The sequence below is a fragment of the Paenibacillus sp. NRS-1782 genome, assembly GCF_050467685.1.
Lineage (GTDB): Bacteria > Bacillota > Bacilli > Paenibacillales > Paenibacillaceae > Paenibacillus > Paenibacillus terrae_A.
Window position 1 is genome coordinate 1 of the sequence record NZ_JBITPH010000044.1, and the last position, 57327, is coordinate 57327.

Annotated in this window: 58 protein-coding genes, 9 tRNA genes and 1 other RNA gene (1 of these 68 only partly in view); 60 read left to right on the forward strand and 8 right to left on the reverse strand. The window is 47.9% G+C overall.

Translation table 11 applies throughout. The features are described 5' to 3' along the window. Positions 1-148 precede the first annotated feature (148 nt). From ACIFQM_RS17220 to ACIFQM_RS17375, 32 genes are all read left to right on the forward strand, one after another. Positions 149-240, forward strand: a tRNA-Ser gene (locus ACIFQM_RS17220). A 31-nt stretch (positions 241-271) separates the two neighbouring features. Further along, a tRNA-Met gene (locus tag ACIFQM_RS17225) sits at positions 272-348 on the forward strand. Positions 349-358: 10 nt separating this feature from the next. Continuing rightward, positions 359-434, forward strand: a tRNA-Val gene (locus tag ACIFQM_RS17230). Positions 435-438: 4 nt separating this feature from the next. Beyond that, positions 439-514, forward strand: a tRNA-Thr gene (locus ACIFQM_RS17235). A gap of 16 nt (positions 515-530) precedes the next feature. Further along, positions 531-607 (forward strand) — tRNA-Asp (locus tag ACIFQM_RS17240). Between the two features lie 77 nt (positions 608-684). Continuing rightward, positions 685-757, forward strand: a tRNA-Phe gene (locus ACIFQM_RS17245). A 9-nt stretch (positions 758-766) separates the two neighbouring features. Then, a tRNA-Tyr gene (locus ACIFQM_RS17250) sits at positions 767-852 on the forward strand. Positions 853-859: 7 nt separating this feature from the next. Further along, positions 860-932, forward strand: a tRNA-Lys gene (locus tag ACIFQM_RS17255). 164 nt (positions 933-1096) lie between these two features. Next, entirely contained in the window at positions 1097-2245 is a 1149-nt protein-coding gene (locus ACIFQM_RS17260; RefSeq protein ID WP_430047856.1) for a PucR family transcriptional regulator, read from the forward strand. 103 nt (positions 2246-2348) lie between these two features. After that, positions 2349-3473, forward strand: a complete 1125-nt coding sequence (locus ACIFQM_RS17265) for an ABC transporter ATP-binding protein (protein WP_430039953.1) — start codon at positions 2349-2351, stop codon at positions 3471-3473. A 294-nt stretch (positions 3474-3767) separates the two neighbouring features. After that, positions 3768-4706, forward strand: a complete 939-nt coding sequence (hprK, locus tag ACIFQM_RS17270) for an HPr(Ser) kinase/phosphatase (protein WP_044645057.1) — start codon at positions 3768-3770, stop codon at positions 4704-4706. 43 nt (positions 4707-4749) lie between these two features. Beyond that, complete coding sequence (gene lgt / locus ACIFQM_RS17275; protein ID WP_430039951.1) at positions 4750-5808, forward strand: prolipoprotein diacylglyceryl transferase; 1059 nt, start codon at positions 4750-4752, stop codon at positions 5806-5808. Then, complete coding sequence (gene ppaX / locus ACIFQM_RS17280; protein WP_430039949.1) at positions 5805-6458, forward strand: pyrophosphatase PpaX; 654 nt, start codon at positions 5805-5807, stop codon at positions 6456-6458. The genes lgt and ppaX overlap by 4 nt, the downstream gene beginning before the upstream one ends. Continuing rightward, the gene (locus ACIFQM_RS17285) at positions 6455-6949 is read left to right on the forward strand and encodes an acyltransferase (RefSeq protein WP_430039947.1); all 495 of its coding nucleotides are present in this window, start codon (positions 6455-6457) and stop codon (positions 6947-6949) included. Before ppaX ends, ACIFQM_RS17285 begins: the two co-directional genes overlap by 4 nt. Before the next feature lie 371 nt (positions 6950-7320). Further along, a complete protein-coding gene (locus ACIFQM_RS17290) occupies positions 7321-8526 on the forward strand; it encodes an ATP phosphoribosyltransferase regulatory subunit (protein ID WP_430039945.1) in 1206 nt (401 codons plus the stop codon). Further along, positions 8523-9167 (forward strand): ATP phosphoribosyltransferase, encoded by a 645-nt coding sequence (gene hisG / locus ACIFQM_RS17295; RefSeq protein ID WP_430039943.1) that lies wholly within the window; start codon positions 8523-8525, stop codon positions 9165-9167. The genes ACIFQM_RS17290 and hisG overlap by 4 nt, the downstream gene beginning before the upstream one ends. 61 nt (positions 9168-9228) lie before the next feature. Then, complete coding sequence (hisD, locus tag ACIFQM_RS17300; protein ID WP_430039941.1) at positions 9229-10536, forward strand: histidinol dehydrogenase; 1308 nt, start codon at positions 9229-9231, stop codon at positions 10534-10536. Continuing rightward, the gene (gene hisB, locus ACIFQM_RS17305) at positions 10526-11134 is read left to right on the forward strand and encodes an imidazoleglycerol-phosphate dehydratase HisB (RefSeq protein WP_430039939.1); all 609 of its coding nucleotides are present in this window, start codon (positions 10526-10528) and stop codon (positions 11132-11134) included. Before hisD ends, hisB begins: the two co-directional genes overlap by 11 nt. Positions 11135-11137: 3 nt before the next feature. Further along, positions 11138-11767, forward strand: a complete 630-nt coding sequence (hisH, locus tag ACIFQM_RS17310) for an imidazole glycerol phosphate synthase subunit HisH (protein WP_430039937.1) — start codon at positions 11138-11140, stop codon at positions 11765-11767. Between the two features lie 43 nt (positions 11768-11810). Then, positions 11811-12542 (forward strand): 1-(5-phosphoribosyl)-5-[(5-phosphoribosylamino)methylideneamino]imidazole-4-carboxamide isomerase, encoded by a 732-nt coding sequence (gene hisA / locus ACIFQM_RS17315; protein ID WP_430039935.1) that lies wholly within the window; start codon positions 11811-11813, stop codon positions 12540-12542. Positions 12543-12553: 11 nt separating this feature from the next. After that, positions 12554-13312 carry an imidazole glycerol phosphate synthase subunit HisF gene (gene hisF / locus ACIFQM_RS17320; protein WP_430039933.1) on the forward strand — a complete coding sequence of 253 codons (759 nt, stop codon included), beginning with the start codon at positions 12554-12556 and terminating at the stop codon, positions 13310-13312. Further along, a complete protein-coding gene (gene hisIE, locus ACIFQM_RS17325) occupies positions 13309-14049 on the forward strand; it encodes a bifunctional phosphoribosyl-AMP cyclohydrolase/phosphoribosyl-ATP diphosphatase HisIE (RefSeq protein WP_430039931.1) in 741 nt (246 codons plus the stop codon). Before hisF ends, hisIE begins: the two co-directional genes overlap by 4 nt. A gap of 36 nt (positions 14050-14085) precedes the next feature. Next, positions 14086-14910, forward strand: a complete 825-nt coding sequence (gene hisJ / locus ACIFQM_RS17330; protein ID WP_430039929.1) for a histidinol-phosphatase HisJ — start codon at positions 14086-14088, stop codon at positions 14908-14910. 229 nt (positions 14911-15139) lie between these two features. Then, a complete protein-coding gene (locus ACIFQM_RS17335) occupies positions 15140-16918 on the forward strand; it encodes a tetratricopeptide repeat protein (protein WP_430039927.1) in 1779 nt (592 codons plus the stop codon). 40 nt (positions 16919-16958) lie between these two features. Next, entirely contained in the window at positions 16959-17912 is a 954-nt protein-coding gene (gene trxB / locus ACIFQM_RS17340) for a thioredoxin-disulfide reductase (protein ID WP_430039925.1), read from the forward strand. A 288-nt stretch (positions 17913-18200) separates the two neighbouring features. Continuing rightward, positions 18201-19151, forward strand: a complete 951-nt coding sequence (locus tag ACIFQM_RS17345) for an ROK family glucokinase (protein ID WP_430039923.1) — start codon at positions 18201-18203, stop codon at positions 19149-19151. Positions 19152-19205: 54 nt separating this feature from the next. After that, on the forward strand, positions 19206-20105 hold the full coding sequence (gene rapZ / locus ACIFQM_RS17350) for an RNase adapter RapZ (protein ID WP_430039921.1): 900 nt from the start codon (positions 19206-19208) through the stop codon (positions 20103-20105). A gap of 12 nt (positions 20106-20117) precedes the next feature. Further along, on the forward strand, positions 20118-21104 hold the full coding sequence (locus tag ACIFQM_RS17355) for a gluconeogenesis factor YvcK family protein (RefSeq protein WP_430039919.1): 987 nt from the start codon (positions 20118-20120) through the stop codon (positions 21102-21104). Between the two features lie 5 nt (positions 21105-21109). Further along, on the forward strand, positions 21110-22054 hold the full coding sequence (gene whiA, locus ACIFQM_RS17360) for a DNA-binding protein WhiA (protein WP_014279171.1): 945 nt from the start codon (positions 21110-21112) through the stop codon (positions 22052-22054). A gap of 135 nt (positions 22055-22189) precedes the next feature. Then, positions 22190-22459, forward strand: coding sequence for an HPr family phosphocarrier protein (locus ACIFQM_RS17365; RefSeq protein ID WP_013368811.1), 270 nt, complete (start codon positions 22190-22192; stop codon positions 22457-22459). Positions 22460-22730: 271 nt separating this feature from the next. Next, the gene (locus ACIFQM_RS17370) at positions 22731-23489 is read left to right on the forward strand and encodes an SIMPL domain-containing protein (RefSeq protein ID WP_430039957.1); all 759 of its coding nucleotides are present in this window, start codon (positions 22731-22733) and stop codon (positions 23487-23489) included. Between the two features lie 242 nt (positions 23490-23731). Continuing rightward, entirely contained in the window at positions 23732-24844 is a 1113-nt protein-coding gene (locus tag ACIFQM_RS17375) for a PdaC/SigV domain-containing protein (RefSeq protein ID WP_430039915.1), read from the forward strand. 128 nt (positions 24845-24972) lie between these two features. Here ACIFQM_RS17375 and clpP read toward each other — a convergent pair whose 3' ends face one another. Further along, positions 24973-25569 carry an ATP-dependent Clp endopeptidase proteolytic subunit ClpP gene (gene clpP / locus ACIFQM_RS17380; protein ID WP_430039913.1) on the reverse strand — a complete coding sequence of 199 codons (597 nt, stop codon included), beginning with the start codon at positions 25567-25569 and terminating at the stop codon, positions 24973-24975. A 209-nt stretch (positions 25570-25778) separates the two neighbouring features. Next, positions 25779-25853: transfer RNA gene (locus ACIFQM_RS17385), tRNA-Arg, on the reverse strand. A gap of 237 nt (positions 25854-26090) precedes the next feature. Here ACIFQM_RS17385 and ACIFQM_RS17390 point away from each other — a divergent pair. From ACIFQM_RS17390 to ssrA, 10 genes are all read left to right on the forward strand, one after another. Then, positions 26091-27128, forward strand: coding sequence for a sugar-binding transcriptional regulator (locus ACIFQM_RS17390; RefSeq protein ID WP_430039911.1), 1038 nt, complete (start codon positions 26091-26093; stop codon positions 27126-27128). An 86-nt stretch (positions 27129-27214) separates the two neighbouring features. After that, positions 27215-28225 carry a type I glyceraldehyde-3-phosphate dehydrogenase gene (gene gap / locus ACIFQM_RS17395; protein ID WP_014279176.1) on the forward strand — a complete coding sequence of 337 codons (1011 nt, stop codon included), beginning with the start codon at positions 27215-27217 and terminating at the stop codon, positions 28223-28225. Between the two features lie 121 nt (positions 28226-28346). Continuing rightward, positions 28347-29528 (forward strand): phosphoglycerate kinase, encoded by a 1182-nt coding sequence (locus tag ACIFQM_RS17400; RefSeq protein WP_430039909.1) that lies wholly within the window; start codon positions 28347-28349, stop codon positions 29526-29528. A gap of 59 nt (positions 29529-29587) precedes the next feature. Continuing rightward, positions 29588-30340, forward strand: a complete 753-nt coding sequence (gene tpiA, locus ACIFQM_RS17405; protein WP_430039907.1) for a triose-phosphate isomerase — start codon at positions 29588-29590, stop codon at positions 30338-30340. Position 30341: 1 nt separating this feature from the next. Continuing rightward, positions 30342-31886: a 2,3-bisphosphoglycerate-independent phosphoglycerate mutase gene (gene gpmI / locus ACIFQM_RS17410; protein ID WP_430039905.1), complete on the forward strand. Its 1545-nt coding sequence runs from the start codon at positions 30342-30344 to the stop codon at positions 31884-31886. 63 nt (positions 31887-31949) lie between these two features. Continuing rightward, positions 31950-33236, forward strand: a complete 1287-nt coding sequence (eno, locus tag ACIFQM_RS17415; protein WP_134911632.1) for a phosphopyruvate hydratase — start codon at positions 31950-31952, stop codon at positions 33234-33236. Positions 33237-33576: 340 nt separating this feature from the next. Further along, positions 33577-33810 carry a preprotein translocase subunit SecG gene (secG, locus tag ACIFQM_RS17420; RefSeq protein WP_043922593.1) on the forward strand — a complete coding sequence of 78 codons (234 nt, stop codon included), beginning with the start codon at positions 33577-33579 and terminating at the stop codon, positions 33808-33810. Between the two features lie 187 nt (positions 33811-33997). Beyond that, positions 33998-36625, forward strand: coding sequence for a ribonuclease R (gene rnr, locus ACIFQM_RS17425; RefSeq protein WP_430039903.1), 2628 nt, complete (start codon positions 33998-34000; stop codon positions 36623-36625). 257 nt (positions 36626-36882) lie between these two features. Further along, positions 36883-37362, forward strand: coding sequence for an SsrA-binding protein SmpB (gene smpB / locus ACIFQM_RS17430; protein WP_134911630.1), 480 nt, complete (start codon positions 36883-36885; stop codon positions 37360-37362). A gap of 344 nt (positions 37363-37706) precedes the next feature. Continuing rightward, positions 37707-38071, forward strand: a transfer-messenger RNA (tmRNA) gene (gene ssrA / locus ACIFQM_RS17435). Here the strand turns inward: ssrA and ACIFQM_RS17440 are convergent. The 3 genes from ACIFQM_RS17440 to ACIFQM_RS17450 are packed head-to-tail and all read right to left on the reverse strand — an operon-like array spanning position 38032 to position 40522. After that, entirely contained in the window at positions 38032-39576 is a 1545-nt protein-coding gene (locus ACIFQM_RS17440; RefSeq protein ID WP_430065828.1) for a recombinase family protein, read from the reverse strand. The two genes, ssrA and ACIFQM_RS17440, sit on opposite strands and share 40 nt — an antisense overlap. Before the next feature lie 12 nt (positions 39577-39588). Continuing rightward, positions 39589-40062 carry an ImmA/IrrE family metallo-endopeptidase gene (locus ACIFQM_RS17445; protein ID WP_430065830.1) on the reverse strand — a complete coding sequence of 158 codons (474 nt, stop codon included), beginning with the start codon at positions 40060-40062 and terminating at the stop codon, positions 39589-39591. A 7-nt stretch (positions 40063-40069) separates the two neighbouring features. Beyond that, positions 40070-40522, reverse strand: coding sequence for a helix-turn-helix domain-containing protein (locus tag ACIFQM_RS17450; RefSeq protein ID WP_430065832.1), 453 nt, complete (start codon positions 40520-40522; stop codon positions 40070-40072). 240 nt (positions 40523-40762) lie between these two features. Between ACIFQM_RS17450 and ACIFQM_RS17455 the strand changes: the two genes are divergently transcribed. The 10 genes from ACIFQM_RS17455 (at position 40763) to ACIFQM_RS17500 (ending at position 48176) form a co-directional block, all read left to right on the forward strand. Continuing rightward, positions 40763-40987, forward strand: a complete 225-nt coding sequence (locus tag ACIFQM_RS17455; protein WP_430065834.1) for a helix-turn-helix domain-containing protein — start codon at positions 40763-40765, stop codon at positions 40985-40987. 296 nt (positions 40988-41283) lie between these two features. Continuing rightward, positions 41284-41484: a hypothetical protein gene (locus ACIFQM_RS17460; protein WP_430065836.1), complete on the forward strand. Its 201-nt coding sequence runs from the start codon at positions 41284-41286 to the stop codon at positions 41482-41484. Positions 41485-41497: 13 nt separating this feature from the next. Then, positions 41498-41680 (forward strand): hypothetical protein, encoded by a 183-nt coding sequence (locus tag ACIFQM_RS17465; protein ID WP_430065838.1) that lies wholly within the window; start codon positions 41498-41500, stop codon positions 41678-41680. Between the two features lie 90 nt (positions 41681-41770). Further along, positions 41771-42196 (forward strand): hypothetical protein, encoded by a 426-nt coding sequence (locus ACIFQM_RS17470; protein ID WP_430065840.1) that lies wholly within the window; start codon positions 41771-41773, stop codon positions 42194-42196. Continuing rightward, positions 42189-43391, forward strand: coding sequence for a DUF2800 domain-containing protein (locus tag ACIFQM_RS17475; RefSeq protein ID WP_430065842.1), 1203 nt, complete (start codon positions 42189-42191; stop codon positions 43389-43391). Before ACIFQM_RS17470 ends, ACIFQM_RS17475 begins: the two co-directional genes overlap by 8 nt. 166 nt (positions 43392-43557) lie before the next feature. Then, complete coding sequence (locus ACIFQM_RS17480) at positions 43558-44157, forward strand: DUF2815 family protein (RefSeq protein ID WP_430065900.1); 600 nt, start codon at positions 43558-43560, stop codon at positions 44155-44157. A gap of 69 nt (positions 44158-44226) precedes the next feature. Next, positions 44227-44553 carry a hypothetical protein gene (locus tag ACIFQM_RS17485; RefSeq protein WP_430065844.1) on the forward strand — a complete coding sequence of 109 codons (327 nt, stop codon included), beginning with the start codon at positions 44227-44229 and terminating at the stop codon, positions 44551-44553. Continuing rightward, complete coding sequence (locus ACIFQM_RS17490; protein ID WP_430065846.1) at positions 44550-46499, forward strand: DNA polymerase; 1950 nt, start codon at positions 44550-44552, stop codon at positions 46497-46499. The genes ACIFQM_RS17485 and ACIFQM_RS17490 overlap by 4 nt, the downstream gene beginning before the upstream one ends. A gap of 68 nt (positions 46500-46567) precedes the next feature. Next, the gene (locus tag ACIFQM_RS17495; protein ID WP_430065848.1) at positions 46568-47524 is read left to right on the forward strand and encodes an AAA family ATPase; all 957 of its coding nucleotides are present in this window, start codon (positions 46568-46570) and stop codon (positions 47522-47524) included. Between the two features lie 118 nt (positions 47525-47642). Continuing rightward, positions 47643-48176, forward strand: a complete 534-nt coding sequence (locus ACIFQM_RS17500; protein ID WP_430065850.1) for a hypothetical protein — start codon at positions 47643-47645, stop codon at positions 48174-48176. A 154-nt stretch (positions 48177-48330) separates the two neighbouring features. Here ACIFQM_RS17500 and ACIFQM_RS17505 read toward each other — a convergent pair whose 3' ends face one another. Further along, complete coding sequence (locus ACIFQM_RS17505) at positions 48331-48753, reverse strand: hypothetical protein (RefSeq protein ID WP_430065852.1); 423 nt, start codon at positions 48751-48753, stop codon at positions 48331-48333. A 150-nt stretch (positions 48754-48903) separates the two neighbouring features. On the opposite strand from ACIFQM_RS17505, the gene ACIFQM_RS17510 reads away from it, so the two are divergent. The 6 genes from ACIFQM_RS17510 to ACIFQM_RS17535 all read left to right on the forward strand — a co-directional run bounded on the left by ACIFQM_RS17510 (position 48904) and on the right by ACIFQM_RS17535 (position 54504). Continuing rightward, complete coding sequence (locus ACIFQM_RS17510) at positions 48904-51297, forward strand: VapE domain-containing protein (RefSeq protein WP_430065854.1); 2394 nt, start codon at positions 48904-48906, stop codon at positions 51295-51297. A gap of 186 nt (positions 51298-51483) precedes the next feature. Then, the gene (locus tag ACIFQM_RS17515; protein WP_430065902.1) at positions 51484-51828 is read left to right on the forward strand and encodes a VRR-NUC domain-containing protein; all 345 of its coding nucleotides are present in this window, start codon (positions 51484-51486) and stop codon (positions 51826-51828) included. Beyond that, positions 51818-53191, forward strand: a complete 1374-nt coding sequence (locus ACIFQM_RS17520) for a DEAD/DEAH box helicase (RefSeq protein ID WP_430065856.1) — start codon at positions 51818-51820, stop codon at positions 53189-53191. Before ACIFQM_RS17515 ends, ACIFQM_RS17520 begins: the two co-directional genes overlap by 11 nt. 5 nt (positions 53192-53196) lie before the next feature. Next, entirely contained in the window at positions 53197-53427 is a 231-nt protein-coding gene (locus ACIFQM_RS17525; protein WP_430065858.1) for a DUF3310 domain-containing protein, read from the forward strand. Beyond that, entirely contained in the window at positions 53420-54052 is a 633-nt protein-coding gene (locus ACIFQM_RS17530; RefSeq protein WP_430065860.1) for an RNA polymerase subunit sigma-24, read from the forward strand. Before ACIFQM_RS17525 ends, ACIFQM_RS17530 begins: the two co-directional genes overlap by 8 nt. Before the next feature lie 203 nt (positions 54053-54255). Next, on the forward strand, positions 54256-54504 hold the full coding sequence (locus ACIFQM_RS17535) for a hypothetical protein (RefSeq protein ID WP_430065862.1): 249 nt from the start codon (positions 54256-54258) through the stop codon (positions 54502-54504). A gap of 126 nt (positions 54505-54630) precedes the next feature. On the opposite strand, the gene ACIFQM_RS17540 is transcribed toward ACIFQM_RS17535, so the two are convergent. Further along, positions 54631-55041, reverse strand: a complete 411-nt coding sequence (locus tag ACIFQM_RS17540) for a type II toxin-antitoxin system HicB family antitoxin (RefSeq protein ID WP_430065864.1) — start codon at positions 55039-55041, stop codon at positions 54631-54633. A 144-nt stretch (positions 55042-55185) separates the two neighbouring features. Then, entirely contained in the window at positions 55186-55401 is a 216-nt protein-coding gene (locus tag ACIFQM_RS17545; RefSeq protein ID WP_430065866.1) for a type II toxin-antitoxin system HicA family toxin, read from the reverse strand. Positions 55402-55538: 137 nt separating this feature from the next. Here ACIFQM_RS17545 and ACIFQM_RS17550 point away from each other — a divergent pair, with 137 nt between their 5' ends. Beyond that, positions 55539-56255 (forward strand): terminase small subunit, encoded by a 717-nt coding sequence (locus ACIFQM_RS17550; RefSeq protein ID WP_430065868.1) that lies wholly within the window; start codon positions 55539-55541, stop codon positions 56253-56255. Beyond that, a protein-coding gene (locus ACIFQM_RS17555) for a terminase large subunit domain-containing protein (protein WP_430065870.1) crosses the window boundary here: on the forward strand, positions 56248-57327 show its 5' portion. It continues 366 nt past the right edge of the window; only the first 1080 of its 1446 coding nucleotides appear in the window; the start codon lies at positions 56248-56250; the stop codon falls past the right edge of the window. Before ACIFQM_RS17550 ends, ACIFQM_RS17555 begins: the two co-directional genes overlap by 8 nt.

Genomic DNA, 57327 nt, shown 5'->3' on the forward strand with positions numbered 1-57327 from the left:
GTCGAGGGCTTATCCTAAAGATAGAACGCAATGGAGTTTCGGATCCAGTTTTCAGGGTGTAACCTTGAAATTACGCTTGGTATTCTAGTTCACTATGGTGATAAATAGAATAACGCGCGGAATTTTTGCTAAGTGAGTCCATTTACATGGAGAGATACCCAAGTGGCTATAAGGGGACCCTCTGCTAAGGGGTTAGACTGCGAAAGTGGTGCGAGGGTTCGAATCCCTCTCTCTCCGCCATTTAGGACAAGTTAGCGAAATATTATGTTATGGCGGTGTAGCTCAGCTGGCTAGAGCGTACGGTTCATACCCGTGAGGTCGGGGGTTCGATCCCCTCCGCCGCTACCATACATACCCAGGAGGCTTAGCTCAGCTGGGAGAGCATCTGCCTTACAAGCAGAGGGTCGGGGGTTCGATCCCCTCAGCCTCCACCATTGTGCCGGTGTAGCTCAACTGGTAGAGCAACTGACTTGTAATCAGTAGGTTGGGGGTTCAAGTCCTCTCGCCGGCACCATTTTTGAAAAATTTAGGGAACTGTGGTGTAGAGGCCTAACATGCCTGCCTGTCACGCAGGAGATCGCGGGTTCGAATCCCGTCAGTTCCGCCATTTTTCAATATGATAGTTTTACGCACTAAAGTGGGAAGGGGTATCCCTCCGCACTTTATTTTTTTGTTAATCGATATGGCTCGGTAGCTCAGTCGGTAGAGCAGAGGACTGAAAATCCTCGTGTCGGCGGTTCGATTCCGTCCCGAGCCACCTTTATATGGAGGATTAGCGAAGTGGCCAAACGCATCAGACTGTAAATCTGCTCCCTTACGGGTTCGGTGGTTCGAATCCATCATCCTCCACCAGTTTTATGAGCCATTAGCTCAGTTGGTAGAGCACCTGACTTTTAATCAGGGTGTCGAAGGTTCGAGTCCTTCATGGCTCATCGAAAGTCATCAACTTATAGTTGATGACTTTTTTTGTATGCATTTTTGCATGGATTTAGGTTATGTTTCTTACTAACTTTTTTATTTTAAGGTATCGACAGGTTATAATAGGTTCATTATGTTCGCTTAGAGGTTATTCTAAAAAAAGTGAAGTGGTGATCGCGTGACTTTGGATACGGAATGGATACAGCAACAGCTTCAGAATATTATTCAAGCACCTTTTACTATACTGCCTTGGTGTCCAGAAATGATTGCAGAAGGTCTGTCAGCAAAATCGGCTGTACCGGATAAGTCATTTGTACGTGATAGCATAATATATTTTCCGTTCCGTGTGGTAGCAGGAGAATTGGCTGCCTTTGCGGTAGAGGCAAAGCATTTGACGGATCGGGAACGGAAGCTGATTGAGGCGTTACTCTGGAACATGGAGCAATTCTGGCAGGATGGGACGGGGACGCAACAGCCCGATAATCCGGTTTATGCTGAGGAAGAGCGAATGAAGCGTTTTGGACAATGGCTCATACAGCAGGCTGGCAACCTACAGAATGAAGAAGAGGTTCCTGATGAGTTGGGGCTTCGGGATTCGTTGTTGGCGTATATGGTTCCCATTGTACTGACTGGTGAAGGAACACAGGAGGGCGCTATTGCTTACACTCAACTACATCGATTGTTAGCCAGTTATTTTGGAGGGAATGTGCTGCTTACTCCATTGGATGAACAGTCTTGGCTGATTATGGCTAAAAAGGAACTACTGTTGGGAGCAGAAGACGACCGGGATAAAGATGTTGAAACCAGGGATGCAGATTACACGGAATCGCTGGAGGAGGTTCTTACGGCTTTCAGCCTGGGTTTATACGAGCTTATCGCAAATGAGTGGGTAGGTGTATTTCATTTGGCGGTATCCAAGCCGTCTATACTATTGCAAAGTCTCCCCAAAGAGCTGAATTTGTTATGGGAGACGATCCATCTTGGAAAAATTTTTCATGTAACAGAGCATATCCACTTTTCATGGGAGTTGCATTTGGAGAGGTTATTAAACCGTATTCCGAAGGAGCAACGCGTGCAATTTTTGGAGCAGGTTGTGCGGTCGTCCGTTATATTGGAGGATGCTGAAACGATGGCTACATTGGATATCTTTTTTCAACTGGATTGTAATGTGAGTGAGACGGCTAAGCGCCTTTATGTGCACCGGAATACGTTGATTTACCGTTTGGACAAAATTAAACAGGAGACGGGATTGGATGTGCGGACGTTTAATGATGCGGTTTTGGTCAAGCTTTTTCTACTATTGTACAAAGTGACAAAAAGGAAATAGCATTTTTGTGCAGTTTGCGAATAGCCACGAAGTGGGTACTAGGGTAAGATACAAGTAAGAAATGTATTCGATTTCAAAACTTGATCTTGGGGAGGCAAAAGCTATGGCTGGTGTACGCTTAGAGCATATTTTCAAAAAATACCCGGGTGCAGATAAAGCTACGGTTATTGATGTCAATTTGGACATTCAAGATAAAGAATTCCTCGTATTGGTTGGTCCTTCCGGTTGTGGTAAATCCACTACACTTCGTATGATCGCTGGTCTGGAAGAAATCTCGGACGGCAAATTGTATATTGGAGATCGTGTTGTGAACGACGTAGCTCCAAAGGATCGCGATATTGCGATGGTTTTCCAATCCTATGCCTTGTATCCGCATATGAACGTATACCAAAACATGGCTTTTGGTCTGAAACTTCGCAAGGTGAAGAAAGAAGAAATTGATAAGCGTGTACGTGAGGCGGCTAAAATCCTTGATATTGAGCATCTCCTGGATCGCAAGCCGAAAGCGCTATCAGGTGGTCAACGTCAGCGTGTTGCCTTGGGACGTGCGATTGTACGTGACCCGCAAGTGTTCTTGATGGATGAGCCATTGTCCAATCTGGATGCCAAACTGCGTGGTCAGATGCGTGCGGAAATCACGAAGCTGGCTAAACGTCTGGAGACGACCGTTATCTACGTAACGCATGACCAGGTCGAAGCAATGACGATGGGTGACCGGATTGTTGTTATGAAGGATGGCATTATTCAACAAGCCGCATCCCCGGATGAGTTGTACAACCGTCCAGTAAATCTGTTCGTAGCTGGTTTTATTGGTTCTCCTACGATGAACTTCATCACAGGTAAGCTGACTGAGAAGGACGGCGCACTGTATTTCAATGCCCCGGGTCTGGATCTGTTCGTTCCTGAAGGTAAGGGTCAGATTTTGAAAGCCAAGGGTTATATCGGTAAAGAGGTTATTCTGGGCATCCGTCCTGAGGATATTCATGAAGAGCCCGTATTTTTGGAGGCTTCTCCGAATACGATCTTTATGTCCACTGTGGATGTTACCGAAAATCTCGGTCATGAAATGCTGTTGTACCTGAGTGGCGCCGGAAATGAAACGATTATTGCCCGTGTAGACGGGCGTTCCAATACTCGTGATGGTGTTAAAGCGAAGTTGGCTGTTGATATGAACAAGGTTCATATTTTTGATAAGGAATCGGAATTGAGCATTCTGGTTGGCGAATAAGTTCAATCAATAGAAGAGAGTCGCAGTTTCCCAGCCGGGGAAAGGCGGCTCTTTTTGTATATCCCATACAGCTTCCAGCTTCGGCATTGCATTCATTGGAAAATTCCGATACGATGGGTACATTGGTATGGGTCTGGGTTCAGCATGAACACAGGTAGCCCGAAATCATGTTGAAAAGGTGAGCTTGGGCTGGCACAGGATGAGCTGGCAGTGGGCTATATGGTTGATAGGTTGACGCTACATAAATAAGATTACGTATAGAATCCGGTCATGCAGGATGAAGGGGAGAATACGATGGCTAAAAAGGTAAAGGTATCTGAGCTTGTACAGCAATTTCAAATGGAGGTTATTTCTGGTGAGAAAGGTCTGCGCAGGCTGATCACGGTGGATGAATTGAATCGTCCGGGGTTGGAGATGGCTGGGTATTTTGAATACCACACACAGGAGCGTGTGCAGCTTTTGGGAAGGTCTGAGCTGGCTTTTCTAGGTATGCTTCCTCCTGAGGAAAGAAAGGATCGGATGCAGCGTCTATGTACGGAGCTGACTCCGTGTATCATCATCACACGCGGTCTGGAAGTACCAGCAGAACTGGTGGAGGCAAGCGCTGAGCGGGATGTCCCAGTATTGCGAACTAATATGGCCACGACGATTTTATCAAGCCGCATTACGGGTTTTCTTGAAAGAAAGCTAGCTCCTACGGCCACCATCCATGGTGTATTGTGTGATGTGTACGGTGTAGGTATGCTCATTACGGGCAGTAGCGGCATTGGTAAAAGTGAAACAGCACTGGAACTGGTTAAACGCGGTCATCGTCTGGTAGCAGATGATGCAGTGGAAATTCGGCAAACGTCCGATTTTCAGTTGCATGGTACGGCGCCGGAACTGATTCGTCACCTGCTGGAAATTCGCGGCGTGGGCATCATTAATGTGATGACGTTGTTTGGTGCAGGTGCAGTTCGTAACAACAAGCGGATTACGCTGGTTGTCCGTCTGGAGGCATGGCAGCAGGACAAGCAGTATGACCGTCTTGGTTTGGATGAAGAAACGACACGTATTATTGACACGGATGTTCCGCTCGTTACGATTCCAGTTCGTCCGGGCCGAAATTTGGCCGTTATTATTGAAGTGGCGGCAATGAACTATCGTTTGAAGCAAATGGGCGTGAACGCAGCTCTGCAATTTACGAATAAGCTGACTGCTACAATTTCTGAAGATATGGAAGATATGGATTAAGGTTCAGTCGTTTGCAAGGAAGAACAAGGAGTGAGAGAAACATATGTCAACGGCAACATTACTGCTGAATCCGATTGCTTTTTCAATCGGGGCAATTAAGGTCCATTGGTACGGGCTTATTTTGGGGCTGGCGGCGCTTGTGGGTTTATATCTCGCCATTCGTGAAGGCAAAAGATTTGGCATTCCGCAGGAATTTTTTATGGATATGCTGCTGCTGGGTGTTCCTTCGGCTATTATTGGAGCGCGTATTTACTATGTAGCCTTCAAATGGGAAGACTATCGAGATAATCTATGGGATGTTTTCAAAATCTGGAATGGCGGTATTGCGATATACGGCGCATTGATCGGTGCGATTATATGCGCAGTCATCTATTTCCGCTATAAGGGTTATAATTTCTGGCGGATTGCCGATATTTGTGCGCCAGGTCTGCTGATCGGTCAAGCGATTGGCCGCTGGGGTAACTTTGTCAATCAGGAAGCCTACGGTGGACCGACGGAAGTAAGCTTTTTGCGGAATCAACTGCATCTGCCAGATTTCATTGTAAATCAAATGAACGTTAACGGAGTGTTTCACCATCCTACATTTCTGTATGAATCCCTGTGGAGTATTGTAGGTGTGATTCTGCTACTCGTCATTCGACGTATGAAATTTGTACGTGCAGGCGAAATGTTTGCATTTTACTTCATTTGGTACTCAATTGGCCGTTTTTTCATCGAACGTGTACGGACGGATAGTTTGGCTTTTCAGGGACCAGACTGGCTGGCTTCCTTTGTGAATGCTTTGTGGTCTCCTATGGTATGGCTGGGGTTTGAACCAGGGCATCTGGACCCGAGTTACGGTAATGTACGGATCTCGCAACTGCTCCCTATTTTCATTGTTGTAGCTGCTGTGATTTTCATCGTGGTTCGTCGTCGTAAGGGTGCAACTGTTCCGAAATATAGCGATCCGATTGTCTCCAGCAAGGTAGGAGTCGATCAGGTACCTGACGTGACGCCGGAACAGGCTTTCCGCCCGGGTCAAGATACGATTCCTCCGACAACGGCTGCGCCGGATAAGCTACACAAGGAAGACACGGACGAGGACAAGAAGGAGCATCTATGATAAATACGATTTTATTCGACTTGGACGGAACGATTATGGATACGAATGAGCTGATTATCAGCACATTTCTGCACATTTTGAATCACCCGGACGCTGACCCGCTGACACGGGAGCATATTATCCCTCATATGGGCGGAACGCTGGATGACCAGCTTCGTACCTTTTCGGGATTAAAGGATGTGTCTGAGCTGGTTAAAGGCTATCGTGCTTATAACTTGCTCCATCACGACCAAATGGTGAAGCCTTTTCCGTATGTCATCGAGGTTATTCAGGAGTTGCGTGCGCGAGGAATTAAGCTGGGGGTTGTGACGACTAAAATACGATCCTCTACGATTCGTGTGCTTGATCTGTTCGATCTGACCTCCTCTATGGACTATATTGTGACGGTAGACGACGTAGAGCATCCGAAACCACACGCAGAACCTGTGCTTAAGGCGCTGGCTGGGTTGAACGCCAAAGCAGAGCATACGTTGATGGTTGGAGACAGTTCCTTTGATATTCTATCAGCTCAAGCCGCAGGCGTGAAATCGGCGGGTGTAGCCTGGTCGCTCAAGGGTGAGGAAACTCTACGGGGCTATGGACCGGATTACATTTTGCATGATATGCGGGATTTACTGAAGCTGGAGTTTCAAGGTGTCGATGTGTCGTGAGGAAGGTTGACCGCCATCCCGTGGAAGGTCCCAATGCGCTGTGGCAGATTTACCGGACGGTAAGCCGCTGGAAAGGGATTAAAAACTTTGTTTTTATACAGATCGCCCGGTATTGTCCCGTGCTTTCCTGGAAAAATGTCATTTACCGCAGAGTGCTTGGGATGAAGGTAGGGCAGCATGCGGCCTTCGGCCTGATGGTGATGGTGGATGTTTTTTTTCCGGAGCATATTACGATAGGGGACAATTCGGTGATTGGATATAACACGACCATTCTGGCGCATGAATATCTCATACAGGAGTATCGTATTGGTAAAGTAATGATCGGAAATAATGTGTTAATCGGCGCCAATACGACCATTCTGCCCGGTGTTACTATAGGTGATGGAGCTATAGTAGCCGCCGGGGCGGTTGTGCATAAAGACGTGCCGGCCGGAGCATTCGTGGGCGGTAATCCGTTGCGTGAATTAAGACGATCGGGTACGGATGAATAGTAAATAACATAACAATAAGGGTCCCTTAAGGATTGGGGGGCCTTTTTGTGTTGTTTTTTGTATAAATTATAAATGTGTCTGTTGGCTGAAAGGCTGGCGGAGCTGAGCAATTCTATAATCGCAAGAAAAACTTCCGCTAAGCGCGGTCTTGCTTCTGTGAAAGTACATTGATAGATGTTTTTGTTATAGGGTTCATGAATTCTGCAATGGATAAAATAAAGAGAGGGAAACAGTTCTGCAACGTTGCTCTAAAAATGGGCTGCTCCATTCGGTTGACGTTCGCAGTCAGAGCATGATAATATATCGAATATACTTTAGTTTATTAGCACTTTACCATGATAAAGATACTGCGAAATCATGAGGTGATAGAGATGACCAAGCCAAAAGGATTTGAAATCCCCGTAGGGGTTCGGGATTACCTTCCGCGTGCAGTGTCGAAGCTGCGGGCGATTGAATTGAATGTACTCGAATGTATGGAACGTTGGGGATACCGTCAGATTATGACGCCTACGATGGAATACTACGATACGGTGGGTGTGGCTAGTTCTACTTCGGATCGGAAGTTGTTCAAGCTGCTTAATAACCGGGGGACCACGCTGGTTCTGAGATCTGATATGACCGCGCCGATTGCGCGTGTGGTATCGTCGCTGTTGAAGGAGGAGGAAGTACCACTCCGGCTTTCTTATCACGCAAATGTATTTCGGGCCATTGAGGAAGAGGCGGGAAGAGAAGCGGAGTTTTTCCAGACGGGCGTGGAGCTGGTAGGCGATGACTCGCCCGAGGCTGATGCGGAGGTCGTGGCACTGGCGATTGCATCGTTACAGGCGGCAGGAGTGTCCTCTTTTAAAATTGCTATGGGGCATGTGGGATTCCTGAACGGTCTGTTCGAGGAAATCATTCCGGGTCGCCAGGCTGAACAGCAAGCGTTAAAGGAACTGTTATTGAACCGTGATGTGGTGGGCTACCGGACAGCGATTGAAGCTTTGGGTTTGCCTACCGAACATCGGGATAAGCTGGAGGCTATTCTCCGGCTTCGCGGGGGCAAAGAAATTTGTGAGCAGGCTACCCGTCTTAGCGTCGAGCAGCAGACGATTCAATCCATTGCGCATCTGTGCGAGGTTTGGGAAGTGCTGGAGAGTTACGGCGTGTCTGAACATGTGCTAATTGACCTTACTATGATCGGAGACTTTTCATATTATACAGGAATGACTTTTGAGGGGTATGCGGCGGAAATAGGATTCCCCGTATGTAATGGAGGGCGTTATGACAATCTGCTACAGCAGTTTGGTCGTTCCGTTCCTGCGACGGGATTCGCGTTGAAGACGAACCGGATTGTCGATGGTGTGGACGGTATTCAGATCGAGGCGAAGCGCCCGGTGCTTATTCGTTATGATGAGCAGGGACGCAGAGAGGCGTTATCCGCCGCGGCACAGCTTCGTGGAGCAGGACGGAATGTGGTGACAGGGCTGACTGGTGGGCCTGAGGATCGCCGCCGCGAGCAACAGGACTTGTATGCAGAGGTTTACAGCTACACAGTCGAAGAAAGACAACCGGTACAAGGGAGGGAATTACCATGACGGAGACGTTGAAGGTAGCCATGCCGAAGGGACGGATCTATAAGCAGGCTTCTGAGCTTTTTCGTCGAGCGGGGGTTCCTATTCCAGTAGATGTGGATGATACGCGCAAGCTGGTTATTCCGCTGCCTGAACTGGGAATGGAGTTTATTATGGCGAAGCCGGTCGACGTTCCCACGTATGTGGAGTACGGAGCTGCGGATATCGGCATTGTAGGCAAGGATGTTTTGCTGGAAGAGAACAAGGATGTGTATGAGCTGCTTGATCTGGGGATTGCCCGTTGCCGAATGTCGGTCATTGCTTTGCCGGATTGGCAGCCGGGTATTCGTCAGCGGGTGGCTACGAAGTATCCGAATGTGGCTTCCCAGTATTTTCGGGAGCAAGGCCAGCAGGTGGAGGTTATCAAGCTGAATGGTTCTATCGAGCTGGCACCGCTAATCGGATTGGCAGACCGGATTGTCGATATGGTGGAAACAGGGCAGACCTTGAGAGAGAACGGATTGGTCGAGCAGATCAGTATTTTGGATATTACGAGTCGGCTGATTGCCAATCGGGTCAGTTACCGGATGAAAAATGGTCCGATTCAGGCGTTGTGTGACCGTTTGCATCAAGTAATTCCGACTAGGGTGGCACCCAGGGACTAAGGTAAAGTCCAATGATGGTTAGGAGAACATTCCGCAAGCTGCAAGTAAGGGGGAAGGGACAATGAAGATCGTATCAGCCCGTGATTTCAATCTCCAGCGTGAGGTGGATTACGGTACACCTGAGCAAAATGAAGCCGTTCGTGCGATTATCCGTTCGGTACGGCAGGAGGGAGATGCTGCTGTCCTGCGGTATACGGAATCGTTCGACGGTGTATCGCTGACGGCGGAGCAGCTCCGTGTGACGGAGGAAGAATTGAAGGCGGCATATGACAAGGTGGAGCCTTCATTTTTGCAGGCGATTCGGGAGGCAGCGGACAATATCCGTGCTTTTCATATGAAGCAAAAACGTAATTCGTGGATGGATTTGCAGCCGGACGGCAGCTTGCTGGGTCAGATCATCCGACCGTTGAGGCGGGTAGGCGTATATGTTCCAGGTGGTAAAGCGGCTTATCCGTCCTCGGTGCTGATGAATGTGATTCCGGCTCAGGTGGCTGGTGTACCGGAGATCGTCATGGTGACACCCCCGGCAACAGGCGGCAAGGCGGGAATTGATCCATATACACTGGTAGCTGCGGCAGAGGCGGGTGTGACCGAGATCTACCGGGTTGGCGGAGCACAGGCGATTGCGTCTCTCGCTTACGGGACTCATAGCATCGAACCCGTCGATAAAATTTGCGGCCCAGGCAACATTTATGTAGCGCTGGCGAAGCGAGAGGTATACGGTGCAGTGGATATCGACAGTATTGCGGGACCAAGTGAAATTGTCGTACTGGCTGACGATACAGCGAATGCCTCTTATGTAGCGGCTGACCTGCTCTCGCAGGCAGAACATGACGAAATGGCCTCGGCCATTCTGGTTACGCCCTCGCAGCGCTTGGCAGAAGAAGTATCGGCCGAGGTGCAGCGCCAATTGGCAGAGCTGCCGCGCAGAGATATTGCTGCTGCATCGGTTGATGCCTATGGAGCGATTATTGTCGTTGATACGTTGCATGAGGGCATCGAAATTGTGAACAAACTAGCCCCGGAGCATTTGGAAATCATGACAGAGAATCCAATGGAGCATGTCGGTCTGATCGAAAATGCGGGAGCGATTTTCCTGGGCGCGTACAGCTCGGAGCCGGTAGGCGATTATTTTGCTGGGCCTAACCACATTATTCCGACCAATGGAACTGCGCGGTTCTCTTCTCCGGTCGATATTGATGATTTTATCAAGAAGTCGAGTATGATCTATTACAGTAAGGGAGCTCTGCTGCGCAATGGGGAGACGATTATGCAGCTTGCCCGGCATGAAGGGCTGGAAGGGCACGCAAGGGCGATACAGGTTCGATTGGACAATGAGAAGAAGGCGGTGGATGACGATGGGGAATGAAAATAACGGTGCAGGACGTACAGGCAGCGTCAGCCGGAAGACGAACGAAACGGATATTCAGCTATCTTTTGCGGTAGACGGCACAGGGCAAACCGAAATCGAGACAGATGTCCCTTTTCTGAATCATATGCTGGATTTGTTCACCAAGCACGGACAGTTTGACCTGAATGTACAGGCCAGAGGGGATGTTGACATCGACGATCACCATACCGTGGAGGACATTGGTATCTGTCTGGGGCAAACCTTACTGGAATCGTTAGGTGATAAAAAAGGAATCAAGCGCTATGCCAGCGTCTTTGTACCGATGGATGAGGCGCTCGCGCAGGTCGTCATTGATCTTAGTAACCGACCCCATTTTGAGTATCGAGCGCAGTATCCGTCCCAGCAGGTAGGGAGCTTTTCGACGGAGCTGGTGCATGAATTTCTGTGGAAATTCGCGCTGGAGGCTCGTATGACGCTGCATGTCATTGTTCACTATGGGCAAAATACCCACCATATGATCGAAGCGGTGTTCAAGGCACTGGGACGTGCGCTGGATGAAGCCACATCCATTGATCCGCGGGTAACGGGAGTGCCTTCGACGAAGGGAGTGCTGTAGTCCATGTCCATTGCTATTGTGGATTACGGCAGAGGCAATCTGCATAGTGTGAGCAAGGCGGTTGAGCGTCTTGGCTATGAGGCTGTAGTCACAGGAGATGCGAAAGTGATTCGTTCCGCCAGCGGTGTGATTTTGCCGGGTGTAGGGGCGTTCGGAGACGCTATGGAGCATTTGCGTTCCAGTGGCTTGGATCGGGTCATTCAGGAGGTGGCGAGCGCTGGACAGCCGCTGCTTGGCGTTTGCCTGGGGATGCAGTTGTTGTTTGCTCGTGGCGAAGAATATGGCAGCCATGAGGGGCTGGATATTTTGCCGGGAGAGGTCGTGCGCTTTGCTCCTGATCTGGGTGTGAAGGTGCCTCATATGGGCTGGAACCGTCTGCGCATGACGCAGCCGGAACATCCGTTGGTGCAAGGCTTGGAGGAAGGGCATGTGTATTTTGTGCATTCTTATCATGCCAAGCCGGAGGTAGAAAGCGACTTGCTGGCGGTGACCGATTACGGCGGGCCGGTAACAGCTATCGTGGGCAGAGGCCATGTATACGGTATGCAGTTCCATCCAGAGAAGAGTGGGGAAATGGGAATGCGACTGCTTCGTCAGTTTTTGGAACTGGCGGAGGCGGAGAAGCGAGCGTAATTACACATAGGTATTTTTGAATAGCTCACAAGGGGGTCATACTTTGTTCACGATATATCCGGCGATTGATATTCGCGATGGCAAATGTGTACGGCTGGTGCAGGGTGATTATAACCAGGAGACGATATACAATGAAAATCCGGTAGAGGTGGCCCGCGAATGGGAACGCTTGGGCGGCTCCTACATTCATTTGGTCGATCTGGACGGCGCGAAAGCGGGTCAACCTGTGAACGATGAACTGATCGGACGCATCGCGTCTGCGGTACAAGTACCCGTACAGGTGGGCGGTGGTCTGCGTACGCGCGAGCATGTGGAGCGGCTGTTGTCACTAGGCGTGAGCCGCGTGATTTTGGGCACGGCGGCGATTGAGGACCGTGCTTTTACGGAAGTGGTGTTAGGCACCTACGGTGACCGGATCGCAATCGGTCTGGATGCGCGAAATGGCTATGTAGCGACACGAGGGTGGCTCGAAACCTCGGAGGTGCGAGCGGATGAACTGGCGGCTGAGTTGGCCTCCAAGGGTGCGGAAACGTTTATTTTCACAGACATTTCCCGCGACGGAATGATGCAGGGTCCGAATGTAGAGGCAATCGTGGCACTTGCGAAAAGCAGTGGACGCACCGTAATTGCTTCCGGTGGTGTCAGCAAGATGGATGATCTGATTACGTTAAGTGCCTATGCGCAAAAAGGTGTAGGCGGCGCTATTGTGGGTAAGGCATTGTATACAGGCAGCATTGATTTACAGGTCGCCGTACAAGCTGTAGCAAAGGCATAGGGGGAGTAGGCATGCTGGCTAAACGGATTATTCCCTGCCTGGACGTAAAGGATGGCAGGGTGGTTAAGGGTGTCAATTTTGTGAACTTACGCGATGCAGGCGATCCGGTAGAGCTGGCGGCGCTTTATGACCGGGAAGGCGCGGACGAAATCGTATTTCTGGATATTTCTGCTTCGGTTGAAGGTCGCGCCACTATGGAAGAGGTGGTTCGTCAGACAGCGGGGGAAATTGCCATTCCCTTCACCGTGGGCGGCGGGATATCGCATGTCGATGATATGAAGCGCATCCTGCGTGCAGGGGCGGATAAAATCGGCATTAATACGGCGGCTGTTCGTAACCCTCAGCTGATTGCGGAGGGTGCGCGCAGCTTTGGCTCACAATGCATCGTGGTTGCGATTGATGCCAAGTACAATGAGGCTTGGGGCGAGTGGGAAGTATATACGCACGGAGGGCGCACGCCATCGGGCATTCGGGCCTTGACCTGGGCCAAGGAGGCTGAACGGCTGGGGGCAGGCGAAATTCTGTTGACCAGCATGAATGCGGACGGAACCAAGGATGGTTTTGACCTGCCGCTGACCTCTGCGGTGTCGGATGCCGTGGGTATTCCGGTCATTGCTTCCGGTGGAGCGGGCAAGCAGGAGCATTTTTATGACGTGTTTACGGCGGGTAAAGCGGACGCTGGCTTAGCGGCAACCATTTTTCACTATAAAGAAATAGGAATTCCCGAGCTAAAACGGGATTTGAAGCGCAGAGGAGTGGAGATACGATGAGCAACGAATTGAACCAGCAGCTATCTCTGGAACAGGTATTGGATAATATTCGCTGGAGTGAAGCGGGACTTGTCTCAGCGATTGTGCAGGATGATGCCACGCTTCAAGTATTGACGCTGGCCTATATGAATCGAGAATCGCTGAAGCTTTCTCTGGAATCGGGAGAGACGTGGTTTTGGTCCCGTTCCAGACAGGAGCTGTGGCACAAGGGGGCAACCTCGGGGAATACGCAAAAAATCACCTCCATTCAGTTGGATTGTGACGGTGACGCTCTGCTTGTTCGTGTAATTCCCAATGGCCCTGCCTGCCATACCGGAGCGACGAGCTGCTTTTTTCGTGATATTTCCGCGCCAGGAACGGCTGTAGCTCCTGCTTCGGAAAATGCGGGGGGCCAAGCGTCGGTGGCGACTCAAACGGGCACGACTCATGCTGCAACAAACCGCTTTGAGGTGCTTGCCCAACTGGAAGCAATCATTAAGGAGCGGGAAGTGACACGTCCTGAAGGGGCCTATACGACCTACCTTTTTGACAAAGGCGTGGATAAGATTCTGAAAAAGGTTGGCGAAGAAGCATCCGAGACGATCATTGCCGCCAAGAATAAGGATAATGAGGAGCTTCGTCTGGAGGTCAGCGATCTGATCTATCACTTGCTGGTACTGTTACAGGAGCGCAAACTACCGCTGGATGATGTGCTGACTGAGTTGAACCGCCGTCATGAGCGTCCCCGTCGTGATTAAAATGGGTGCTGTAGCGCTGAAAGAGGGGAGTGCCACATGAAAATTGACTATCATACGCATCATGCCCGCTGTGGTCATGCGATAGGAAATCTGGAAGAGTATGTGCAGCAGGGTATTCGGTTGGGGTTGGATCAGCTCGGCTTGTCCGATCACATGCCGCTATTGCATGTTAACCCGGCCGACTATTACCCGGAGATGGCGATGCCTATGGAAGAGCTGCCCCGATATGTGGAAGAATGTCTGGAATTAAAGGAACGCTATAAGGGACAGATTGACATTCGTGTCGGCTTGGAAGGCGACTACATCGAGGGCTGGGAACAGGAAATCGAAGACATCATCACTGCATATCCGTGGGATTATGTGATTGGCTCCGTACATTTTCTCGGGGAGTGGGATGTAACAGATTTCCGTCAGGTGCACCATTGGGAAGGCAAAAATGTGCTGGAGGTGTACCGGACTTATTACGATGCGGTTTCCAAAGCGGCAGCGACCGGGTTGTATGACATCATGGGCCATCTGGATGTCATTAAGCGTTTCGGCCACTATCCGAAGCCGGAGGAAGCGGAGGAGCTGCGTGAGTTGGAGCGCTCTACACTCTCGGCCGTTGCCCGCAGCGGGCGGGCGATGGAGCTGAATGCATCGGGGCTATCCAAGCCCTGTGCAGAGATGTTCCCGAGCCGCCGCATGCTGGAGGAGGCATTGGCGCTAGGCATCCCGCTGACGATAGGGTCGGATGCTCATGATCCGGCGAAGCTGTCCGAGCATTTGGAGAAGGCGCGCGCGCTTCTGCATGAGGTCGGATATCGGGAGCTTGCCGTATTCCGGCAGCGTGAGCGCTCCACGGTGCCGTTGACGCTTTGATGTCTAGTTCTGCCTAATATATAGCCTTGTGACCAGCCGAACGTTGCCTTTTACACATGAAGGCGCGTGCGGCTATTTGGCTTTTTCACTCATTTTCCAGCGGCTGGGCCAGAGTTTGGTTCCGTTTTTTGGGATGAGGTATACCCTACTGTCAAGTCGTTTTGAAGTTGTGGTATACTGAAGGGTATGAACATGACAGTTACAGTTAAAGGAGGTGCCTTGGTTATTTATGAAAGGGAAACATCTGCGAGCTTCGGGACCTAGCCCTAAGATTATTGTTTTGCGTTTCGACGCATCTTTCTTTTTTGAGAAAGCTGTGCGCTCGCTTGATCGCAATCATTATGACAAGGCATTGAAATATTTTCGCAAAGCCGTTGAATATGAACCGGATAATCCGGTGAATCATTGCAATATGGCGGGTATATTATCAGAGATGGGGGATTATGCAGGCTCGAATGAGATCCTGTCCTCTGTTCTGAGCGACGTAGACCCGTCGATGACAGAGTGTTACTTCTATATGGCTAATAATTACGCCAATATGGAGCAGTTTGAAGAAGCGGAGAAAGCCTTGGTCACGTATTTGGAGGAGGACGAGGAAGGACAGTTTCTCGATGAAGCCGAGGAAATGATGGAGCTGCTCTATTATGAGCTGGACCGTCCAACCAAGCTGAACCGTATTAAGGCCCGGCAGGGAGTGGTCGAGCATGATCAGGCCCGTGTATTGCTGGAGGAAGGAAAGTTTGCGCAGGCAGCCCAATTGCTTAAGCAAATTTCTGAGGACCAGCCGGACATGTTCGCTGCGCGGAACAATCTGGCGCTGGCGTATTACTATATGGGACTGTTTCAAAATGCGAAGACTACCATTCTTCGGGTGCTGGAGGATGAACCGGGTAACTTGCATGCGCTGTGCAATCTGGCGATCTTTTATCAGCATGAGGGAGGCGGTCCGGAATTGGATCGCCTGATCCAAACGTTAACGGTAACCATACCATTTCAGGAGGAGCAGGTATTTAAGCTAGCTACTACAATGGGGATTCTCGGACGTCATGAGGAGGCCTACAGACATTTTCGCAGGTTGCTTCAAGGTGACGGAGAGAATAATGATGATGCCTCCCTGTACCATTATACGGCGGTGGCTGCCAGCAATACGGGGAGATATGCGGAAGCCCGGCGGTTGTGGGGTCATTTGCAAAAGCAGGATGCTTCCTCGGAAGTTCCGCGGTTTTTCCTGTCCCGGCTGGGGGAGCTCCAGCAGGAGGGTACACCGCTGCAAGTTCTCAGCTACCATTACCATCTCCCCTTTGAAGAACAATTCCGCATGTGGGAGAAGTTTGGAGCTGATCAGGTGCCTGACAGTATGAAGCGGGATCCGCTAATCCGGTCTTCCTTCTTCTGGGCGTTACGCCACGGCGATCGAGCGACCCAGCTTCAAGTCATTCAGGCGCTAAGCCTGATCGGTGACGATGAGGTGAGGCAGGCATTGGAATTCTTCGTAGAAGACCCGGATCAGGAAGGCGAGTTGAAACGTCGTGCCTTGCAAGTATTGCAAGAGCTGACGGAGCCGTCAGTTAAGGACATACAGGAGACAAATCAGGAAACGGAGCGACTTCTGCGACCAGAGTCAGAGAAGGTTCACCACGTATCCGAAGATGAGGTGTCTGCCCATTCAACTGTCCATCCGGAATGGCAGGCAGTGCTGGATAAGGTACTTGCCGTGATGAGCAAGTCTGATCCGGTCATGCAGCGCGATTTGAGGTCACTTTGGCTGGAATATCTGGATCGGCTTGCCCCGGAAGTCCCAATTGTTCAGCATACTGAGGGATGGGCAGCGGCGCTGGAATACTTGACAGCCAAAATGAATCATCATTCGGTGACCTATCAGGAAGTAGCTGACCGTTATGGTATTTCCGTATCGACCGTAAGCCGCTATGCACGCCAGATTGACAGCGTGTGTGGTATCAAGCAGAAGATGAAACAGCCGCTCTCCACGTTTAAAAAGCAGGTCTGAGACCTGCTACAAACACCACTTAAAAGGAGGCAACAAACGTATGTATAAATCCATAATTATTGGTACAGGTCCTGCAGGCTACACAGCAGCTATTTATTTGGCGCGCGCAAACATGAATCCACTGATCATTGAGGGAATGCAGCCCGGCGGGCAGCTTACCACAACGACTGAAATTGAAAATTTCCCGGGTTTTGAGCAAGGTATCCTCGGACCTGAGTTGATGGATAACATGCGCAAGCAGGCCGAACGCTTTGGCGCTGAATTTACTTCTGGCTGGGTAGAGGAAGTGGATTTCAGCAAGCGCCCTTTTAAAGTGAAGGTAGAGGGGAGAGGCATCATTGAGGCGGAGTCGGTGATTATTGCTACAGGAGCGTCCGCCAGATATCTTGGTATTCCGGGTGAGCAGGACAACGTGGGACGCGGAGTCAGCACTTGCGCGACCTGCGACGGCTTCTTTTTCCGTGGGAAAAAAATCATCGTAGTGGGTGGCGGCGATTCAGCCATGGAGGAAGCAAGCTTCCTGACCCGGTTTGCTTCCAGCGTAACCTTGGTTCACCGTCGCGATGAGCTGCGGGCGTCTAAAATTATGCAGGATCGCGCACGGGAAAATGAAAAAGTACAATGGGCGTTAAACCGGACTCCTGTGGAGGTCGTAACGGGAGAGACGGGATTAAAGGGCTTGAAGGTACACAATAATGTGACGAATCAGGATGAGCTGCTGGAGGCAGATGGTGTGTTCGTGGCAATCGGACATACGCCTAATACGGGCTTCCTGAATGGTCAAATCAGTACAGACGATCATGGCTATATTCAAGTGAAGCCAGGAACGACAGAAACGAACATTCCCGGGGTGTTTGCCTGTGGGGACGTGCAGGATAACCGTTACCGTCAAGCCATTACGGCTGCGGGAACAGGCTGCATGGCGGCTATGGATTGCGAGAAATATCTCGAAGGCAACGCTGTTCATGACTGGAGCGAAACACTGGATCAATAAAGAAAGCTACAGGATACAATTTGGCTAAGGTGAGGGCGATGGTTAGGCCCTGTTAAGCCGTGCCTTAGATTCAGGAAGAGAAAGCCTGCTGCATCTGCACAGGCTTTCTCCTTTTTATGGATAATGGGACCTGAAGTTCTGCTAATCCTATGCTTTCCAACAGGGAAGTGTCCTTGACCGTAACGGGGGCTTCAATTATAGTTGGAACGTAGGTAACTATTATAAGTCAGGATTTTAATCATATATTTCATACACAGTTTTTAAGTAAACATAAAGGTGGCTTGGAACATGTCTGAAAGTATCTATGTGGGTGTCGATTTGGGCGGTACAGCAATCAAGGTGGGCATTTGTAATGAAGACGGACAGCTTTTGCACACATACGAAGGACCAACGGAAACAGCTAAGGGCGTAGACGTTGTGATCAGCAATATCGAAAAATATGTGCGGCACATTGTTGAGCAATCTCCCTATGAATGGGATCAACTGAAGGGTGTCGGAGCGGGCGTTGCCGGTTTTACGAATGTTCGCGAAGGCATTATAGTCCTCGCTCCCAATATTGGCTTTCGTGACGTACCGATTCGTGCACTGTTGGAGGAACGGATCGGCAAGCCTGTAAAAATAGATAACGATGCTAACGTCGCTGCACTTGGTGAAGCTTGGGCTGGGGCGGGCAAAGGCATAGAAAACTGCGTATGCTATACCCTCGGTACGGGTGTAGGTGGTGGTATTATTATTAATGGTAAAATATATCAGGGCTTCTCAGGTATGGCCGGAGAAATTGGCCACATTAGCGTCGTACCGGATTTGGAGGCCATTCAGTGCGGCTGCGGCAAAATGGGCTGTCTGGAAACCGTATCTTCCGCAACGGGAATTATCCGAATGGCACATGACGCTGTAGAACGTGGAGATCGAACTTCCCTGGCGTTGGTAGATCAAATCGCAGCCAAGGAAGTATTTGATGCAGCCAAGGCCGGGGATGAGGTTGCATTGCGTATTGTGAAGCGGGCTGCCTTTTATTTGGGTAAATCTATGGCAGCGGTTGCCGCCGTGCTAAACCCGGAGCTGTTTATTGTAGGCGGTGGTGTTTCCAAAGCAGGTGATTTCTTGTTCGAGGAGATGCGTCTGGTATATGCCAAATTGACACCTGAGCCACTCCAGCAAGCGGTATCTATTGTTCCGGCAGCGCTTGGCAATGACGCAGGTATCGTAGGAGCAGCGGGTTTGCTGCTACGATACTGATCCATAGGTTACTGACATAGAGTGTGTTGAAGCAAAAAGGAGAGGGAAGTCCATATGACAGACAACCTAAAAAACGCTGCGCCGTGGGCAACACTCATTATTATTACGGGAATGTCAGGCGCAGGGAAGACCATTGCAGTGCAAAGCTTGGAAGATTTGGGTTTCTTCTGCGTTGATAATTTACCGCCTGTGCTGATTCCCAAGTTTGCTGAACTAATTGAGCAGTCCAACGGTAAGATAGGCAAAGTGGCGTTGGTGATTGACTTGCGTGGACGAGAATTTTTTACGGCTTTATCGGAATCATTGAACTATATTAAGGATCATTTTACGATTCATTGTGAGATTTTGTTCCTGAATGCCAATGACGGTGTTCTCGTACAGCGATACAAGGAAAGCCGTCGCCGCCACCCGCTTGCTCCGGATGGTATGCCTTTGGACGGAATACGGCTGGAGCGCAAAATGTTGGAAGAGCTGAAAAGCTCAGCAACACAAGTCATTGATACAAGTGTGATGAAGCCTGCAACCTTAAAGGCGCGGATTATTTCCCGATTTTCTCATCTGGAGAGCAGCATGCTTTCCGTAAACATTACCTCGTTCGGTTTCAAATATGGTATTCCCATTGATGCTGATCTTATATTCGACGTGCGTTTCCTGCCCAATCCTCACTATGTGGACCAATTGCGGCCACACACCGGACAGGATAGCGATGTATATGATTATGTTATGAAATGGCCTGAGACTCAGGCATTTTTGACCAAGCTGCTGGATATGTTACATTTTTTGATTCCGCAATACCGCAAAGAAGGCAAGAGCCAGGTCATTATTGGTATCGGCTGTACCGGTGGTAAGCATCGTTCTGTCGCGATATCTGAATATTTAGGAAAAATGCTGGGTGCCAGTGAAACAGAATCCGTTTCTGTTTCACATCGGGATGCTGAACGTGACCGGCATTAATGAGGTGAAAATATGAGCGAGACCGGATCACAACGGGAGCGCCCTCGTATTGTTGTTATGGGTGGCGGAACCGGCTTGTCCGTCATGCTGCGGGGGTTGAAACAAAAGCCACTGGATATTACGGCTATTGTTACAGTCGCTGACGATGGCGGAAGCTCCGGGATATTGCGCAGTGAGCTGCAAATGCCCCCTCCGGGGGATATTAGAAATGTACTGACTGCACTGGCTGATGTAGAGCCGGTGATGTCCGATATGCTGAAATACCGCTTCGGCGCAGGATCAGGCTTGGCAGGCCATAGTCTGGGCAACCTGATTTTAGCGGCGATGACCGATATATCGGGAGATTTTGTGACGGCGGTGCGTGAGCTTAGCCGTGTATTTGCTGTACGGGGGCGTGTGCTGCCGGCGGCTGAAGAAGGCGTTGTGCTGAGTGCCGAAATGGAGGATGGCACGGTGGTTACCGGTGAATCCAAAATTCCGGAAGCGGGCGGCAGAATCAAACGTGTTTTTCTTGAACCGACTCACGTGGAGCCGTTGCCTGAGGCTGTAGAGGCCATTAATGAAGCCGATGCGATCCTGATTGGTCCTGGCAGTCTGTACACCAGCATTTTGCCCAACCTGCTCGTACCGAAGCTTGCAGAGGCTGTAGTGAAATCTGACGCCATCAAAATATTCGTCTGCAACGTTATGACTCAGCCGGGCGAAACGGATGGATATACCGTGGGAGACCACTTGCAGGCTATTTATGAACATGTAGGGCATCAATTGTTTGATTATGTAATCGTCAATAATGGAGAAATTCCGCCTCAAGTACAGGAAATGTATGCCGAGCAGGGAGCCAAGCCAGTTCAAGTAGATATGGGAGAGCTGACTGACCGGGGCTATAAAGTGGTTGCAGATACGCTTGTTCTGTTCCGCACCTATTTACGGCACGATGCCGACAAACTGAGCCAGCACATTTACCAATTGGTACAAAACTGGATATTAAGAAGGAGGTGAGTCCCTTGTCCTTTGCGGCACAAACAAAAAAAGAGCTTACGATGATCGAGAGCCAGCCCTGCTGTGAAAAAGCAGAATTATCTGCACTCATACGTATGCTCGGGTCCGTCCAGCTGTCCAATAAAAGGGTGATATTGGATGTATCCACAGAAAATGCCGCGATTGCAAGGCGGATTTACTCCTTGATCAAAAAGCATTTTCAAGTTCATATCGAGCTGCTTGTACGGAAAAAAATGCGTCTGAAAAAAAATAACGTGTACATTGTCCGCATTCCAAGCGGTGTACAAGAGCTGTTGAAGGATCTTTACATTGTATCAGAAGGGTTCTTGTTCACGGACGGGATTAATCGGGATATCATTCGGAAAAACTGTTGTAAGCGGGCTTATTTGCGTGGCGCTTTTATGGCAGGTGGGTCTGTGAACAATCCAGAGGGATCGTCTTATCATCTGGAGATTTCCTCGATGTATGAGGAGCATTGCCAGGCACTGGTCGATCTGGCGAATGAGTTTCATCTGAATGCCCGCTGCATTGAGCGAAAAAAAGGCTTTATTCTCTACATCAAGGAAGGCGAAAAGATCATTGAGCTACTCAGCATCATTGGGGCGCATCAGGCTTTGTTCAAATTTGAGGATGTCCGCATTATGCGTGATATGCGCAATTCCGTAAACCGGATTGTTAATTGCGAAACGGCTAATCTGAACAAGACGATTGGAGCTGCTGTCCGGCAAATTGAGAATATAAAGTTGCTGGAGAGGGAAGTCGGTCTGGATACGCTGCCAGATAAGCTGCGTGAAGTGGCGGAAATACGTCTGGCTCATCCTGACTTAAATTTGAAAGAAGTCGGGGAAATGCTCAAAGGGGTCGTGAGTAAATCGGGTGTCAACCATCGGCTTCGTAAAATTGACGAGATGGCTGACAAAATCAGGGGAGAAAACGGCCTGATTCCTTAAAAGGAGTGTCTGTGGGGCTTCAGCCCCGGATTTTTTAGTTTTTTTTCTAGTGTCTGTCCCGGGTTAATGTTATAATGTGATAAATAAAATGGAGTAAGTAGTGTCCAGATTTATTTGATGAGGGGGAAAGCTGACATGTCAAAACATCCAGTAGTTGTACGCTTGAAAACAGGACTGCACGCCAGACCTGCTGCGTTGTTCGTACAGGAAGCAAATAAATATTCATCTGAGATTTTTGTGGAAAAAGAAGACAAAAAGGTTAATGCCAAGAGTATTATGGGTATTATGAGCCTTGCCATCAGTACAGGAACTGAAATTAACATTAGTGCTGAAGGTGCGGACGCCGAGCAGGCTGTAAACGCTTTAGTAAGTCTGGTTAGTAAAGTAGAGCTGGAAAATCAATAAACAAACATTTGCTTTGTGATATGGTAAATGCTCTTAGTGAAAAGCCCCTTTGGGGGCTTTTTTTGTACCCGAAAAAACAGAGTGGGCAATCCCCTGTTGGGCTGCTACAATGTGGTCTCTTTGAATATCGGCGCTGTGTTTAGCCCAAGATAAAAGAAGTTTACATTCTGTGATGGTACTCTGTTTCGAAAATGTGGTGCCTAACTGCAACCTTTTCCCTTAGTTTCCGTCTGGAAGGTACACACATCATCAAGAAAAGAGGGCGAATATGATGAAGCATTGGACAAAAGCTGCAAATACAGCAGTTCTGGCAGGAGCATTATTGGCAGGAGTAGTAGCGGGAGGATTATGGACAGGAACAGATCGTGCCTATGCCGCGTCAACATCTACGACGGTAAGCAGTGTAATTAATGTGAGTGGCAGCGGGGAAGTATTGGTTAAACCCGATATTGCCTATTTATCCATCGGCGTACAATCTGAAGGAAATACAGCAGCCGCTGCCCAAAAAGCCAACGCCGTTAAAATAAGTAAGGTCACACAATTACTGAAAGAAAAGTGGAACATCAGTGCAGACGACATTCAGACGAGCCAGTTCTACGTGCAGCCTAACTATACCTATGACGAAAAACAGGGACAGAAGCTCAAAGGCTACATTGCCAACCATACGCTTTCCGTCAAGTACCGTAATTTGGATAAAATCGGTCAGTTACTGGATGAGGCTACACTGTCTGGAGCGAACAACGTGGATAATGTACGTTTTTCGGTAGAAAATTCCTCAGCTTATGAAGAAGAAGCGATTGCCAAGGCGTTGGGGAATGCTCAATCCAAAGCCAGTGCTGTAGCCAAGGCAACCAAACGTGGGCTTGGAAATCTCTTGAATGTAACGGTAGAGGGGGGAGATGCCCAAATCTTCACACAACGTGAGGCTGCTATGAGTAAGGCACTCATGGATACAAGTGGTGGAACAGAGATACAGTCTGGTCAAGTGACTGTGAAAGTCCAAGTGTCGGCACAATACGAATTGAACTAACGTACAGATGATAACGAAGCCACAAGCGCCCTGCTTTTTATTTGCAGGATGGCTTGCTGGCTTTTTTTATATGCCGAAACTATTTTGTCATGAGTCTGTAACGGCTGGCGCCTACTAGATGTACAGATTGAAATCGGGGAGTGTACAGATTGTAAACTACGAACATAGGGGTATAGATATAATAAGTAAAGTAATCAACACACTTAGGTTACACACATCTATAACAGGAGGAATATTTTAATATGAATAAGTATACGAAAAAATGGGGCTCTGCACTGCTAGCAGCGGGAATTTTAGCAGGAGTCGCAGTTGTTCCCGTTTCCTATATCGAGGCTGCTTCATCCAAACAACAGGCTACAGCACAGCCACCAGGTGTTTCTATCCAATGGAATGGTAAAACGTTGGCCACCAATGGAATTCAGGTGAACGGAAGCACATTGATTCCCGTAGCAGCGCTGCGCGACAGCCTAGGAATTCCGGTAAGCTATGATACCAAAACAGCGACATATACTGTAGGCAGCGGTTACAATATTCTTTACATCATGTCCCCTTCCTCCGATGGTTCCTATGTCAATGTCAATGGAATAAGCACACGCAACATGAGCGCCAAACAGATCGCCGGGAAGCTGTACATTCCTATGAGTCTGCTGAAAGACTATCTGGGTATTGATGCTCAGTGGAATGCAGCTCAGAAAACAGTGGTGTTAAGCAAAAGCCAGCTGAATCCGATCACGATTATGTCCCAATCTCTTCCGGCTTCGAGTGACTCTAAGGTGAACTACAAGGTCAACTATCCGCAAATCAGTAATAGCCAGTTGAATGCCGAAGCTCAGCAGGCGATTAACGGTGTGCTTAAAAAACATGCGGAAGAAATGCTGGCGGCAGGCAAAAAGCAAGTGGCTGAGGGAGGCGCTACAGCGCAAAGGCCGTATGAGTTTGGCAATGATTTTGCAATTGCCTATAACAAGGGTGGTATTTTAAGTGTAATTATGCAGGATTATTCGTATACAGGTGGTGCGCATGGCATGGCCGCCCGTAAAGGGTATACGTTCTCGCTGTCCGATGGCAAACAGCTTCAATTGCCTGACGTGCTGAAAGCTAGCCCAAATTATAAAAAGTTCCTCAATAGTGACCTGAAGAAAAAAATGGATGCACTTCAGGCTGACGCAGGAGGTTTCGGCGGATTTAAGGAGCTTGCAGCTAATCCGAATTTTTATGTAACCAATAGTGGGTTGACGCTTGTTTTTGATCTATACGAATATACACCATATGCGTATGGTATTCCTGAGTTCACCTACACGTTTAGCCAACTGTTACCTCAAGGTGGTAAGCCTTTCGTGAAACAGAATCCATAGTACAAATGGATAATAGTTGGAATATCTGTACACAAAAGAATAGTAAACGAAAAAAGCTGCCTATCGGATGCGAACATCCAGGGCAGCTTTTTTCGTTACTAGCTATTCAGAGGCCATAAGTCGTTCTCTTACACACCTTCTGGAGAGGAGCTAGTAAGCACTTTATCAATAATACCGTATTCCTTGGCATCATCAGCGGACATGAAATAATCACGGTCTGTGTCTTTTTCAATGCGCTCCAGTGGTTGGCCTGTGCGATCTGCGAGAATGCGGTTCAATTTGTCACGCATTTTCAGAATGCGGCGGGCGCGGATTTCGATATCCGTTGCCTGACCTTGTGCACCACCCAATGGTTGGTGAATCATGATTTCACTGTTTGGCAAAGCAAAACGTTTGCCCTTGGCACCGGCGTTCAACAAGAAAGCACCCATGGAAGCCGCCATACCTACACAAATCGTAGACACGTCAGGTTTAATGTATTGCATTGTATCGAATATGGCCATACCGGCTGTAATGGAACCGCCAGGGCTGTTAACATACAAGTGAATGTCTTTTTCAGGATCTTCGGCAGCCAAAAACAGCATTTGCGCAATAATAGAGTTGGCTACAGCGTCATTGACGTCCGAGCCCAACAAAATAATGCGATCCTTCAACAGTCTGGAATAAATGTCATAGGCGCGTTCGCCGCGGTTACTTTGTTCTACTACCATAGGAACATAGCTCACGTCAAAAAACCTCCCTTTAATATCGTTAATGGATTTGGTGGACATGCCGATTACACGTCCCTATTTATAAACTGTTACCGTATTAACCACATGATAAACAATTTCAAACAAAAAGTCAAAGAAAGTCAAACTATTAGTCAAAAAAAAGAGCCCTCTGCGCTCTTATTGGTTAAAACAGTATATAGAAGCATTTAAACATTCATATAAAATGGCGCGCCCGCGAGGAATCGAACCTCGATCTCAGGCTCCGGAGGCCTACGTCATATCCGTTGGACCACGGGCGCACAGCTAATTGGAAACAAAGATGATTATATGATATACGGCATTGAATTGCAAGCTTTTATTACGTGCGCATATTCACATAAAAAGTTGAGAAATATAGGTTCAGATAGACTTGCATGTGGAGCAAATATTGGGTAAGATATACGTGGGACTTAAAAAGTTAACCCGGGACGTTTTAAGACCAGTTAGTGATATAGCATTTAAGGGAAAGAACTTAGAAGTGTGCGGGAGTGGAAAGCATGCGAAAGATATTAGAAATACAGAAGCAGCTTCTGCCCGACCTCATGGATATTTTGAAAAAAAGGTACACAATCCTGCATCAGATTATGCTGTCCGATGTTATTGGACGCAGAACGCTGGCGGCTTCACTGAACATGACCGAGCGCGTGTTGCGCGCCGAAACCGATCTTCTTAAAGCCCAAGGGCTGATTGAGATTGAGAGTGTGGGCATGAAGGTGAGCAAAGCAGGACTGGATCTGCTGGAACAGCTGGAGCCGATTGCGAACAACTTGTTCGGTCTGTCCCAATTGGAGGATCAGATTCGTCTAGCCTATGGCTTGAGGAAGGTGGTTGTCGTTCCAGGGGATTCGGATGCTTCTCCTTTAACGAAGCAGGAGCTGGGCCGTGCTGGGGCAAAAGCGCTGCTGAGTGTTATGGACGACGAGGATGTGGTCGCCGTAACAGGTGGCACGACGATTGCCGACGTGGCGGACCAACTGACACTACCTGCTAATGGCCCACTTAAGGGCGGATGGTTCGTACCAGCACGTGGGGGTTTGGGAGAAAGCATGGAAATGCAGGCGAACACAATTGCTTCCACCATGGCTCGTAAGGTTGGCTCACAATACCGTCTGCTCCATGTACCGGATTTGCTCAGCAATCATGCTTACAACTCCCTGCTTGAAGATACGAATATTCAGGATATTTTAAGCCTGATTCGCGAGAGTCGGATCATCATTCACGGGATAGGCAACGCTATAGCAATGGCACGTAGACGCAAGCTCGACCCTGAAACCTTTGCCCAGATTAGCAGTGAGGGCGCGGTTGCCGAATCGTTTGGCTATTATTTTAACGAAGACGGCGTCGTTGTTCACAGAATGCTGACGCTTGGACTCCGTTTGGAGGATATCAGGCGTACCGAGACGGTTCTAGGCGTAGCTGGAGGTAAGAGCAAGGCGGCTGCTATTCATGCAGTGCTGCGTTTCGGGCAGGAAGATATTCTTGTCACCGACGAAGGCGCTGCTGCTGAAATTGTAAGCTATTATTTGAATGGTTGAACGGATTTATGAATTGTGTTGTCTTGACGGGCTTTCGGGTCTGTCTTGAATATATAAACTAAACGAACTTTGGGAGGAACTCACTCATGACAGTTAAAGTTGGTATTAACGGTTTCGGACGTATTGGACGCCTTGCTTTCCGCCGGATTCAAAACGTGGAAGGTATTGAAGTAGTAGCAATCAATGATTTGACAGATTCCAAAATGCTGGCACATCTGTTGAAATATGATACAACACAAGGTACTTTCCAAGGAGAAGTAGAAGTACACGATGGCTTCTTCAAAGTTAACGGTAAAGAAGTTAAGGTTTTGGCTAACCGCAACCCTGAAGAACTGCCTTGGGGAGACCTGGGTGTAGATATCGTTCTGGAATGTACAGGTTTCTTCACAACTAAAGAAGCTGCTGAGAAACATTTGAAAGGCGGCGCTAAAAAAGTTGTCATCTCCGCTCCAGCTACTGGCGACATGAAAACTGTCGTTTACAACGTAAACCATGAAATTCTGGACGGTACTGAAACTGTAATCTCCGGTGCTTCTTGCACAACAAACTGCTTGGCTCCTATGGCTAAAACTTTGCAAGACAAATTTGGTATCGTTGAAGGCCTGATGACTACAATTCATGCTTACACTGGCGACCAAAACACGTTGGATGCTCCACATGCTAAAGGCGACTTCCGTCGTGCTCGCGCTGCAGCTGAAAACATCATTCCTAACACAACTGGTGCTGCTAAAGCCATCGGTCTGGTAATTCCTGAACTGAAAGGTAAACTGGATGGCGCGGCTCAACGTGTACCAGTAGCAACTGGCTCCCTGACTGAGCTGGTAACTGTTCTGGAGAAAAACGTAACTGTTGAAGAAATCAACGCTGCGATGAAAGAAGCTTCCGATCCTGAAACTTACGGCTACACTGAAGACGAGATCGTTTCTTCCGACATCAAAGGTATCACTTTCGGTTCTTTGTTTGATGCAACTCAAACTAAAGTCCTGACTGTTGGCGACAAACAACTGGTGAAAACTGTAGCTTGGTATGACAATGAAATGTCCTACACTGCACAATTGATCCGTACGTTGGAATACTTCGCTAAATTGGCTAAATAAGAACAGTCTTATCGCGCAACATCATAGAGCGGAAACAGGTTATTGTTTCCGCTCTTTATATATCAAAATGTGCCTTAAATTCCTGTTTCGTAAAATTAAAAGGGTGCGGAGGAATATGGAGATGAACAAAAAGAGCGTACGTGATATAGAACTGAATGGAAAACGGGTGTTTGTTCGTGTAGATTTTAACGTTCCGGTTGAGGACGGTAAAATTACGGATGACAAGCGTATTCGTGAAACCTTGCCAACGATTAACTACCTGATTGAAAAAGGTGCAAAAGTTATTTTGGCGAGTCACTTTGGACGTCCAAAAGGTCAGGTTGTTGAATCTATGCGTCTGACTCCTGCTGGCGTGCGTTTGTCTGAACTGCTCAAAAAGCCTGTTGTTAAAGTGGATGATGCAGTTGGTGAGGCTGTTAAAGCGAAAGTGGCTGAACTGCAAAACGGCGATGTGCTGTTGCTTGAAAATGTACGTTTCTATCCAGGAGAAGAGAAAAATGATCCTGAACTGGCAAAGCAATTTGCTGAGCTGGCTGACATTTTCGTGAATGATGCATTTGGTGCAGCGCACCGTGCTCATGCTTCTACAGAAGGTATCGCGCATCTTCTTCCGGCTGTTTCCGGCTTGCTGATGGAGAAAGAATTGTCTGTAATCGGTAAAGCTCTTTCAAACCCGGATCGTCCTTTTACAGCCATTATCGGCGGCTCCAAAGTAAAAGACAAAATCGACGTGATTGACAACCTGCTGAACATTGCAGATAACGTAATCATTGGCGGCGGTTTGGCTTATACATTTTTTAAAGCTCAAGGTCATGAAGTGGGCCAATCCCTACTGGATGAATCCAAACTGGATGTAGCACTTGGATTTATCGAAAAAGCGAAGAAGCTCGGCAAAAACTTCTACCTTCCGGTAGATATCGTTATTTCTGACGATTTCAGCGCTACAGCGAACACGAACATTGTGGACATCGATGGTATTCCTGCAGATTGGGAAGGCGTGGATATCGGACCGGAAACACGTAAAATCTATGCAGATGTTATCAAAAACTCCAAATTGGTTGTTTGGAATGGACCAATGGGTGTATTTGAAATGGAGCCTTTTGCTGGCGGTACGCGTGAAGTAGCGGAAGCTTGTGCAACAACAGAAGCATACACCATCATTGGTGGCGGTGATTCTGCGGCTGCGGCCGAGAAATTCCACTTGGCTGACAAAATGGATCATATCTCTACTGGCGGCGGCGCATCCTTGGAATTTATGGAAGGCAAAGCACTTCCGGGTGTTGTTGCACTCAACGATAAGTAATCAAACGTACTGCGTATAATAAATGCTTTAGGGCACCTAATAGTTAGGAGTTGAAACCATTGAGAACACCGATTATCGCGGGTAACTGGAAGATGTTTAAAACCGTACCAGAAGCTAAAACTTTCATCGAAGAGATCAAAGGCAAAGCAGAGGTTGCAGGGGTGGAAAGCGTGATTTGCGCACCATTTACGAATCTTCCTGCTCTGGTTGAAGCAGTAAAAGGTACATCTATCAAAATCGGCGCACAAAACCTGCACTTTGCAGAAGACGGCGCATTTACAGGTGAAATCAGCGGCGGGATGCTGAAAGATCTGGGCGTAGATTACGTTGTGATCGGACACTCCGAGCGTCGTGAATATTTTAACGAAACAGACGAAACGGTGAACAAAAAGGTTCATGCGGCATTCCGCCACGACCTGACTCCGATCGTATGTGTAGGCGAAAAGCTGGAAGACCGTGAAGCCGGTCAAACCAAAGAGGTTGTAAAAGTGCAAACTGTAGCGGCTTTTGCTGGTTTGGCTAAAGATCAGGCTGCACAAGTGGTTGTTGCTTATGAGCCAATTTGGGCAATTGGAACAGGTAAATCCTCCACTTCGCAGGATGCGAATGAAGTTATTTCCTATATCCGTAGTTTGTTGAAAGAACTGTACGATGAAAATACTGCAAATGCTGTACGGATTCAGTATGGTGGCAGCGTGAAACCTGAAAATGTGGCTGAATATCTGGGCCAAAGCGACATCGACGGCGCACTTGTAGGTGGCGCTAGTCTTCAACCAGCGTCTTACATCGCGCTTGTTGAGGGGGCGAAGTAAGATGACAGTACCAAAACCGGTAGCCTTAATTATTATGGATGGATTCGGACTGCGCGAAACTGTGGAAGGCAATGCGGTTGCACAGGCGAACAAGCCGAACTACGACCAATACTTAAGACAATACCCTCATTCAACGCTTACAGCGTCTGGTGAAGCGGTAGGTCTGCCGGAAGGGCAAATGGGTAACTCCGAAGTCGGTCATCTGAACATCGGCGCAGGCCGGATTGTATATCAGAGTTTGACCCGCATTTCGAAGTCCATTCGCGAAGGCGAGTTCTTCCAGAATGAAACTTTACTTAAAGCAGTACAGCATGCCAAAAAGAACAACACGAAGCTTCATCTGTACGGACTTTTGTCTGATGGTGGTGTGCATAGCCATATTAGCCATCTGTTTGCTATGCTGGATCTGGCGAAAAAAGAAGGTTTAACAGAAGTATACATTCATGCATTTATGGATGGACGCGATGTTATGTCTGACAGCGGCGTGGACTTCATGCAGCAGCTGATCGCCAAAATTCAGGAAGTGGGTATTGGTAAAATCGCGACTGTACAAGGACGCTATTATGCCATGGACCGCGACAAACGTTGGGAGCGTGTAGAGAAATCTTACCGTGCAATCGTGTACGGCGAAGGTCCTCAATATACAGATCCAATGGAAGCGTTGAAAGAATCGTATGAAAAATCGGTGTTCGATGAATTTGTGGAGCCGACGGTTATTGTGAAGGCTGACGGAAGCCCTGTAGGGCTGGTCGAAAGCAATGACTCAGTAATCTTCCTAAATTTCCGTCCTGACCGTGCGATTCAATTGTCTCAGGTATTTACGAACAAGGATTTCCGTGGCTTTGATCGCGGGCCGAAATTACCTAAAGATTTGCACTTTGTTTGCCTGACATTGTTCAGTGAAACGGTTGAAGGCTTCGTAGCCTACGAACCGAAAAACCTGGATAACACATTCGGCGAAGTTTTGGTGCAGAACAACAAAAAGCAATTGCGTATTGCCGAGACCGAAAAATATCCGCACGTTACCTTCTTTTTCAGTGGTGGTCGTGATGTAGAACTGCCTGGCGAAACTCGTGTTTTGATTAACTCGCCTAAAGTGGCTACATATGATTTGCAGCCTGAAATGAGCGCTTACGAGGTTGCGGATGCTGCTGTTAAGGAAATCGAAGCCGATAAGCATGATGCGATTATCCTGAACTTTGCCAATCCGGATATGGTTGGACACTCCGGCATGTTGGAGCCAACGATCAAGGCGGTAGAGACGACGGATGAATGTGTTGGACGTGTTGTAGATGCGGTTAAAGCCAAAGGTGGCACTGTTATCATCATTGCCGACCATGGTAACGCGGATATGGAAGTTGACGAGCAGGGACGCCCGTTCACAGCTCACACGACCAATCCGGTTCCGTTCATATTGACTGACGAAAATATCGTTTTGCGTGAGCATGGAATACTGGCTGACGTAGCTCCGACGCTTCTGGATTTGATGCAGCTTCCGCAGCCTGCGGAAATGACAGGAAAATCTATGATTGCATCCCGCAAGTAAGCTTGATTTAATAAGTATAGGCTTGACCAATAAATCATGATCGACAAAGGAGATTAAGTACAAATGACTATTATTTCTGACGTGTACGCTCGCGAAGTCCTCGATTCTCGTGGTAACCCAACTGTTGAAGTGGAAGTATATCTGGAATCCGGTGCTATCGGTAGTGCCATCGTTCCTTCCGGTGCCTCTACTGGCGCTCACGAAGCTGTAGAGCTTCGCGATAACGACAAGTCCCGTTACCTGGGTAAAGGCGTTCTGCAAGCTGTTAAAAACGTAAACGAAATCATCGCTCCTGAAGTGATCGGCCTGGATGCTGTAAACCAAGTGGAAATTGACACATTGATGATCAAACTTGACGGAACACACAACAAAGGTAAACTGGGTGCAAACGCGATTCTGGCTGTATCCATGGCTGTAGCTCGCGCTGCTGCTGAAGCTCTGGGTCTGCCATTGTACACTTACCTGGGCGGATTCAATGCTAAACAATTGCCAGTACCAATGATGAACATCGTTAACGGTGGCGCACATGCCGACAACAACGTTGACGTACAAGAGTTCATGGTTCTGCCTGTAGGAGCTCCTACTTTCAAAGAAGCTCTGCGTGTTGGTGCAGAAATCTTCCACAACCTGAAATCCGTACTGAACTCTAAAGGTTTGAACACAGCTGTTGGCGATGAAGGCGGTTTTGCTCCTAACTTCAAATCCAACGAAGAAGCTCTGTCCACTATTATCGAAGCGATCGAAAAAGCTGGTTACAAACCAGGCGTTGACGTATTCCTCGGTATGGACGTTGCTTCCACTGAGTTCTACAAAGATGGAAAATACACACTGGAAGGCGAAGGGAAATCCTTCACTTCTGCTGAATTCGTTGACCTGCTTGCTTCTTGGGTTGATAAATATCCAATCATCACCATCGAAGATGGTTGCTCCGAAGATGACTGGGAAGGTTGGAAATTGCTCACTGAAAAACTGGGCAACAAAATCCAATTGGTTGGTGACGACCTGTTCGTAACTAACACAGAGCGTCTGGGTAAAGGTATCGAAGAAAACATCGGTAACTCCATCCTGATCAAAGTAAACCAAATCGGTACGCTAACTGAAACATTCGACGCTATCGAGTTGGCTAAACGTGCAGGATACACAGCTGTAATCTCTCACCGTTCCGGTGAATCCGAAGACAGCACAATTGCTGATATCGCTGTTGCAACAAATGCAGGCCAAATTAAAACAGGTGCGCCTTCCCGTACTGACCGTATCGCGAAGTACAACCAATTGCTCCGCATTGAGGACCAACTGGGTGAACTGGCTCAATACCACGGCCTGAAATCTTTCTACAACCTGAAAAAATAATATTACACCAAAATGCTGACGGTGGTCAGGCGGCTGTGATTCAAGAACACGGAGTCTGAGTGCTCGAAGCCTTTTACGTAATTACAAAACAGATCTGTTCGCTAACGTGAGCAGGTCTGTTTTTTTGTTTTTTCTTATGTGATGTCAGTTATACTCTTTTGCAAGACTTAATGAAGTGGCTCGGTATAGCTGGTTGTTATCTACTGGAAGCTGTGGTAGAATAAAAATAGTGTTTTGCGTTAATTTCCGGCTATTCATAACATGATATGATCATGTTTTCATAAAAGAGGCTGTGTTGTTTTGCAAAACGGATGTATTAGCTCAGGAGGTGGGATTTTTCATGGAAATCTTTTTGAAAGTGCTGCTCGTTGTGTTCTCTATTGCTGTTATTGCGGTTGTTTTACTGCAAAAGGGGAAAAGTGCAGGTTTGTCCGGTGCCATCTCTGGCGGTGCTGAGCATCTGTTCGGCAAGACAAAAGCTCGCGGTATGGATTTGATTTTACAGCGCGTGACTGCTGTTTTGGGTGCGGGCTTTATGATCGTTTCCGTTTTGGTTGCATTTTTTGCAAAATAAGCTAAATAATAACCTTAAGCCTTCGTTTCACGGGAAACGGGGGCTTTTTTGGATTTTAGACAGGCAGGGATGCCGTCGATTAAATTCGTGTATACTAGGGTATGAGTATATGAAGAGCCTTGTATCAGGAACAAGGAACATGCGGATTATTACTGAAAATTAAAGGTCACCCGAGGTGGACGATATTATGATAACAGAGCAACAATTACTTGATTTTATGCGCGAGACCGCATACAAACCTATGACTTACCAGGAGCTTGAGCAGCATTTTGAAATTAAGGACGCGGCGGATTTTCGCGAATTTCTTAAGCTTTTGAACGCGCTGGAGGAAGACGGAAAAATTCTGCTGACTCGGACGAACCGCTATGGTGTGCCGGAACGGATGGATTTGCAACGCGGACGTTTGCAGGCTCATGCCAAGGGATTTGCTTTTCTGATCCCGGAAGACCGGGAGCACCCGGATGTGTACATTCATGCTAATGACTTGAAGAGTGCAATGAATGGAGACACGGTACTGGTAAGAGTAACGTCGAAGGGACCTTCGGGTGGCCGTTTGGAAGGCGAAGTCGTGCGGATCGTGAAGCGCGCAGTGCTACAGGTGGTAGGCGTGTTCCAGAGCCACGAAGCATACGGTTTTGTTTTGCCGGATGATAAGCGCATTAACCGGGATATTTTCATTCCAAAAGCCAGCTCCAACGGAGCCGTGAACGGTCAAAAAGTCGTTGTGCGCATTGTGAGCTATCCGGAAGGACGAGCTGCGGCGGAAGGCGAAGTGTTGGAGGTGCTGGGTCACAAGGATGATCCGGGCGTCGATATTTTGTCGGTCATTCGCAAGCATCAACTCCCTGAAGCTTTTCCCGATGAAGTGACAGAGGAAGCGGAAAAGGCCCCCGATGCGATTACCGAAGAGGAAATTGTACGTCAAAGGCGGCGCGATCTGCGCGATAAAACGATTGTTACGATTGATGGCGAGGATGCCAAGGATCTGGATGATGCGGTTAATGTAGAGCGTCTGCCGAACGGCAACTACCGTCTGGGCGTTCATATTGCCGACGTAGGATATTATGTGCGTGAGAGCTCCAAGCTGGATCAGGAGGCGTATAACCGCGGCTGTAGCGTGTACTTGGTGGACCGTGTTATTCCTATGCTTCCGCATCGGCTTTCGAACGGGATTTGTTCTTTGAATCCACAGGTGGATCGGCTGACTTTGTCCTGCGAGATGGAATTCAATGAGCATATGAAGGTTGTAAAACATGATGTCTTCACCAGTGTCATTAAAACGAAGGAACGAATGACATACACCAACGTTCGCAAAATCCTCGAAGAGGAAGATGCTGAACTGATGGAACGGTATAAGGAGCTGGTGGAAGACTTCCGTACGATGAAGGAACTGGCTTTGAAACTGCGAGCTAACCGGATGCGCCGGGGTGCGGTTGATTTTGATTTTGATGAAGCAAAAGTGATTGTGAATGATGAAGGCAAGGCTGTGGATATCGTTAAAAGAGAGCGCACCATTGCCGAGCAGATCATTGAAGAGTTCATGCTGGCAGCCAATGAGACGGTAGCCGAGCATTTTCACTGGCTCAAAGTGCCGTTCCTGTATCGGATTCATGAGGACCCGGACCCAGAAAAGTTGCAAAACTTTATGGCTTTTGCTGCCAATTTTGGACACCAGATCAAAGGTCGGGGGAATTCTATTCACCCGCGTGCGCTACAAACGTTGCTGGAAGACATTCAGGGCACGAAGGAGCAGACGGTGCTTAGCACCATGATGCTACGTTCGATGAAGCAGGCAAAGTACGATGCGGAGTCGACAGGACATTTTGGACTGGCTGCGGAGTATTATTCTCATTTTACATCGCCGATTCGTCGTTATCCTGACTTGGTGATTCATCGTGTCATTCGTGAGGTATTGGAGAATGGCGGGGCTTTAACGGCCGAGCGTCAGGAGTATTTGACTGCACGGATGCCAGATATTGCGCAGCAATCTTCCGAGCGGGAACGTGTGGCTGTGGATGCAGAGCGTGATACGGAGCAAATGAAAAAGGCTGAATACATGCTGGACAAGGTCGGCGAAGAATTCGAGGGGATCATCAGCAGCGTAACCAGCTTTGGTATGTTCATTGAGCTGGACAATACGGTGGAAGGCCTGACACGTCTGAGTGCGCTTACGGACGATTATTATCATTTTGACGAGCAGCATATGGCGTTGCTCGGTGAACGTACCTCCAAGGTGTTCCGCATCGGAGATGAGGTTAAGGTTCGCGTAGCGCGCGTGAATATGGAAGATTACACGATTGATTTTGAACTCGTCGATATGAAGCAGCAGCAACGCCGTGAACGCACGGGTGGTTCAAAGACAGGCGCTGGCTTTGCGCGTGGCGGTGAGGGCCGAGGTAAAGGAAAGCCCCATGAGGGGCGCGACCGTAAGAGCGGCAAGGACAAGGCTGGCAGAGAGCGTAAAGGCGGTCGTGATGCCGCTGTGAAGCCCAAAGAAGCTGGTTCAGGCGTAGGCGGCGGAGGTATTAGTACCGCGGGCCGTACGGGCCGTAGCGGCGGAAACGGAGCAGGAGCGGGCTCAGCCAGCGGTTTCGGTTTTGGCAGCGGCAAGGGCGGTTACAACTCGCCAGCATCAAGTGCGGGTAAACGTAAGAAGAAGACGTCAGCCAGCGGTATTTTTATCGGTGGAGCAGCTACACCAGGCAGTGATGCCAGCCCAAGCGGTGACGGCGCTGCACGTCGTAAGCGGAAGAGCAAAGGCAGTGGTGGTGGCGGTAATAGCACCGCTGGGTTTGTCCGGAAAAAGAAGAAGTAAGTGGCGGTAGCTTGCTTGTTAGATAGATGAATCTCTGGAATCAGTGTATTAAGCTGGTCTTTGGCTTAGATTACGGCGGTTTCTGTCTGATGTTTTGGACGGAGGCCGCTTCGTTTTAAAGACTTGACCTTTCTTGCTTTTACCGTCTGGATTTTGTTACAATATAGTTCTAGGCCGCTCCTTTGCAGTTATGTAGTGAGCGGGCTGGAGTTTTCTTTTTACGGAATAGATTACATTAGGAACAAGGAGTGGTATTCATGGGTAAGAAGGCAGACGGGAAAGTGCTCGCCCAGAACAAAAAAGCTTCCCATGACTATTTTATTGAGGATACCTACGAGGCGGGCATGGTGTTAACGGGAACGGAAATTAAGTCTTTGCGCAATGGTCGCTCTAATATCAGTGATGCATTTGCAACCATTCGTAATGCTGAAATTCACATCCACAACATGCATATTAGTCCTTTTGAACAAGGCAATCGTAATAATCCGACCGATCCGACACGCACACGTAAGCTGCTGCTGCACAAAGAGCAGATTCGCAAGCTTATTGGTCTATCCAAACAGGAAGGCTACACGATTGTGCCGTTAAAGATTTATGTTCGTAACGGCTATGCCAAGCTGTTACTTGGACTCGGTAGAGGTAAAAAGCAGTACGACAAACGAGATGCTGCGGCCAAACGTGATGCACAGCGTGATATCCAACGCGTTTTGCGTGAGAAGCAGAAAATTGCGAGATAATTAGCGTAGCTTGGAGTCGGTAGATGAAGTGAAGCAAGCGTATGATTAGGCTGGAGCTTGTTTTTTAGAAACTGCTTCGTCGTTCATTGAATTATTAGGCATGGTACAAATTACGTGAATAAGCTACTTGTTCCTGTAATGGTGCTATTTTAAAGAGCTTAACTGGCTTATTCCGTTTCGTTATAAAGTGTAATATGGTATACTAATGAAGTAGTAAGTTTTCATGTTTTTGTACTTCTGAGTTTGTTCGACTGCTGAATCTCAGGATTCAGCTTCCGATATAGTATCATGCATGCTTATGCTCCGGTATTTCCGGTTTTATCCGTGGAGCCCTTTTATAATAAGGGGGCGTTTATGGATTCGACGGGGATAGTTCGAGCATGGGTAGCGGGTAGTGGGGACGCGTCCGCTTCATCAACGCTAAAGCCTATTAAACGGCAAACAACAAAACAACTACGCTTTCGCAGCCTAAGAAACTGTGTGCGTGCTTCTACCCAGCATCGTCCATGTGACTGGGATAGGGGCTAACAAATAGTGGAATACGCTGTCTCATCTCCGCCTGCGGTGAGCTGAAGAAGATAATCAGGCTGACCCGAAGGGAATCCGGTGACAGGGAGTTCCTAGGGTGACATCAAAACTGTCACTACACCCGTAGAAGCTTATGTGTCGTTATCTTCGGACAGGGGTTCGACTCCCCTCGCCTCCATTGCTAAAAACCCTGTACGTGATTTCAGCCTTGAAGTGGTTTATATCCCTTGATGGCTGAATAACTACACGGTCGACGTATTCTTGAAGGACTTGCTTTTTTTCGTCTTCATCGACGGAAAGAAGTGAGTCCTTTTTACTTTCCAAGATTTTAAGTATCAAAGATTCATCCAACACAGATGTTTGTTTCATAATCTCAGCTTTTTGCAATTCATACTCAAGGGCTTCCTTCCGCTGTTCGGCCGGCTTGATACTCTCAATCACACTTTTTACACCTGCCCCCAAAGCTTCCATCCAGTTCGATATTTTTATATCCAGTTCTTTTAATTCTTTTTTTATGGGTTCCGCATCATTCTCAGTCTGGCGTTTTTCCTTCTGATATAATTCCTGAACGCTTTTGATAATTTCGCTCATACCATCCGTAGAAAAACACTCTCCTAAAAGTTTATCAATCACAAGATGCTCAATGTCGTCTTTACGCACGTTGGTATTTCCGCATTTACTTTGGCACTTGTAATAGCTGAGAACAGTCTTTTCACTACTCTTATGATTTGTGTATGAATTCCCTGCATACAAAGCGCCACAGTTCCCACAATAAATTTTTCCTGTCAATAAGTAATTCACCTTGGCTTTCATCCTTCCTGGTTTGCGTTTCCTTGCATTCATTTTAAGGTTTACACGGTCCCACTGATCGGGTTGAATAATTGCAGGTATAGCTCCTGGAATAATAATTTGCTGATCCAAAGGTTTCTTATTATTCGTATTACGCTTTCCATCTTCATCTTTAGGGGCCGACACATCAAATACATAGTCGCCTTTATATTTAATGTTTGAGGCCCAGGTAGCGAAGCTGCTTTTAGTAAACTTGCGACCAGCAAGCGTCCTGTATCCCTTATCGTTAAGTATTGAGGCTATCTGTTCGTTTGGTACGTCATTCTCAATGGAATCAAAATAAATCTGTACAGCCTTATAACGGTTCGGGTCAATTTCCAGTTTACGTGTTTCAGGATGTACTCTCAAGCCGTAGGGTGGTAGCCCTCCAGTGTGTTTCCCTTCCTCTGCATTTTCACGCATTCCTTTACGGACCTCGCGTGCCAGATTTAAAGAATAATACTCTGCCATTCCCTCAAGAACAGACTCTAGTACAATGGATTCAGGGGAATTGTCCAGATGCTCCAGAACAGATTCCACCCGTACACCATTGCGCTTTAAAATTCTCTTGTAATGGGCACTATCATAACGATTACGTGCAAAACGATCCAACTTATGTACAATAACCACATCAAAAAGATGTTTGGACGAATCTTGAATCATTCGTTGAAAATTTGGGCGTTTATCCGTAGTGGCTGACTTTTCTTCGTCGGGATACGAATTTACTAATACATAACCTTTCTGTCGGCAGTATTCTTCAATTGCTCGCATTTGCGCGGTAATGGATTCTTCACGTTGGTTGTCCGAACTGTATCGGGGATAGGCAACGGCGCGAATGATTTTAGTATCAGTAATCAATGAGGCCCCTCCTTATATTATATTTTCTTCAAACATCCGCACCACGCCTAAAGGGTCAAAGTAAATAATGTGATGGTTGATGACAGTGAATAACCCATATTTATCTTTATATCTATTCAATGTCGCTTGAAGAAACGGCTCGGTAACACCGAGATAGGTGGCTATTTCGTAGCGATTCTTCATTTTTGCATAGTACGCCTGAATAATAGAAGTAAGGGGGATTAATCTGTTGTATGCCCATTGTCTTGCCAATAGTTCCTGTTTTCGATTTCTGACATCAGTCTGATCAATTATATTACCCACAGTTAGCTCATGATGTCCTATTTCTTCCGCAAGAACACAAGCCTTTTCAGTATTTGTGGTGATACTTTTTTTCACCCAAACAATGTTATCTCTGTATAGCCCCAATAAATTCCCTTTTAAGTCCACCTCATATACTTCAATTGACTTGGCCTCGGCTTCACTAACCAGACTTTCATACACCATTGTGCAGTCACTCCTTGCTGCGTTGCTTTCTCCGAAGTTTGACAAACTCTTTAAATTGTTCTATCTCTTCTAATTCCTCATCAGTCCAATCCTCTCCATCATGGTGAGCCGCTAAGGTTAATTCTTCTTCCTCATGTTCTTCACTATTAAGCTTTTTAGTCTCATTCTTTTCTAAAATCTTTTCTAAATCTTTTAGATAGGATTCGTCAGTGTGTCCGTCCGCGTACATTTCAGGTGTTAGTAGGTCGAAAGTTTCGCCATCGGGAATCGGTTCACCTAATAGGAAATCCACAGTGACCCTAAACATTTGAGCTAACTTAGAAGCGTGATCTGCACTTAGCTTTCTTCGACCTCGTTCAATATTGTAGTAATACTGAGAAGAGATACCTAGATGTTCAGCTACATCGCCGCCCGTTAAATTTCTCAATCTGCGCATTTGTCTAATTCTATTTGGATACATATTAATCAAAATCACCTTTCTAATTAACTTTTTTATTATTTTATCATCTAATAGGATAAAAAACAAACAACGAAATACGAAAAATAGCGGAAAATATAGGAATACAAAGTATCCAAGACGATATACCCGATAAAATCGGTTATTTACTCTATTATGGTTCTTTTTAATCCTATTTGGATACTTTATATCCTAGACAATTATAATCCAAATAGGATACTATGTATTCAGGAGGTGATGGTAATGACTTTCACAAAGGATATCAAGCATGCATTGATCGAGAAGGATATGAATCCCTCTGATCTTGCACGACAATCCGGATACTCACCACAGCATATAAACAATCTGCTAAAGGGCGAGAAACGATGGAATGTTGATTCGATGCAAAAAGTTTGTGAAGTATTGGGGCTAGAGTTGCGAGTAGTGCCCAAAGAGGGAAAGGGGGATAAATCTAATGGCTCAAATTAGCGCAACAGTCAAAACTATCCCCCATCCTGATCCGCAAAGGCTTGTTGACCTGTGGGCCCGGATAGTTTTGAAGGAGCTGCTTCGACGTGAACAAGAAGGAAATCAGCCATGAGTAAAGTTACTGATCTGCAAAGCCAGGAAGTCATAGACTACTGCGCTAATGAGGAATGCGGCGCGGAGATCGTTTTCGGCCAGCAAGCCACGAAGCGGGGAAAGGACCTATATTGCAATTTGGGTTGTTTGTGCCGGGCAATCGGCGCGGCGGTAATCACAGTGAAAGGAGGTGAAAATATCCTATGAAACCAACGATCGGAAGAAACGTCCACTACAAGGACACGGAAGGTAAGACACTTGCCGCAGTAGTCGTCTATGTTAATCCAGACACTATCGGAATGGTGAACTTGGCCGTTTGGAATGAATTTGGCAAGCAATTCAACGCATTAAATGTTCGTCAGGGAGATGGGGCGGAACAATGGAGCTGGCCGCCGCGATTATAAGGAGGTGAATAACTTGCCATTACAAACATCTAGGCACTATGCCAGCGTGTGCGCTTTCTATTTAGACTGTGAAGCACGAGCGCGTCGGAATAGACGTTTCGGTAATATCAAGCACTACCGTAAGCAGTACAAAAAGTACCGTGGTCTTCTGTACAAAGCCGTATACGAAAAGAACCCAACAGGGGTAGGAGCCTGAGGGGTTCAGCGGTAAAAACATCTAATTATATTTATTCTAACATGTTCTTTATCGTTTGAAAACCAATTTCCCTTATAGGAGGACTTATACATGCCTGTTCAAATTAACATTACTGGCGAAGATGCCAACCAAGCTATTAAGGAGTTTTCTGTTTTATCTGCTGCTTTTACAGGTGTTCCGGCTTCAACTGTTGTGCCTACCTCCCAAGAGGATAAGCCTAAGCGCAATCGCACCACAGCGCCAAAACCTGAACCGAAGGAAGATCCATCCCCCGATCAGGTGAGTAAGGAGGTTCAGGAAGACGGCAAAAAAATTGATGGTCTGTCGGATGGTGAACAGGATATTCCTGATGTGGTCGAGCTGCGGGAAGCTGCTGCTGCTGTTGGTTCAACGCCAGAAGCCAAGGCCAAGATCAAGGCGCTGCTGGATCAGTACGAAGCCCGTAACCTGTCCGCTGTTTCTAACGCTCAAAAAGTCGAATTTCTCGCTGCCTTGAAGGCTTTGGCTAATGAGTAGCCAACCACATGCCGAACGTGCCCATGCTTTACTGGGCGCGTCCAAGGCTAGTCAGTGGATCAATTGTCCTCCAAGTGCAAGACTTCAAGAGAGTGTGCCAGACAAATGTAGCGCATATGCCGATGAAGGTACAGCAGCCCACGAGCTATCCGAAATAAAGCTGCGCCGCCGAATACTTCCTTGTGATTCCAAGGAACGCACCCGGTTAGGGAAAGAGTTACAGAAGATCCATACGGGTCAATACTACGGACCTGAAATGGAAGACGCTACAAACGATTACGTTGATGTGGTTGAGGAACGTTTCATGGCTGCAAAAGCCCGTTCTGCTGATGCGTTGGTGCTGTTGGAAGAACGGCTGGATTATACCGCTTGGGTGCCTGATGGTTTCGGTACGGGTGATGTGGTGTTAATTGCAGACGGTGTGATGGAGATTATTGACCTTAAATACGGCAAGGGTGTCCCGGTGAGCGCTATTGGCAACCCACAAATGCGGATCTATGCCCTTGGTGCCTATGACGCTTACAGCTACCTGTACGACATTCACGAGATTCATATGACTATCGTACAGCCGCGCCTTGATAGTGTCAGTACAGACAGTATTCAGGTGGATGAGCTATTGGAGTGGGCCGAGACAGTGGTCAAGCCTTCTGCTGCGCTTGCTGATGCTGGTGAGGGTGATTTTAAAGCAGGTGATCATTGCCGCTGGTGCAAAGTCAAGGGGAACTGTCGTGCTCGTGCCGATGCCAATATGGCTGCCTTGGCTCACGAGTTCAAGGACCCGGCACTTTTAAGCCTGGATGAAGTCAGTTCCATTCTGTTCATTGCGGATCAGCTTTCCACCTGGGCAAAAGATGTGAAGGACTATGCTTTTGATCGGGCGAAGAACGGCCAGGCTATTCCGGCGTGGAAGCTGGTTGAAGGGCGAAGCAATCGGGCCATCACAGACAAGGAAGCTGTAAAAGCTGCCATGGTAGCGGCTGAAATAGACGCGGACAAGTACCTCAAGCCGCAGGAGCTGCTTGGTATTGGCGATCTGGAAAAACGGATCGGCAAGAAGGAGCTAACTACCTTAATCGGGGGCTTGATCATTAAGCCTGCTGGTAAACCTGTGCTTGTACCGGAGACGGATAAGCGTCCAGGGCTTAACAGTGTAGACGCTGATTTCGCGGACGAGGATTTTGAAGCTAATGCCTAGTGAATGGGGTATCTGGAGTACAGTGTCAAAGCAATTCGTTTTCGGTATTACGGAAACCTCTGCCGGACAAGCCCGAAAACAACTATTTAAGAAAATCGGCAACGATGCCCGTAAGTGGCGTTTCGAGGCCCGAAAAATACAACCAACTCAAAGGAGACATGTTCAAATGGCAATCGACAATCAAACAACCAAAGTAGTTACAGGAAAGGTGCGCCTTTCATATTGCAACATTTTTGTGCCGCAAGCCAATGATCAAGGCGTTGATAAATACGGTACGGCTATCCTGATTCCTAAATCGGACAAGGACACGCTGCGGAAGATTAAAGCGGCTGTAGACGCTGCCGTAGAGCTCGGTAAAAGCAAATGGGGCGGTAAGATTCCGGCTAACCTTAAAAAACCGCTGCGGGATGGTGACGAAGAACGCCCGGATGATGAAGCTTACGCAGGACATTATTTCTTAAATGCTTCTTCTAATAACAAACCTGGTATCGCTAAGCCAACAGGTAAGGATGCGAACGGTAAAACCAAATTTGCGGAAATTACGGACTCTACAGAGGTGTACAGTGGCTGCTTTGCCAAGGCATCCATTAACTTCTATCCGTATGATGCGAAAGGAAACCGGGGGGTTGCTGCCGGGTTGAATAACATTGTCAAAGTCCAGGATGGTGATTTCTTGGGCGGTCGTTCCAGTGTTAACGACGACTTCGCAGGCGAGGATTTTGATGACATTGTGGACATTAGTGACGATGACGACTTTTTGAGCTAAGTAACAGGGTGCGTAAGGGGGATTTCTAGTGCCCCCTTTTTCTTTACCAAAAAATCGGGAGGAATCGCGATGAATATACAGGATTTGGTTAAAAAGACACATGAAAATGCGGTAAACAAAGGCTGGTATGAAGAACCCCGCAGCTTTGGTGATGTAATTGCTTTGGCCCATGCGGAGCTGTCAGAAGCACTGGAAGACTACCGGGATGGGCGAGGCTTGAGAGAAATTTACTTTGAAGGATCGAAACCCTGTGGCATTCCAGTTGAACTGGCCGACACACTGCTACGTATTTTCGACTTCTGTGGTCATGTTGGCATTGATCTGGAAGGAGCATTGGCGGTCAAGATGGCTTACAACGAATCCCGATCATATAAGCATGGCGGCAAGGTCATATGACGGTTCTGCAAATCGACATTGAGACTTATTCCAGTATTGACCTTAAAGCGTGTGGTGTACACCGCTATGTGGAAGCCCCCGACTTTGAAATTCTGCTTTTTGCTTTTGCTTTTGACAATGATCCGGTTACTGTCGTTGATCTGACAGAATTTGAGGAATTACCCAATGATGTTCTGGATGCACTGCGCATGGACGTCATAAAAACGGCCTGGAATGCGGGGTTTGAGCGTGCAGCAATTGCCAGACACTTTGGTACAGCGTGTGACCCCCGTTGGTGGCGTTGCTCTATGGTGCATGCCTATACCCTAGGCCTACCCGGTGCGCTTGATAAAGCGGCTAAGGTGCTTAAATTGGAGCAAAAGAAGGATGCACGAGGCAAGAACCTGATCAAATATTTCAGCGCTCCATGTAAGCCAACAAAAGTTAACGGCGGACGGACGCGAAACTATCCACACCATGACCCGGAACGTTGGCAGCAATACGTAGAGTATAACCGACAGGACGTAGTGGTTGAGCGCGATGTTCGGCAGCGGCTTGAAAAGTACCCTGTACCCGACCGTGAGTGGGAGATTTGGGCACTAGACCAAGAAATTAATGATCGGGGCATACGCATGGATACAGGGCTTATTCATCATGCCATTGCTTGTTCTGAAAATTACACGAATCATTTATTGTCTGCATCTCAGGAGCTTACCGGGGTTGATAACCCGAACAGTCTGCCACAGCTCAAAGCATGGTTTGCTGACCAAGGCATGATTATTGATAGCTTGGGTAAAGATTTGATGCCTTCATTATTGGAGGCTGCGCCGAATGAGGCCACCAAACGAATGCTTGAGCTGCGGCAAGAGATGGGAAAGACCTCTGTCAATAAATATGATGCTATGCAGCTTGGTACCTGTGAGGATTCACGGGTTCGTGGAATTTTGCAGTTTTGTGGTGCAAGCCGCACGTGGCGCTGGGCCGGACGCCGCGTTCAAATGCACAATTTACCCCAAAACCACTTGCAGGATTTAGAGAGGGCCAGAGAGACATTAGCATCTGGCGATTACGATTGGCTTGAAATGCTGTACGGCTCCCCACCGTTTGTCCTATCTGAGCTGATCCGTACAGCATTGATTCCGTCTGAAGGTAATCGCTTCAAGGTGGCCGACTTTGCAGCCATTGAGGCCAGGGTTATTGCCTGGCTAGCGGATGAACACTGGGTACTGGATGTTTTCAAGGGCCATGGCAAGATTTATGAAGCAACAGCAGCCCGTATGTTTGGTGTTCCCTTCGAGACAATTGCCAAAGGGCACGAAAATTACAAATACCGTGCTCCGGGGAAGGTGGCAACTCTTGCATGTGGCTTCGGTGGGGGCAAGGCTGCTCTTGAAAATATGGATAAGAAGAAGGAAATCCATCCCGATCAGTATGATCCTTTGGTGAAGCAGTGGAGAGAAGCTAACCCGAATATCCGAAAGCTTTGGTATCGAGCTGAAGAAGCGGCCATGGAGGCTGTGCGATGCAAGACTACGGTAAAGCTAGCTCATGGGGTACGGTACCGATATTTTGGTGGCATTTTGTTCGCTGATCTACCAAGTGGGCACAGTCTTGCATATCCTTCTCCAGCCATTAAACCAGACCCGAAATTTAATAAAGATAGCCTGACTTTTAAGGCTCCTGACAAAAAAGGTGACATGATTACCCAGCGAACTTGGGGCGGCACTCTTGTTGAAAATTTGGTACAGGCCATTGCAAGAGACTGCCTGGCAGAAAGTCTAATGCGTTTAGATAGAGCTAGTTATATGACTGTTTTGCATGTTCATGACGAAGTGGTGGCTGATTGCCCTGATGAGTTTGGCTCTATTGAAGAAATGACTGAGATTATGAGTCAGGCTATAGATTGGGCTCCTGGGTTGCCTTTGGCGGCGGCTGGATTTGAATGCGACTTTTATCAAAAGGACTGATATAGATGATTGGTTGTTTTCTGATTATTTACAACAACGGATATGACGCGGAAAGGGAGGATTAATAAATGATCACACCAGAAGAAAGAGTCGAACGCATCCGTAATCGGAAAGCTAAGGCAGCTTTGAATAAACTTAACGCGTTACCCGGTATGGGTGGACTTAAATCCCAAATCGAACAGATGGTTCAGTTTGCGAAGGTGTCCAAGCTGCGGGAGGAAATGGGCTTGAAAACGGAATCGCATACTCTGCACATGGTCTTTACTGGTAATCCTGGTACTGGAAAAACAACGGCTGCGCGCCTTATTGGGGAGGCGTTTGTCTACACAGGTTTGCTCAAAACCACTAAGGACGAAATTCCATTCATCGAAGTACACCAATCCGATATTACTGAGGCTCTTGTAGGGGCCTCAGAGAAGAAAATTTCAGCAAAATTCGATGCAGCTAGAGGTGGTGTCCTTTTCATAGATGAGGCTTACTCTTTTTTAGGTAAGTCTGAACATAAATCTGACGAGAAGGTTGTTGCTGTTATTGTTCAAAAAATGGAGGATATGCGCGATGGGGTTATGGTAATTGCTGCTGGATACCCGAAGGAAATGGAAGACTTTTTAAACTTCAATCCAGGGTTACGCTCCCGCTTCCCCAACAAGATTCACTTTCCAGACTATGCAGTAGCCGATTTAATGGCAATTGCTGAGGTCATGTGTGCAGATCGCGAATATGAAATGGCGCCTGAGTTTACGGAGAAGCTTTCACAACGACTGAACCAGGAACGTGCATTACCTGGCTTTGGTAATGCACGTACAGTACGGAATATCATAGAACAATCTATTCGTCGGCAATCATTGCGAGTTTCAGCGTTGGTTCGCCCTGATCGGGACGCGTTGGTTACATTGCTTGGCGATGATGTTGCTTTGATGAGTGTTCAGCAGCCCTTTGTATCTGAGAAGGATCGTTTGCTTGATTCCATAGGTAAAGCTAAAAAGCGGCTGTTTGAACTGGAAATGGAAGAAATGTTGTCATGATCAGGGACCCCTATTTTGATGATATTCCATGGGAGTTCGTGGTCGACGATTCCGGTACCGTGATCGGTACCGTATATACGTTACTTTCAAATCCTGATCCAAGGAGGGTTAAACCGACATGGGACACTGGTTCTACATTACACCGGGCGAATACGCGGAAGCTGCAAAAATCGGAATAAAGCCGGTTATGTTGGATCGTCGCGTAAGGGAGCAGGGCTGGTCGAAAGAGCGAGCAATGACCACACCACCTAGAAAGCTTACGGATCGGCGGCGCTGGAAGGCTGAGGCTGAACGAAATGGGATTAGCTACGACACTTTCATGTCCCGTGTGAACCGGGGCTGGTCAATGGAGAAAGCAGCTACACAACCGCTTCAATCGCCAGAAGAGAGAAAGCAACAGGCGTTACATGCGTCTGATCAAATTCGTGTATATCCCAAAACATACGTCCAACTTGCAGAGAAGAACGGCATTCCTTACCCTACGTTTTTTAATAGGGTTAAACACTGTGGATGGGATATGGACCGGGCTGCAACGGAGCCGTTATGGACGCGGGAGCAAATAGGCAGGCTTGGCGCTCAGCGATTACGTGAGCGTGAAGGTGATTGGGCCTCACAGATTTTTGGACAACAACAAACGAGCATAAAGGGTTGACTGCGACGGAAGCAGCCATATTAATAGTCCTCCTTTTTTATGAGATATAAAAAGGAGGACGAGAACTGAAAGCTTCGAACTTTTAGAAGATTGTTCTGGGTGTCTGGCAAATCGCTATGATTTGAAGCCTATGACTATAATGAGTCACTTAAATTTATTTTTGTCTGAGATCATTTATTTCCTTGACGATCTGAATAATTCTGGGGTCGTCATCATCGAGTACATTGGCAAGATTGTCTTCTCCTATTTCCAATAATTCTAGGAGATTTTTGAGGCTCCCTTTTTTAGCGAACCTTGTGATTCTGTCTAACTCGAGTGTGAATTGAACAAATGCTGTATCGTTAAATCTCCCTTTTGATTTGTTTAGAAGTTCATCCATTCTTCTGACCATATCATCAGTGGCCGAAAGGTAAATGATTTCTTGGTTAACGTTCATAAGTACAAGTACTCCTTCTTTTGAAGGAACGTGTTTGGAGAGTTCATTTCTAGGAATCATCTGACTCCAATTAATAGATTCAATTGCATCTAGTTCACTTTTAAGCATAATTCTGAATTGTGTTTTAGACATGTAAACCACTGTAATCATCTCCTTTATGGTTGTGCAGTTTTTTTGAACAGTTACTTTGACTACAAAAGTAATATTACAATTATGCACTTCTATTTAAGGAGTGCCAGTTATTTTTTGTAAAATATTGAGCAGCTTATTTTTAGGAAGGTGTTGGCCGAATTGACTGAACTAGAACTGGATATAAGCTTCGGGAAGCATCGGGCGGACACAAGCTGGAAGCCGGAGTACCTAACCTGGGATGAGTTCATAGCCCGGCTGCAAAAGGTGCGTCGGACGGCAGAGACAATGAGCCAATACGATGCTATGTCTACGGCAGCAAGGGGCAAAGTCAAGGATGGACCTGCTTTTGTTGGTGGGATGATCCGGGGCGGCCGCCGGAAAAAGGAGAACGTAGACACTCGCAGTCTGATTACTTTGGATATTGATAGCGGTGACGACGATTTTATTTTCATGTGTGATCTAGTGCTTGGGGGGACGGCTTATGTCGTCTACTCCACGCACAGCCACCGTCCACACAAGCCTAAATACCGTTTGATCATCCCTGTTGATCGGGCTATGAGCCCGGACGAGTACGCGGCAGTCAGCAGGAAGCTGGCAGAGCAAATTGGCATGACCTACTTTGACCGGACAACCTTTGATGTGCATCGGCTCATGTATATGCCAAGCTGCTCCAAAGATGCTGAACCCGTTTTTGAGGTATTCGAGGGTGAAGCCTTGGCTGTGGATGATGTGCTGAGCCAATACGCCAACTGGCAAGACGTTATGGCCTGGCCTCGTCATAAGGACGATAAGGGTGGACCTGTACTGTTTGGTAAGAGGGCACAGGACCCACGGGAGAAGTTCGGAGTGATCGGTTTATTCTGTCGCTCCTTCTCTATTGAAGAAGGGATAGATACGTTTTTGTCTGATATTTATACGCCTGGAACGATGGAAAACAGGTATACCTATATCCCCGGTACATCCGCCAATGGTCTGGAAGTTTACCCGGATCAGGACCTTGCCTTTTCGCACCAAGACAGCGATCCGGTGGCTGATGGTCGTACTTATAATGTGTTTGACCTGCTGCGGGTGCATAAGTTTGGGCACCTTGACGAGCGGGTGAAAGACCATACGCCGGATGCTAAGAAACCGAGCCATTTGGCTATGGAACAGTGGGCGGCGACGCGGCCGGAGGTAAAAAAGCTCAGTACCGCCGAGCGGATGGCTGATTTTGCAGAAATGGCCGAAGGCTTGGAGCCTGATAGTGATGATGAAGACCCGGAGGACGACGAGTGGGAAACGAAGCTGGAGCTACATCACAAGACGGGGGCATTGTTGCCTACAGCCGGGAATGTGGAGCTAATCCTAACACATGATATCTGGCGGGGCATTCTCGCCTTTGATGCGTTTGGCAATACAGAGGTTATTAAAAAGCCGCTACCTTGGCGGCATAGGGATCGGGAGAACCGGGACTATGAACCCTGGTTGGGGGCTGATGATAAACGGCTGCAACACTGGTTTGCCAAAGCACACAGTATTAATTCCGCCAAGACCATCCAGAACGCCTTTACGGAGGTCGTCCACCGGAACACGTTCCATCCTATTAAAGCGTATCTGGAAGCTACACCGTGGGACGGTGTGCCGCGTGCAGAGCGGATTTTCGTGGATTATTTGGGGGCACCGGACACGCATTACACCCGGCAGGCTACCCGGAAGATGCTACTTGCTGCGGTTATGCGGCTCTATCGTCCCGGTTGCAAGTTTGATCAGATGCTTGTCCTAGTGGGGCCCCAGGGGGCAGGTAAGAGTAGCCTGCTGGCGAAGCTTGGCCGTGAGTGGTTCAGTGATTCCCTGAGAACGTTTGAAAATAAGGAAGCCGGGGAGCATTTGCAATCAGGCTGGATCTTCGAGATCGGGGAGCTGTCGGCGCTTAAAAAGACTGAAGTGGATGAGGTAAAAGCCTTCTTGTCTAAAACGGAAGATCGGTACCGTGTGGCTTACGATCGGCAAGTTACGGAATTTCCACGTAAATGCGTGTTCTTCGGGACAACCAATACCCGAGACTTTCTACGGGACACCACAGGAAATCGGCGCTTTTGGCCTGTGGAGATTTTCCCGGATAACGCGGAGTTTAGTCATTGGGACGATATGGACGATGATGTGGTACGTCAGATATGGGCAGAGGTCATCCGCTGGTTCAAGGCGGGGGAAACCTTGGAGCTGGACCGGGAAGCACGCGTGGCGGCAGAGCAGCAGCAAGCATCACACATGGAATCTGATCCGCGTGACGGACTTATTCAGGAATGGCTTGATCAGCCCATTGAAGATGAAATGGGTCGGCCTACCGAGGATTTTCGGGATCGGGTGTGTGCGTCTCAAATATGGACGGAGTGCCTGGGTAACAAGAAGGGTTCTATGCGTCCGTGGGAAGCTAAAGAGATTGTGGACATTATGCGTAACGTTCCTGGTTGGGAAGAACGCAAGGGAAAAGCACGCGTTCCAGGTTACGGCGTTCAGCAGGTTTTTGAAAGATTAGGTGGTGTTGCAGAGGGTGTTGCAGCGGCGTTGCATTAATCCTGTGGCTGCAACACATACCGTTGCCGTTGTTGCAGTAATGTTGCCGTAAAAAGGTGTCCCACTGCAACACAAAAAAGCGTGACATACCAAGGGTTTATGGGTTCCTGTTGCCGTTGTTGCAGTGAAATCCCTATAAATAATAATAATAATAATTAAGTATACGTGGGGGCTACTTAAACGCATATATATGCTGTACGTGCGTATGAGAAGCAACACGGCAACAGTCAAAAAGGAGGACACATGAGAGAATCTACGCTGGAACGAAAGCTGGTGGATGCCGTCAAGCGGATTGGTGGTATGGCGCCGAAATGGACAAGCCCTGGTAATCGTGGTGTACCTGATAGGCTGGTTATCCTTCCTAATGGCCTGACGGTGTACGTTGAGATGAAAGCTCCAGGTAAACCGTTGCAGCCGCTTCAAGTTCATTGGGCCAAGAAGCTGACCAAGCTAGGCCACCGAGTTTATAAAATTGATTCAGCCGCCGCCATAGATCAATTCATCAAAGAGGTGAGCGGCGTTGAGATATAAAGCACATCAATATCAGGATTATGCCACAGAGCGTATTTTGGATACGCCTTATATTGCCTTGTTGCTTGAAATGGGACTTGGTAAAACAGTATCTACGCTGACTGCCATTGATCTGCTGCTGAACGAATACTTTGAAGCTGGTCGTGTCCTGGTGATTGCGCCGTTGCGGGTAGCGGAAGACACTTGGGCACGAGAGGTTGAGAAGTGGGATCATCTGAAGCATTTGCGTATTTCTAAAGTGTTGGGCAGTGCCGCTGTCCGGCGAAAGGCATTGAAGGCAGATGCCGATCTGTATGTGATTAATCGGGAGAATGTGGAATGGTTAGTCAGTGAGTACGGCACCAAGTGGCCGTTTGATACGGTAGTGATCGACGAGCTGTCCAGCTTCAAGAATCACCAGTCAAAGCGGTTCCGGGCTCTTCGCCGGATCCGACCTATGGTGAAACGGCTGATCGGCCTGACCGGAACACCAGCCCCAAATGGCTTGATGGATTTATGGGCGCCAGTTTATCTGCTGGATCAGGGTGATCGGCTTGGTAAAACCGTGACCAGCTTCCGTGATCGTTACTTTGTCCCTGGTGAGCGTGACGGACACGTTGTTTATAAATGGCATGAGAAGAAAGAGGCGCAGGAGCGGATTTATGAAGCCATATCAGATATAGCCGTGAGTATGAAGGCCGAAGACTGGTTGGAGCTGCCTGAACGAATTGACAGAATCGTTGATATCCGGCTATCTTCTAAAGCCCAGGAGTTGTATGAAAAGCTGGAAGAGGATCTACTTATCACTTTTCGCGATGCGGATGTAGTTGCCAGTACAGCAGCCGTGTTGAGTAATAAGCTGCTGCAAATGGCTTCCGGTGCTGTGTATGACGAGGACAAGGGTGTGAAGCTGATTCATGATGCCAAGCTGGATGCCTTGGAAGATATCATTGAGGCGGCGAATGGTAAGCCTGTCATGGTGTTTTATAACTTTAAACATTCTCTGGCCCGGATTCAGCAGCGGTTTCAGCAAGCCCGGATCTTGCGGAAGGGCAAAGACGGTGCTGAGGATATTCGCACTTGGAACAATGATGAGATACCGCTTCTGCTGCTGCATCCAAAGTCTGCCGGACACGGCCTAAACTTGCAGGACTCAAGCTGCCAAACCGTTGTATGGTTTGACCAAATTTGGAGTCTGGAAGAGAATCAGCAGGCGAATGCCAGGGTTCACCGTCAAGGCCAGACCCGCCGTATTGTAGTCATGCGCTTGGTGGCAGCAGGCACAATGGACGAGGACGCGGTAGCCGCACTAGAACGTAAAGCTTCCGGTCAGGACGCGTTAATGGATGCTGTGAAAGCAAGAATAAGTAAAATAAAAGGGTGATTAATATGACTCAACTGAAGGACATGGTAAATTCGCCAGAACATTATACGGCTGGTGGGATTGAAACGATAGATTTTATTCAGGCCAAGCTAGGTGTGGAAGGTTTCCGGGACTATTGTGTGGGGAACGTCATCAAGTATTGCAGCCGCTACAAGCACAAAGGCGGCAAAGAGGATTTGCAAAAAGCACGGTGGTATCTGGACCGCATGATTCAGGATGGTGAGCAGAATGAATGAACAATTGACAGTCAACCAGCTTCAAGAATATAAACGTCTGCTTGCACGTATTAAGGTTTTGGAGACGTATTCCATCACAGGAGGACTTTTGCTGAGTACCCTTGCCGGTGATGATCGGTTGCAGGAGCTGCATAAGAAATTACGGGGTATAAAGTCTTACATGTACCTGAACCGCCATGAACTGGAGCTGGAGCAGACCGCACACGCCTATCTGACTAGATACCCGACAGGAACACGGGCGCAACTGGCAGAGGTCAGACAGTGTGTTGGGGCTGACTCGGATGATGATAAGCTGCTGCGAGAGCTGGAGCAGAAGATTCAGAAAGTCATTAAAGCGCGCGGTGGGGAAGTTGACGGGTACGGATTTGAGGATATTTTAGACCGCATTAGCCAGTTGCAGGATCTGGAGAGCCAGAAGAGGTATTTTCTACTTACACTGGATACCCTGACCGGATATAATCCGAAGTATGGACGCATCTTGTATTTGCAATACGTGGAATTTAAAGAGCCGGGAGACATTGCGGACGAGATGGGGATTTCTTTACCAACCCTGTACAAATGGCGTAGACTGGCGATCAGGGAATATGCCGGGCTTATTGACGGCGTACTACCGATAAAATTGTGATAAAAAAGCGATAAAATATTGATAGTAAATCGAGACGACAACCCCGTTTTGACCGTGCTAAAATGGTATTGTGCCAAAGTTGTAAGAGGGTGTCTGTCTATGCTGTAGTGGTGTACGAACAGCACCTTTTCTAAAAGTATATTTGCAGAAGAAAGCGACGGGAAACCGTTGCTTTTTTGCATTTTAAAAAAGGAGGAAAAGACATGAGTTATGCATATTTGGACAAAGAGGGCATCTTGCATTTGCATCCAGAAAAACGTATTGCTGCGCAAAACGGCAAGTATGTTGAAACCAACCTGGAGTATGACGAGAGCGGCTATCCGGTAGTGGACGGCGAAGGCGTTGTTTACTATACCGACGAGGACAAAGCTTACATCAAGGGCAACAAGTCTGACGGTAAACTCATTGCTACGCCGCCAGTGCTCAAGCAGCTCGCAGCGGAACTTTTGTAATGCTTTCCCGACTCCGGTCGGGTTTGTGACGTAAACAGGGATCAGCGGTTCAACTCCGCAATACGTCAAAAAAAGGCGCCCACTACGGACGCCTCAATCATTAGTTTTTACTATCTAACTAATTAGTTAGAATTTTTGTTTAATTCCCAAAGCATCTTTCATAGAGCTTTGAAGGAGCTGGGAAAAGTTCAACCCGGCATCCCGCCCGGCATCCCGCAAGTATTGAGGTACAGTGCAGTTAACTGTGACAGATTTATTTGCTTCGGAATCCCGATAAGGCGGCAGGAACACTTCAACGTATACAATCCGGTCACTGGCATCGTTTAATTCAATGCTGGCCGGATCAGATGGTACAGGAATGTCCGTTTTTGTGTCTTCTAATTCCAATATACGATCAATCAGCATGTTCTTAGCATCAACAACAGCCGTTTGTATATCGGGTGCAAGAACGGCCGTACCGGGAATATCCGGGAAATACAGTCCTAAACCATCATCTGCCTTTTCAACAACAGCAGGGTAAATATAGGTGTTTTTCAATTTATCTCGCTCCTTTTATTTTTGAGACATATGTCTCAATTATAGCCTAAATTTTTTTGAAGCATATGCTTCAAAAATTGGGGTATAGAATTCCCCAGCTTATGAGCCATACTGGAGGTAAGCTTTTGGGGAGAAGCAGAGGGGTTAAAACTTAACCCCTGTAGTCTTCTCGATGCTTTTGAGTGTTCCAATCGGTATGGTGGCTCCTTCGTTGTGGAAACTGATGTCCGCATATCTTGTTGGATCATCTTTATGTTTCCACCGCTTATGACTGCTGCCACCAGAGTGAGTGGGAGAAGGCCCAAACCCTTCTTTTCTCAGCCGCTTGGTTAACTCTCTAACTGTTATTTGTTTCGGCATCGCTTACCTCCTTTCTATACTCTTATTATAACACGCATTATCATGCGTGTCAACTAATTATGCGTGTTATTATGCGTGTTTCTTTGAAGGGTCGCCAATGGCGGTTTTTTTTATTCCACTGAAAGGAGCTGATCTGTGTGGCATTGACAGCCAAGCAGAAATTATTTGTAAAGGAGTACCTGGTTGATCTCAATGCCACACAGGCGGCGATCAGGGCAGGATATAGCGAGCGTACAGCTAGGAAGATAGGTAATGAGAACCTTACAAAACCAGACATTCAGGCAGCAATTGACAAAGCAATCAATAAGCGAGCTGCTAAAGTCGAGATTACAGCCGATATGGTGTTACAGCGCTGGTGGGATATCGCCACTGCCGACCCTAACGACATCATCCATTTGCGCCGCACATGCTGCCGTTATTGCTTTGGTAAGGATCATCAGTACCAGTGGAAAGACGAGTACGAGTACGAACGAGCTGTAAGTCGTGCAGAGGACGAGGCCCAGCGTCAGAGTGAAGAGAAGGGCAAAGAGATTCAGCCGCTTATCCCATCTGACGCTGGCGGTTATGGCTTCGACGAGCTGGAACGGCCACACCCTAAGTGTCCTAATTGTTTGGGTGAAGGCAGGGCAGACGTGCATATCGAAGACACGCGACACTTAAACGATAAGGCCAAGCTATTGTATGCCGGACTTAAGACCACAACCACAGGCATTGAAATTAAGATGCAGGATCAGGGTAAAGCGCTTGAAAATGTGGCGAGACACTTGGGGATGTTCAAGGATAAGGTGGAGCTGACTGGCAATGAAGGCGGCCCCCTGCAAGTCATCTTTGATAAGGGGATGCACAATGAGTAATACCGTTATTATTCCTTACAAGCCTCAGCCTCGGCAGCAAGTATACCATCAGACCAATGACATCGACGAGTTGCTTTACGGCGGTGCGGCAGGTGGAGGTAAATCGGAGGCTACCATATGGGATGCGCTCAAGTACGCTATGCAGTATCCCGGCAGCCGGCAGATCATCTTCCGACGCACTTTCCCCGACTTGCAACGGTCGATCATAGCAAGGACAATTGAGGTTTACCCTAAAAAGTTGGGCAAGTACAATCAGAGCAAGCACGAGTGGGCCTTTGTCAACGGCTCCATCATCGAGCTTGCTTATTTTGATAGCGACGCGCACAAGACCAATTACCAGGGCGCTGAGTATGATGTTATCCGGTGGGAGGAGTTGACTCAGTTTGAAGAAGGCTGGTACACGTATATGTTATCCCGGCTGCGCGGCTCAAAGCCCTTCCCACGTTACGTTAAGAGCACGACTAACCCTGGTAATGTTGGTCATGCTTGGGTTAAAAAGCGGTTTATTAATATTGGGCCGTGGGAGCAGATGCATGAGGTGCAAGAGACGGACGACACTGGTACGCCGCTTGTGCATCCAGATACAGGCGAGCCGATTATATCCCGGCGTATCTTCATCCCGGCTAAGGTTCAGGATAACCCGGCGCTGCTGGAGGCCGATCCTAACTACATTGTCCGGCTGATGCATCTTTCTGAGCAAGAGCGCAAGCAATTGCTGGATGGGGATTGGGACACATTTGCGGGGCAGTATTTTAGTGAGTTTTCTCGGGTTCTGCATGTGGTTGAGCCATTCGATATCCCTCGCGATTGGAAGAGATATCGGGCACTTGATGAGGGCTACACAGATCCATTTGTTTGCCTGTGGATTGCGTTAGCTCCTGATGGCACAGCGTACCTTTACCGTGAGTTGGCTCAGACTAGGTTGCTTACATCGGAGCAAGTAGAGGTTGTGCGGCTTAATAGCCCAGTGTCAGAGCGTTATGAATACAGCGTGGCTGATACGTCATTTTGGAATAGGGCCAAGACGGAAAATATCACACCCGCAGAGATATTTGCGCAAAAGTCCGTTCCA

Excerpts from the sequence above, each read along its gene's own strand:
- gpmI (WP_430039905.1), top strand. The coding sequence starts at position 30,342 with ATGACAGTACCAAAACCGGTAGCCTTAATTATTATGGATGGATTCGGA.
- ACIFQM_RS17460 (WP_430065836.1), top strand. The coding sequence starts at position 41,284 with ATGAAACCAACGATCGGAAGAAACGTCCACTACAAGGACACGGAAGGT.
- ACIFQM_RS17370 (WP_430039957.1), top strand. The coding sequence starts at position 22,731 with ATGAAGCATTGGACAAAAGCTGCAAATACAGCAGTTCTGGCAGGAGCA.
- ACIFQM_RS17290 (WP_430039945.1), top strand. The coding sequence starts at position 7,321 with ATGACCAAGCCAAAAGGATTTGAAATCCCCGTAGGGGTTCGGGATTAC.
- rapZ (WP_430039921.1), top strand. The coding sequence starts at position 19,206 with ATGACAGACAACCTAAAAAACGCTGCGCCGTGGGCAACACTCATTATT.
- hisD (WP_430039941.1), top strand. The coding sequence starts at position 9,229 with ATGAAGATCGTATCAGCCCGTGATTTCAATCTCCAGCGTGAGGTGGAT.
- hisJ (WP_430039929.1), top strand. The coding sequence starts at position 14,086 with ATGAAAATTGACTATCATACGCATCATGCCCGCTGTGGTCATGCGATA.
- ACIFQM_RS17470 (WP_430065840.1), top strand. The coding sequence starts at position 41,771 with ATGCCTGTTCAAATTAACATTACTGGCGAAGATGCCAACCAAGCTATT.
- ACIFQM_RS17455 (WP_430065834.1), top strand. The coding sequence starts at position 40,763 with ATGACTTTCACAAAGGATATCAAGCATGCATTGATCGAGAAGGATATG.
- ACIFQM_RS17525 (WP_430065858.1), top strand. The coding sequence starts at position 53,197 with ATGACTCAACTGAAGGACATGGTAAATTCGCCAGAACATTATACGGCT.
- ACIFQM_RS17375 (WP_430039915.1), top strand. The coding sequence starts at position 23,732 with ATGAATAAGTATACGAAAAAATGGGGCTCTGCACTGCTAGCAGCGGGA.
- ACIFQM_RS17495 (WP_430065848.1), top strand. The coding sequence starts at position 46,568 with ATGATCACACCAGAAGAAAGAGTCGAACGCATCCGTAATCGGAAAGCT.
- ACIFQM_RS17485 (WP_430065844.1), top strand. The coding sequence starts at position 44,227 with ATGAATATACAGGATTTGGTTAAAAAGACACATGAAAATGCGGTAAAC.
- hprK (WP_044645057.1), top strand. The coding sequence starts at position 3,768 with ATGGCTAAAAAGGTAAAGGTATCTGAGCTTGTACAGCAATTTCAAATG.
- hisB (WP_430039939.1), top strand. The coding sequence starts at position 10,526 with ATGGGGAATGAAAATAACGGTGCAGGACGTACAGGCAGCGTCAGCCGG.
- ACIFQM_RS17390 (WP_430039911.1), top strand. The coding sequence starts at position 26,091 with ATGCGAAAGATATTAGAAATACAGAAGCAGCTTCTGCCCGACCTCATG.
- ACIFQM_RS17500 (WP_430065850.1), top strand. The coding sequence starts at position 47,643 with ATGGGACACTGGTTCTACATTACACCGGGCGAATACGCGGAAGCTGCA.
- ACIFQM_RS17475 (WP_430065842.1), top strand. The coding sequence starts at position 42,189 with ATGAGTAGCCAACCACATGCCGAACGTGCCCATGCTTTACTGGGCGCG.
- secG (WP_043922593.1), top strand. The coding sequence starts at position 33,577 with ATGGAAATCTTTTTGAAAGTGCTGCTCGTTGTGTTCTCTATTGCTGTT.
- ACIFQM_RS17335 (WP_430039927.1), top strand. The coding sequence starts at position 15,140 with ATGAAAGGGAAACATCTGCGAGCTTCGGGACCTAGCCCTAAGATTATT.
- ACIFQM_RS17530 (WP_430065860.1), top strand. The coding sequence starts at position 53,420 with ATGAATGAACAATTGACAGTCAACCAGCTTCAAGAATATAAACGTCTG.
- hisIE (WP_430039931.1), top strand. The coding sequence starts at position 13,309 with ATGAGCAACGAATTGAACCAGCAGCTATCTCTGGAACAGGTATTGGAT.
- ppaX (WP_430039949.1), top strand. The coding sequence starts at position 5,805 with ATGATAAATACGATTTTATTCGACTTGGACGGAACGATTATGGATACG.
- hisG (WP_430039943.1), top strand. The coding sequence starts at position 8,523 with ATGACGGAGACGTTGAAGGTAGCCATGCCGAAGGGACGGATCTATAAG.
- ACIFQM_RS17265 (WP_430039953.1), top strand. The coding sequence starts at position 2,349 with ATGGCTGGTGTACGCTTAGAGCATATTTTCAAAAAATACCCGGGTGCA.
- ACIFQM_RS17445 (WP_430065830.1), bottom strand. The coding sequence starts at position 40,062 with ATGGTGTATGAAAGTCTGGTTAGTGAAGCCGAGGCCAAGTCAATTGAA.
- rnr (WP_430039903.1), top strand. The coding sequence starts at position 33,998 with ATGATAACAGAGCAACAATTACTTGATTTTATGCGCGAGACCGCATAC.
- trxB (WP_430039925.1), top strand. The coding sequence starts at position 16,959 with ATGTATAAATCCATAATTATTGGTACAGGTCCTGCAGGCTACACAGCA.
- ACIFQM_RS17535 (WP_430065862.1), top strand. The coding sequence starts at position 54,256 with ATGAGTTATGCATATTTGGACAAAGAGGGCATCTTGCATTTGCATCCA.
- smpB (WP_134911630.1), top strand. The coding sequence starts at position 36,883 with ATGGGTAAGAAGGCAGACGGGAAAGTGCTCGCCCAGAACAAAAAAGCT.
- hisF (WP_430039933.1), top strand. The coding sequence starts at position 12,554 with ATGCTGGCTAAACGGATTATTCCCTGCCTGGACGTAAAGGATGGCAGG.
- hisH (WP_430039937.1), top strand. The coding sequence starts at position 11,138 with ATGTCCATTGCTATTGTGGATTACGGCAGAGGCAATCTGCATAGTGTG.
- ACIFQM_RS17490 (WP_430065846.1), top strand. The coding sequence starts at position 44,550 with ATGACGGTTCTGCAAATCGACATTGAGACTTATTCCAGTATTGACCTT.
- eno (WP_134911632.1), top strand. The coding sequence starts at position 31,950 with ATGACTATTATTTCTGACGTGTACGCTCGCGAAGTCCTCGATTCTCGT.
- ACIFQM_RS17450 (WP_430065832.1), bottom strand. The coding sequence starts at position 40,522 with ATGTATCCAAATAGAATTAGACAAATGCGCAGATTGAGAAATTTAACG.
- ACIFQM_RS17345 (WP_430039923.1), top strand. The coding sequence starts at position 18,201 with ATGTCTGAAAGTATCTATGTGGGTGTCGATTTGGGCGGTACAGCAATC.
- ACIFQM_RS17480 (WP_430065900.1), top strand. The coding sequence starts at position 43,558 with ATGGCAATCGACAATCAAACAACCAAAGTAGTTACAGGAAAGGTGCGC.
- gap (WP_014279176.1), top strand. The coding sequence starts at position 27,215 with ATGACAGTTAAAGTTGGTATTAACGGTTTCGGACGTATTGGACGCCTT.
- ACIFQM_RS17400 (WP_430039909.1), top strand. The coding sequence starts at position 28,347 with ATGAACAAAAAGAGCGTACGTGATATAGAACTGAATGGAAAACGGGTG.
- lgt (WP_430039951.1), top strand. The coding sequence starts at position 4,750 with ATGTCAACGGCAACATTACTGCTGAATCCGATTGCTTTTTCAATCGGG.
- ACIFQM_RS17355 (WP_430039919.1), top strand. The coding sequence starts at position 20,118 with ATGAGCGAGACCGGATCACAACGGGAGCGCCCTCGTATTGTTGTTATG.
- ACIFQM_RS17365 (WP_013368811.1), top strand. The coding sequence starts at position 22,190 with ATGTCAAAACATCCAGTAGTTGTACGCTTGAAAACAGGACTGCACGCC.
- ACIFQM_RS17545 (WP_430065866.1), bottom strand. The coding sequence starts at position 55,401 with ATGCCGAAACAAATAACAGTTAGAGAGTTAACCAAGCGGCTGAGAAAA.